Origin of the sequence: Kribbella sp. NPDC051137, from assembly GCF_040682535.1 — a bacterium.
GTDB classification, from domain to species: Bacteria; Actinomycetota; Actinomycetes; order Propionibacteriales; family Kribbellaceae; genus Kribbella; species Kribbella karoonensis.
In genome coordinates this window covers 963,479-1,019,462 of the sequence record NZ_JBFBBI010000001.1, presented here as the reverse complement: position 1 = coordinate 1,019,462, position 55,984 = coordinate 963,479, and the positions used below count along the sequence as shown (strand labels likewise).

The 55,984-nt window shown below is 69.9% G+C and carries 54 protein-coding genes (1 of these 54 only partly in view); 18 read left to right on the top strand and 36 right to left on the bottom strand.

Features of this window, described 5'->3' with window-relative positions; translation table 11 throughout:
* Nucleotides 1-259: the 5' end (the start) of a helix-turn-helix domain-containing protein gene (locus AB0M51_RS04860; RefSeq protein ID WP_344200879.1), read on the bottom strand. It extends 359 nt beyond the left edge of the window; only the first 259 of its 618 coding nucleotides appear in the window; its start codon is at nucleotides 257-259; its stop codon lies beyond the left edge, outside the window.
* Between the two features lie 79 nt (nucleotides 260-338).
* On the opposite strand from AB0M51_RS04860, the gene AB0M51_RS04855 reads away from it, so the two are divergent.
* Both AB0M51_RS04855 and AB0M51_RS04850 read left to right on the top strand, forming a co-directional pair.
* Nucleotides 339-965 (top strand): hypothetical protein, encoded by a 627-nt coding sequence (locus AB0M51_RS04855; protein WP_344200882.1) that lies wholly within the window; start codon nucleotides 339-341, stop codon nucleotides 963-965.
* The gene (locus AB0M51_RS04850) at nucleotides 962-2,083 is read left to right on the top strand and encodes a cytochrome P450 (protein WP_344200885.1); all 1,122 of its coding nucleotides are present in this window, start codon (nucleotides 962-964) and stop codon (nucleotides 2,081-2,083) included. Before AB0M51_RS04855 ends, AB0M51_RS04850 begins: the two co-directional genes overlap by 4 nt.
* Before the next feature lie 7 nt (nucleotides 2,084-2,090).
* Here AB0M51_RS04850 and AB0M51_RS04845 read toward each other — a convergent pair whose 3' ends face one another.
* The 4 genes from AB0M51_RS04845 to AB0M51_RS04830 all read right to left on the bottom strand — a co-directional run bounded on the left by AB0M51_RS04845 (nucleotide 2,091) and on the right by AB0M51_RS04830 (nucleotide 7,224).
* Nucleotides 2,091-3,404: a pitrilysin family protein gene (locus tag AB0M51_RS04845; RefSeq protein WP_344200887.1), complete on the bottom strand. Its 1,314-nt coding sequence runs from the start codon at nucleotides 3,402-3,404 to the stop codon at nucleotides 2,091-2,093.
* Nucleotides 3,401-5,611, bottom strand: coding sequence for a polyribonucleotide nucleotidyltransferase (locus AB0M51_RS04840; RefSeq protein ID WP_344200890.1), 2,211 nt, complete (start codon nucleotides 5,609-5,611; stop codon nucleotides 3,401-3,403). The genes AB0M51_RS04845 and AB0M51_RS04840 overlap by 4 nt, the downstream gene beginning before the upstream one ends.
* A 261-nt stretch (nucleotides 5,612-5,872) precedes the next feature.
* On the bottom strand, nucleotides 5,873-6,151 hold the full coding sequence (gene rpsO, locus AB0M51_RS04835) for a 30S ribosomal protein S15 (RefSeq protein WP_344200893.1): 279 nt from the start codon (nucleotides 6,149-6,151) through the stop codon (nucleotides 5,873-5,875).
* A gap of 110 nt (nucleotides 6,152-6,261) precedes the next feature.
* Nucleotides 6,262-7,224: a bifunctional riboflavin kinase/FAD synthetase gene (locus AB0M51_RS04830; RefSeq protein ID WP_344200896.1), complete on the bottom strand. Its 963-nt coding sequence runs from the start codon at nucleotides 7,222-7,224 to the stop codon at nucleotides 6,262-6,264.
* A gap of 128 nt (nucleotides 7,225-7,352) precedes the next feature.
* Here AB0M51_RS04830 and AB0M51_RS04825 point away from each other — a divergent pair, with 128 nt between their 5' ends.
* Entirely contained in the window at nucleotides 7,353-8,369 is a 1,017-nt protein-coding gene (locus AB0M51_RS04825; protein WP_344200899.1) for an SGNH/GDSL hydrolase family protein, read from the top strand.
* Between the two features lie 40 nt (nucleotides 8,370-8,409).
* On the opposite strand, the gene AB0M51_RS04820 is transcribed toward AB0M51_RS04825, so the two are convergent.
* The 12 genes from AB0M51_RS04820 to rimP all read right to left on the bottom strand — a co-directional run bounded on the left by AB0M51_RS04820 (nucleotide 8,410) and on the right by rimP (nucleotide 21,125).
* A complete protein-coding gene (locus AB0M51_RS04820; protein ID WP_344200902.1) occupies nucleotides 8,410-9,306 on the bottom strand; it encodes an NAD-dependent protein deacetylase in 897 nt (298 codons plus the stop codon).
* Nucleotides 9,307-9,328: 22 nt separating this feature from the next.
* The gene (locus AB0M51_RS04815) at nucleotides 9,329-10,147 is read right to left on the bottom strand and encodes a carbohydrate ABC transporter permease (protein ID WP_344200905.1); all 819 of its coding nucleotides are present in this window, start codon (nucleotides 10,145-10,147) and stop codon (nucleotides 9,329-9,331) included.
* Nucleotides 10,140-11,033 carry a sugar ABC transporter permease gene (locus AB0M51_RS04810; protein WP_344200907.1) on the bottom strand — a complete coding sequence of 298 codons (894 nt, stop codon included), beginning with the start codon at nucleotides 11,031-11,033 and terminating at the stop codon, nucleotides 10,140-10,142. The genes AB0M51_RS04815 and AB0M51_RS04810 overlap by 8 nt, the downstream gene beginning before the upstream one ends.
* Nucleotides 11,033-12,379 carry an extracellular solute-binding protein gene (locus AB0M51_RS04805; protein ID WP_344200910.1) on the bottom strand — a complete coding sequence of 449 codons (1,347 nt, stop codon included), beginning with the start codon at nucleotides 12,377-12,379 and terminating at the stop codon, nucleotides 11,033-11,035. Before AB0M51_RS04805 ends, AB0M51_RS04810 begins: the two co-directional genes overlap by 1 nt.
* A 36-nt stretch (nucleotides 12,380-12,415) precedes the next feature.
* Nucleotides 12,416-13,423 (bottom strand): acyltransferase domain-containing protein, encoded by a 1,008-nt coding sequence (locus AB0M51_RS04800; RefSeq protein ID WP_344200912.1) that lies wholly within the window; start codon nucleotides 13,421-13,423, stop codon nucleotides 12,416-12,418.
* A 122-nt stretch (nucleotides 13,424-13,545) separates the two neighbouring features.
* A complete protein-coding gene (locus tag AB0M51_RS04795) occupies nucleotides 13,546-14,388 on the bottom strand; it encodes an LLM class flavin-dependent oxidoreductase (RefSeq protein WP_344200915.1) in 843 nt (280 codons plus the stop codon).
* A 34-nt stretch (nucleotides 14,389-14,422) separates the two neighbouring features.
* A complete protein-coding gene (gene truB, locus AB0M51_RS04790; RefSeq protein WP_344200917.1) occupies nucleotides 14,423-15,316 on the bottom strand; it encodes a tRNA pseudouridine(55) synthase TruB in 894 nt (297 codons plus the stop codon).
* Nucleotides 15,317-15,324: 8 nt separating this feature from the next.
* Nucleotides 15,325-15,768, bottom strand: coding sequence for a 30S ribosome-binding factor RbfA (gene rbfA / locus AB0M51_RS04785; RefSeq protein ID WP_344200919.1), 444 nt, complete (start codon nucleotides 15,766-15,768; stop codon nucleotides 15,325-15,327).
* A 104-nt stretch (nucleotides 15,769-15,872) separates the two neighbouring features.
* The gene (gene infB, locus AB0M51_RS04780; protein ID WP_344200922.1) at nucleotides 15,873-19,073 is read right to left on the bottom strand and encodes a translation initiation factor IF-2; all 3,201 of its coding nucleotides are present in this window, start codon (nucleotides 19,071-19,073) and stop codon (nucleotides 15,873-15,875) included.
* 182 nt (nucleotides 19,074-19,255) lie between these two features.
* Nucleotides 19,256-19,534, bottom strand: a complete 279-nt coding sequence (locus tag AB0M51_RS04775) for a YlxR family protein (RefSeq protein ID WP_363748064.1) — start codon at nucleotides 19,532-19,534, stop codon at nucleotides 19,256-19,258.
* A 51-nt stretch (nucleotides 19,535-19,585) separates the two neighbouring features.
* Complete coding sequence (gene nusA / locus AB0M51_RS04770) at nucleotides 19,586-20,578, bottom strand: transcription termination factor NusA (protein WP_344200928.1); 993 nt, start codon at nucleotides 20,576-20,578, stop codon at nucleotides 19,586-19,588.
* Nucleotide 20,579: 1 nt separating this feature from the next.
* Nucleotides 20,580-21,125, bottom strand: a complete 546-nt coding sequence (gene rimP / locus AB0M51_RS04765; protein ID WP_344200931.1) for a ribosome maturation factor RimP — start codon at nucleotides 21,123-21,125, stop codon at nucleotides 20,580-20,582.
* Between the two features lie 213 nt (nucleotides 21,126-21,338).
* On the opposite strand from rimP, the gene AB0M51_RS04760 reads away from it, so the two are divergent.
* Complete coding sequence (locus tag AB0M51_RS04760; protein WP_344200935.1) at nucleotides 21,339-21,857, top strand: cell division protein FtsK; 519 nt, start codon at nucleotides 21,339-21,341, stop codon at nucleotides 21,855-21,857.
* Nucleotides 21,857-22,270 carry a ferritin-like domain-containing protein gene (locus tag AB0M51_RS04755; protein WP_344200938.1) on the top strand — a complete coding sequence of 138 codons (414 nt, stop codon included), beginning with the start codon at nucleotides 21,857-21,859 and terminating at the stop codon, nucleotides 22,268-22,270. The genes AB0M51_RS04760 and AB0M51_RS04755 overlap by 1 nt, the downstream gene beginning before the upstream one ends.
* Here AB0M51_RS04755 and AB0M51_RS04750 read toward each other — a convergent pair.
* The 5 genes from AB0M51_RS04750 to hisD form a co-directional block, all read right to left on the bottom strand.
* On the bottom strand, nucleotides 22,267-23,658 hold the full coding sequence (locus tag AB0M51_RS04750) for an alkaline phosphatase PhoX (RefSeq protein ID WP_344200941.1): 1,392 nt from the start codon (nucleotides 23,656-23,658) through the stop codon (nucleotides 22,267-22,269). The two genes, AB0M51_RS04755 and AB0M51_RS04750, sit on opposite strands and share 4 nt — an antisense overlap.
* A 90-nt stretch (nucleotides 23,659-23,748) precedes the next feature.
* Nucleotides 23,749-24,390 (bottom strand): imidazole glycerol phosphate synthase subunit HisH, encoded by a 642-nt coding sequence (gene hisH, locus AB0M51_RS04745; protein WP_344200944.1) that lies wholly within the window; start codon nucleotides 24,388-24,390, stop codon nucleotides 23,749-23,751.
* Entirely contained in the window at nucleotides 24,387-24,986 is a 600-nt protein-coding gene (gene hisB / locus AB0M51_RS04740) for an imidazoleglycerol-phosphate dehydratase HisB (protein ID WP_141862353.1), read from the bottom strand. Before hisB ends, hisH begins: the two co-directional genes overlap by 4 nt.
* Entirely contained in the window at nucleotides 24,983-26,101 is a 1,119-nt protein-coding gene (locus tag AB0M51_RS04735; protein WP_344200947.1) for a histidinol-phosphate transaminase, read from the bottom strand. The genes hisB and AB0M51_RS04735 overlap by 4 nt, the downstream gene beginning before the upstream one ends.
* Nucleotides 26,101-27,426: a histidinol dehydrogenase gene (gene hisD / locus AB0M51_RS04730; protein ID WP_344200950.1), complete on the bottom strand. Its 1,326-nt coding sequence runs from the start codon at nucleotides 27,424-27,426 to the stop codon at nucleotides 26,101-26,103. The genes AB0M51_RS04735 and hisD overlap by 1 nt, the downstream gene beginning before the upstream one ends.
* Before the next feature lie 102 nt (nucleotides 27,427-27,528).
* Between hisD and AB0M51_RS04725 the strand changes: the two genes are divergently transcribed.
* The 4 genes from AB0M51_RS04725 to AB0M51_RS04710 all read left to right on the top strand — a co-directional run bounded on the left by AB0M51_RS04725 (nucleotide 27,529) and on the right by AB0M51_RS04710 (nucleotide 29,677).
* Nucleotides 27,529-28,200, top strand: coding sequence for an LON peptidase substrate-binding domain-containing protein (locus tag AB0M51_RS04725; RefSeq protein ID WP_344200954.1), 672 nt, complete (start codon nucleotides 27,529-27,531; stop codon nucleotides 28,198-28,200).
* Nucleotides 28,201-28,289: 89 nt separating this feature from the next.
* A complete protein-coding gene (locus AB0M51_RS04720) occupies nucleotides 28,290-29,117 on the top strand; it encodes an SDR family NAD(P)-dependent oxidoreductase (protein ID WP_344200957.1) in 828 nt (275 codons plus the stop codon).
* A 24-nt stretch (nucleotides 29,118-29,141) separates the two neighbouring features.
* Nucleotides 29,142-29,375, top strand: a complete 234-nt coding sequence (locus AB0M51_RS04715) for a YlcI/YnfO family protein (RefSeq protein ID WP_344200960.1) — start codon at nucleotides 29,142-29,144, stop codon at nucleotides 29,373-29,375.
* On the top strand, nucleotides 29,375-29,677 hold the full coding sequence (locus AB0M51_RS04710; RefSeq protein WP_344200963.1) for a type II toxin-antitoxin system PemK/MazF family toxin: 303 nt from the start codon (nucleotides 29,375-29,377) through the stop codon (nucleotides 29,675-29,677). The genes AB0M51_RS04715 and AB0M51_RS04710 overlap by 1 nt, the downstream gene beginning before the upstream one ends.
* Here the strand turns inward: AB0M51_RS04710 and ilvD are convergent.
* The gene (ilvD, locus tag AB0M51_RS04705) at nucleotides 29,674-31,524 is read right to left on the bottom strand and encodes a dihydroxy-acid dehydratase (protein WP_344200966.1); all 1,851 of its coding nucleotides are present in this window, start codon (nucleotides 31,522-31,524) and stop codon (nucleotides 29,674-29,676) included. The genes AB0M51_RS04710 and ilvD overlap by 4 nt on opposite strands.
* A gap of 117 nt (nucleotides 31,525-31,641) precedes the next feature.
* Here ilvD and AB0M51_RS04700 point away from each other — a divergent pair, with 117 nt between their 5' ends.
* The 4 genes from AB0M51_RS04700 (at nucleotide 31,642) to AB0M51_RS04685 (ending at nucleotide 36,032) form a co-directional block, all read left to right on the top strand.
* Nucleotides 31,642-32,661: a class I SAM-dependent methyltransferase gene (locus tag AB0M51_RS04700; protein WP_344200969.1), complete on the top strand. Its 1,020-nt coding sequence runs from the start codon at nucleotides 31,642-31,644 to the stop codon at nucleotides 32,659-32,661.
* A gap of 35 nt (nucleotides 32,662-32,696) precedes the next feature.
* A complete protein-coding gene (locus AB0M51_RS04695; protein WP_344200971.1) occupies nucleotides 32,697-33,545 on the top strand; it encodes a helix-turn-helix domain-containing protein in 849 nt (282 codons plus the stop codon).
* Nucleotides 33,546-33,555: 10 nt separating this feature from the next.
* Nucleotides 33,556-35,388, top strand: a complete 1,833-nt coding sequence (recQ, locus tag AB0M51_RS04690; RefSeq protein ID WP_344200974.1) for a DNA helicase RecQ — start codon at nucleotides 33,556-33,558, stop codon at nucleotides 35,386-35,388.
* Between the two features lie 74 nt (nucleotides 35,389-35,462).
* Nucleotides 35,463-36,032 (top strand): dihydrofolate reductase family protein, encoded by a 570-nt coding sequence (locus AB0M51_RS04685; protein WP_344200977.1) that lies wholly within the window; start codon nucleotides 35,463-35,465, stop codon nucleotides 36,030-36,032.
* Here the strand turns inward: AB0M51_RS04685 and AB0M51_RS04680 are convergent, their stop codons facing one another.
* Both AB0M51_RS04680 and AB0M51_RS04675 read right to left on the bottom strand, forming a co-directional pair.
* Complete coding sequence (locus tag AB0M51_RS04680) at nucleotides 36,033-37,109, bottom strand: serine hydrolase domain-containing protein (RefSeq protein WP_344200980.1); 1,077 nt, start codon at nucleotides 37,107-37,109, stop codon at nucleotides 36,033-36,035.
* Between the two features lie 82 nt (nucleotides 37,110-37,191).
* Nucleotides 37,192-38,061 carry a LysR substrate-binding domain-containing protein gene (locus tag AB0M51_RS04675; protein WP_344200983.1) on the bottom strand — a complete coding sequence of 290 codons (870 nt, stop codon included), beginning with the start codon at nucleotides 38,059-38,061 and terminating at the stop codon, nucleotides 37,192-37,194.
* Nucleotides 38,062-38,162: 101 nt separating this feature from the next.
* On the opposite strand from AB0M51_RS04675, the gene AB0M51_RS04670 reads away from it, so the two are divergent.
* Nucleotides 38,163-38,864, top strand: a complete 702-nt coding sequence (locus AB0M51_RS04670; RefSeq protein WP_344200985.1) for an SDR family oxidoreductase — start codon at nucleotides 38,163-38,165, stop codon at nucleotides 38,862-38,864.
* On the opposite strand, the gene AB0M51_RS04665 is transcribed toward AB0M51_RS04670, so the two are convergent.
* Nucleotides 38,861-39,232: a VOC family protein gene (locus tag AB0M51_RS04665; RefSeq protein WP_344200988.1), complete on the bottom strand. Its 372-nt coding sequence runs from the start codon at nucleotides 39,230-39,232 to the stop codon at nucleotides 38,861-38,863. The genes AB0M51_RS04670 and AB0M51_RS04665 overlap by 4 nt on opposite strands.
* A gap of 32 nt (nucleotides 39,233-39,264) precedes the next feature.
* Nucleotides 39,265-40,059 (bottom strand): helix-turn-helix transcriptional regulator, encoded by a 795-nt coding sequence (locus AB0M51_RS04660; protein WP_344200990.1) that lies wholly within the window; start codon nucleotides 40,057-40,059, stop codon nucleotides 39,265-39,267.
* Nucleotides 40,060-40,125: 66 nt separating this feature from the next.
* Here AB0M51_RS04660 and AB0M51_RS04655 point away from each other — a divergent pair, with 66 nt between their 5' ends.
* Complete coding sequence (locus AB0M51_RS04655; protein WP_344200992.1) at nucleotides 40,126-41,259, top strand: MFS transporter; 1,134 nt, start codon at nucleotides 40,126-40,128, stop codon at nucleotides 41,257-41,259.
* Complete coding sequence (locus AB0M51_RS04650) at nucleotides 41,256-41,987, top strand: alpha/beta hydrolase (protein ID WP_344200995.1); 732 nt, start codon at nucleotides 41,256-41,258, stop codon at nucleotides 41,985-41,987. The genes AB0M51_RS04655 and AB0M51_RS04650 overlap by 4 nt, the downstream gene beginning before the upstream one ends.
* Here the strand turns inward: AB0M51_RS04650 and AB0M51_RS04645 are convergent, their stop codons facing one another.
* Entirely contained in the window at nucleotides 41,988-43,490 is a 1,503-nt protein-coding gene (locus AB0M51_RS04645; RefSeq protein ID WP_344200998.1) for a DUF3352 domain-containing protein, read from the bottom strand.
* On the opposite strand from AB0M51_RS04645, the gene AB0M51_RS04640 reads away from it, so the two are divergent.
* Nucleotides 43,485-43,766 (top strand): hypothetical protein, encoded by a 282-nt coding sequence (locus tag AB0M51_RS04640; protein WP_344201001.1) that lies wholly within the window; start codon nucleotides 43,485-43,487, stop codon nucleotides 43,764-43,766. The two genes, AB0M51_RS04645 and AB0M51_RS04640, sit on opposite strands and share 6 nt — an antisense overlap.
* Nucleotides 43,767-43,843: 77 nt before the next feature.
* Here the strand turns inward: AB0M51_RS04640 and AB0M51_RS04635 are convergent, their stop codons facing one another.
* From AB0M51_RS04635 to AB0M51_RS04605, 7 genes are all read right to left on the bottom strand, one after another.
* The gene (locus AB0M51_RS04635) at nucleotides 43,844-44,374 is read right to left on the bottom strand and encodes a hypothetical protein (RefSeq protein WP_344201004.1); all 531 of its coding nucleotides are present in this window, start codon (nucleotides 44,372-44,374) and stop codon (nucleotides 43,844-43,846) included.
* 113 nt (nucleotides 44,375-44,487) lie between these two features.
* Nucleotides 44,488-48,033, bottom strand: coding sequence for a DNA polymerase III subunit alpha (gene dnaE, locus AB0M51_RS04630; protein ID WP_344201006.1), 3,546 nt, complete (start codon nucleotides 48,031-48,033; stop codon nucleotides 44,488-44,490).
* A 129-nt stretch (nucleotides 48,034-48,162) separates the two neighbouring features.
* Nucleotides 48,163-48,768 (bottom strand): Type 1 glutamine amidotransferase-like domain-containing protein, encoded by a 606-nt coding sequence (locus tag AB0M51_RS04625; protein ID WP_344201009.1) that lies wholly within the window; start codon nucleotides 48,766-48,768, stop codon nucleotides 48,163-48,165.
* On the bottom strand, nucleotides 48,765-49,688 hold the full coding sequence (locus tag AB0M51_RS04620) for an RluA family pseudouridine synthase (protein WP_344201012.1): 924 nt from the start codon (nucleotides 49,686-49,688) through the stop codon (nucleotides 48,765-48,767). The genes AB0M51_RS04625 and AB0M51_RS04620 overlap by 4 nt, the downstream gene beginning before the upstream one ends.
* On the bottom strand, nucleotides 49,685-50,155 hold the full coding sequence (gene lspA, locus AB0M51_RS04615; RefSeq protein ID WP_344201014.1) for a signal peptidase II: 471 nt from the start codon (nucleotides 50,153-50,155) through the stop codon (nucleotides 49,685-49,687). The genes AB0M51_RS04620 and lspA overlap by 4 nt, the downstream gene beginning before the upstream one ends.
* A 176-nt stretch (nucleotides 50,156-50,331) precedes the next feature.
* Nucleotides 50,332-51,015 carry a TraR/DksA C4-type zinc finger protein gene (locus AB0M51_RS04610; protein WP_344201017.1) on the bottom strand — a complete coding sequence of 228 codons (684 nt, stop codon included), beginning with the start codon at nucleotides 51,013-51,015 and terminating at the stop codon, nucleotides 50,332-50,334.
* Between the two features lie 187 nt (nucleotides 51,016-51,202).
* Nucleotides 51,203-51,478 (bottom strand): DUF167 domain-containing protein, encoded by a 276-nt coding sequence (locus AB0M51_RS04605; protein WP_344201021.1) that lies wholly within the window; start codon nucleotides 51,476-51,478, stop codon nucleotides 51,203-51,205.
* Between the two features lie 308 nt (nucleotides 51,479-51,786).
* Here AB0M51_RS04605 and ileS point away from each other — a divergent pair, with 308 nt between their 5' ends.
* Nucleotides 51,787-54,927: an isoleucine--tRNA ligase gene (gene ileS / locus AB0M51_RS04600; RefSeq protein WP_344201023.1), complete on the top strand. Its 3,141-nt coding sequence runs from the start codon at nucleotides 51,787-51,789 to the stop codon at nucleotides 54,925-54,927.
* A gap of 168 nt (nucleotides 54,928-55,095) precedes the next feature.
* On the opposite strand, the gene AB0M51_RS04595 is transcribed toward ileS, so the two are convergent.
* Entirely contained in the window at nucleotides 55,096-55,851 is a 756-nt protein-coding gene (locus tag AB0M51_RS04595; protein WP_209699510.1) for a DivIVA domain-containing protein, read from the bottom strand.
* Nucleotides 55,852-55,984: the final 133 nt, after the last annotated feature.

Below are 55,984 nucleotides of genomic sequence, written 5' to 3'. Positions count from 1 at the left end.
TGTCCAGGGCGGCGCGGACCTGCGGCCGCTCCAGGCTCGGCACCGGCTCGTCGTCGCCGGCGACCGCGACGTCGAGAAGTTCGCCCAGCAGCGCGCGCTTGGTCTTGAACGTGAAGTACAGCGTCTGCACGGCCATCCCCGCCTCGTCGGCGATCGCCTGCATCGAGGTCGCCGAGTACCCACGGGCAACGAACAACCTCTGCGCGGCCTCCCGCATCCGCTGCCGGTTGGCCTGGGTCTTGTCCGCACGTCGCGCCATGGCCGCGAGCATACCAGTTGACTAGAGCGAGACTCTAGTGATTCGCTAGAGGGACACTCTAGTGAAAGTAGGTCGACCCATGACCGACACCCTTCCCGCACCGAACGACCTGCACCGGCAGTTGCGCAGTACCGCCCGGCTGACCGCGTTCGCCGGCGGGCCGCTGTTCTGGCTCGGCACCCTGCTGCACCCAGCCCGGGACGGCTGGAGCATCGCGGCGGTCGGCGAGCGCTACGGCCTCACCCACGACCTCCAGGCGCTCGGTCTCGGTCTGCAGGTCGTCAGCCTCGCCAGCATGATTGCTCTGAGCAACCAGCGGCGTGACCTCCGGTCCTGGTACGCCGCGTTGGCGGGGACCCTGTTCTGGTTCGCACTGATCGTCTTCGACGGATCACACAACCCGGTGCGCGCCGAGTACGCGCCCAGCATGGTGCACGAGCCCGCCGACCTGAACACACCGGCCGCACTGATCGTGTTCCCGGCGCTGCTGATCTTCCCGCTCGGCTACGTGTGGCTGGGCCGGACGCTGGGCCGGCACGGGCTGCGATTGGCCGGTTCACTACTCGGCGTCGGCGCGATCGCCTACACCCTGGGCGGCCTGTTCATCTTCACGTCCGGGCCGCGGTTCGGGCTGATCCAGCTGTTCGAGGTCGCCGGCGCGACGCTGTACGCGGTCGGCTACGTGATGCTGGGGAGGCGCGCATGAATGCGGCCGAGATTCTCCAGGACCTGCTGTCCCCCGCGGGCCGGACCGACCCGTTCCCGCTGTACGCCGCCGCGCATCGCCTCGGCGCAGTGCTGCCGGTGACCGACGACATCTTCCTCGTGGTCGGGTACGCCGCGGTCAACGAAGTACTGCGCAAACCTGTGTTCGAGATCCCGGCCGAGCCGTCGAGCCGACCGTCGCTGGACCTGATGCAGCGCTCGATCCTGCGCGCCAACCCGCCGGACCACGGGCGGATGCGGTCGCTGATCTCGCAGGTCTTCACACCCCGCCGGGTCGCGGAACTCCGGCCAGCGATCGAGACCGCGGTCGACGACCTGCTGGACGGACTCCCGGACGAGGTCGACTTCATGGACAGGTTCGCGTTCCAGCTGCCGGTGTCGGTGATCTGCGAACTGCTCGGCGTGCCGCGCGGCGACCGGTATCGCTTCCGCCCGCTCGCGTCGGACCTCACTGCGGCGCTCGAACTCACCGATACGGCGGACGACGCGGCCGATGCGGCGGCCGCCGAGCTCGGCGGGTACTTCGCCCACCTGATCCAGGACCCGCCCTCCGACGGCCTGCTGGCCGCGCTCGTCGCGGCCCGTGAACGGCTGTCGGACGAGGAACTGCTCGCCAACCTGATCCTGCTGCTGGTGGCCGGGTTCGAGACCACGACCGATCTGCTCGGCAACGGCCTCGCGCTCCACTTCCGGCACCCGGAGGTGCCGCTGGATGCGGCGTTCGTCGAGGAGGTCCTGCGCTACGACTCCCCCGTGCAGGTCACCACCCGCGTCGCGCGGACCGATGCCGATGTCGCGGGTACGCCGGTCCCCGCCGGCAGCAACCTCGTCCTGCTGCTCGGCGCGGCCAACCGGGATCCCGAACGCTTCCCGGAACCCGACCGGTTCGATCCGCAACGCCCCGGCAACAAGCCGCTGAGCTTCGGGGCCGGGGCGCACATCTGCCTCGGCAACACCCTCGCCCGCCTCGAGGCAGCTGTCGCCCTCCCCCGCCTGCTCGACCGCTACCCGACGATCGCACCCGCCGGGACACCGACCCGCCGGGACCGCCTCGTCCTGCGCGGCTACCGCACGCTCCCGGTGCTGCTACGGACCTGACGGCCCATCACACCGTGAAGGCGGTGGTGTTCTCGTCGAAGGGGCCCATGACGGTCAGGGCCGGCGTGCCGGCATACAGCTCGGCGGCCAGGTTCGTGACATCGTCGAGGGTGACCTCGTCGATGCGGTGCAGGATCTCGTCGACCGTGGGGAGTTCGCCGTACACGAGCTCGGCCTTCGCGATCCGGGTCATCTTGGCGCCGGTGTCCTCCAGGCCCATCACCACCGAGCCGCGCATCTGGCCCTTGCCGCGGAGCAGCTCGTCGGGCGTGATGTTGCCCCGGGCAATCGCCTCGAGCTCGCCGCGGATCACGTCCAGCACCTCGGGGGCCTTCTTCGGCAGGCAGCCCGCGTACACGCCGACCATGCCGGAGTCCGCGTAGGCCGACCCGAACGTGAACACCGAGTACGCCAGGCCGCGCTTCTCCCGGACCTCCTGGAACAACCGTGAGGACATCCCGCCGCCGACGATCCCGTGCAGCACACCGGCGATGTACCGCCGCTCGTCGCTGCGGACCAGCCCCGGCATCCCGAGCACCAGGTGGGCCTGCTCGACGTCCCGGTGGTGCACCCGCACCCCGCCGTACGTCGGAACCCGCCGGGCCGCGCCGCGCCGCACCGGGATCGGCTCGGCCTCCGCGGTCACCCAGTGCCGCTCGAACGCCTTGCGGACCAGCCGGACCACGTCCGCGTGGTCGACGTTGCCGGCCACCGAGACGACGATGTCCGACGGCTTGTAGCGGCGGCGGTACCAGCCCATCACCTGCCGACGGGTCAGCCCGGCGACCGATTCCGGCGTACCGGTGATCGACCGGCCGAGCGGGGAGCTGCCCCAGAGCTGCTCGGCGAACAGGTCGTGGATGTGGTCCGACGTCTCGTCGGCGTGCATCGCGATCTCTTCGTCGATGACGTCGCGCTCACTCTCCACGTCCGTCTCGGTGAGCGTCGCGGAGGTGATCATGTCGCAGATGACGTCGACCGCGAGCGGCAGGTCGGTGTCCAGCACCCGCGCGTAGTAGCAGGTGTACTCCTTGCCGGTGAACGCGTTCATCTCGCCGCCGACCGCGTCGATCGCGGCGGAGATCTCCAGCGCGTCGCGACGCTCGGTGCCCTTGAACAGCAGGTGTTCGAGGAAGTGCGTCGCACCTGCCAGCTGGGCGGGCTCGTCGCGGGAGCCGACGCCGACCCAGAGGCCGAATGTGACCGAGCGGAAGCCCGGTACCGACTGGGAGAGAACCCGGAGCCCGGAGGGCAGGACGGTCCGTTTCACCGGACCGCCCGCCTCCGGGCTCAGCAGGGTACTCGTGATCGCGCGAGTCACTCCGCCGCTTCGGCCTCGGCCTTCTTCTCTTCGCCCTCGATCACCGGGATCAGCGAGAGCTTGCCGCGGTCGTCGATCTCGGCGATCTCGACCTGCAGCTTCTGGCCGACCGACAGCACGTCCTCGACGGCCTCGACGCGCTTGCCACCGGCCAGCGGACGCAGCTTCGAGATGTGCAGCAGGCCGTCCTTGCCCGGCAGCAGGCTGATGAACGCACCGAAGTTGGTCGTCTTCACGACCGTGCCCAGGTAGCGCTCGCCCTTCTCCGGCATGGTCGGGTTCGCGATCGCGTTGATCGCGGCCCGGGCGGCCTCCGCCGACGGACCGTCGGTGGCGCCGATGTACACCGTGCCGTCGTCCTCGATCGAGATGTCGGCGCCGGTGTCCTCGGTGATCTGGTTGATCATCTTGCCCTTCGGGCCGATGACCTCGCCGATCTTGTCGACCGGGACCTTCACCGAGATGACCCGCGGCGCGAACTCGCTCATCTCCCCCGGCGCGTCGATGGCCTTGGCCATCACGTCCAGGATCGTCAGGCGGGCGTCCTTGGCCTGGGTCAGCGCGCCGGCCAGCACGCTGGCCGGGATGCCGTCCAGCTTGGTGTCCAGCTGCAGGGCGGTGACGAAGTCCTTCGTACCGGCGACCTTGAAGTCCATGTCGCCGAACGCGTCCTCCGCGCCCAGGATGTCGGTCAGCGCGACGTACTGCGTCTCGCCGTCGACCTCGCCCGAGATCAGGCCCATCGCGATACCGGCGACCGGGGCCTTCAGCGGGCACCCGGCGTTCAGCAGCGCGAGCGTCGAGGCGCAGACCGAACCCATCGAGGTGGAGCCGTTCGAGCCGATCGCCTCGGAGACCTGGCGGATCGCGTACGGGAACTCCTCGCGGCTCGGCAGCACCGGCACCAGCGCCCGCTCGGCCAGCGCGCCGTGACCGATCTCGCGGCGCTTCGGCGAACCCACCCGGCCGGTCTCACCGGTCGAGTACGGCGGGAAGTTGTAGTTGTGCATGTACCGCTTGCGGGTCTCCGGCGACAGCGTGTCCAGCTGCTGCTCCATCCGGAGCATGTTCAGCGTGGTGACACCCAGGATCTGGGTCTCGCCGCGCTCGAACAGCGCCGAGCCGTGCACCCGCGGGAGCACGCCGATCTGCGCCTTCAGCGGCCGGATGTCGGTCAGCCCGCGGCCGTCGATCCGGACCTTGTCCTTGAGCACGCGCTGCCGGACCAGCTTCTTGGTCAGCGAGCGGAAGGCTGCGGACAGCTCCTTCTCACGGCCCTCGAAGTCGGCGGCCAGCTTGTCCACGGTGGCGGCCTTGACCGCGTCGGTGGCGTCGTCACGCTCGTGCTTGCCGGCGATCGTCAGCGCCTGCGCCAGCTCCTCGGACGCGGCGGCCTCGACCGCGGCGAACGCGTCGTCGGCGTAGTCCGGGAAGACCGGGAACTCGCCGGTCGGCTTCGCGGCCCGCGCGGCCAGGTCGGCCTGCGCCTCGACCAGGGTCTTGATGAACGCCTTGGAGGCCTCGAGGCCCTCGGCGACGATCTCCTCGGTCGGCGCCTGGGTGCCGGAGGCGACGGCCTCGAAGGTGCCCGGGGTGGACTCCGCCTCGACCATCATGATCGCGACGTCACCGGTCTCGGTGACCCGGCCCGCGACCACCATGTCGAAGACCGCGTCCTCGAGCTCGGTGTGGGTCGGGAACGCCACCCACTGGCCCTTGATCAGCGCGACGCGGACGCCGCCGATCGGGCCGGAGAACGGCAGGCCGGCGAGCTGCGTCGACATCGACGCGGCGTTGATCGCGAGCACGTCGTACAGCTTGTCCGGGTTCAGCGCCAGGACCGTGATGACGACCTGGATCTCGTTCCGCAGGCCGGAGACGAACGACGGCCGCAGCGGGCGGTCGATCAGCCGGCAGGTCAGGATGGCCTCTTCCGAGGGCCGGCCCTCGCGGCGGAAGAACGAGCCGGGGATCCGGCCCGCGGCGTACATCCGCTCCTCGACGTCGACCGTCAGCGGGAAGAAGTCGAACTGGTCCTTGGGCTTCTTGCTGGCCGTGGTGGCCGAGAGCACCATCGTGTCGCCGTCGAGGTAGGCGGCGGCGGAGCCGGCGGCCTGCTGGGCCAGACGGCCCGTCTCGAAGCGAATGGTGCGGGTGCCGAAGCTGCCGTTGTCGATGACGGCCTCAGCGAATTCGGCGCCGTCCATCGGCGCACTTGTGGATCCCGACACGGGATACCCCTCTCTCACAGTGTGACGACTGCGAGGCGCGAGCTTCCGGGGTGCCGGTCTTCGATCGAGGCCCGCGGATGACCTGCATCCGAAGGCCACTACCGAGGACCGGTCGTCCTCCCGCCACGCGCTTCGCGTCGCCTCGTTCGTCTTTCAGTATTCAGTTTGCTCCGCGCCACCTGGGCGCGGATACGCCAAGAGCGGCCACCCGGAAACGGGAGGCCGCTCCTCGCGACGTCATCGGCGGAGGCCGAGCCGCTCGATCAGGGACCGGTAGCGGTTGATGTCCTTCTTCGCCAGGTAGTTCAGCAGCCGGCGGCGCTGACCGACGAGCAGCAGCAGACCACGACGGCTGTGGTGGTCGTGCTTGTGCTCCTTGAGGTGCTCGGTCAGGTGGCTGATCCGGTGGGTCAGCAGCGCGACCTGGACCTCGGGGGAACCGGTGTCACCCTCGGTCAGGGCGTACTCACCCATGATCTTCTTCTTCGTAGCAGCGTCAACAGCTGACACAGGCATCCTCTCGATTTCCGTTGCGCGGCGCACCGGGGCATTCTCCACCCGAGCACTCTCGATCCGCGGCCGTTCAGACGGCAGCAGCCAGCGTATCAGTCCGTGGACGGGGCGCCCTAATCAGCCTGCAGGAGGCGGCGTGCGCCGTCGACGTCGGCCTTCATCTGGACGAGCAGCTCGTCGATGCTGCCGAACCGGATCTGGGTGCCGCGCAGCCGGGCCACGAAGTCGATCGCGACCTTGGCGCCGTACAGCTCGAGGTCGTCGCGGTCCAGCACGTACGACTCCACCCGCCGGTCCAGGCCGTCGAACGTCGGGTTCGTGCCGACGCTGATCGCGGCCGGCAGCGGATCCGGGTACGCCGGGGCGCCGGGCGCGGGCGTGAGCACGGTGAGCCACCCGGCGTACACGCCGTCCTGCGGAACCGCGGCGCCCGGGTCCGCCGGGATGTTCGCGGTCGGGTACCCGAGCTCGCGGCCGCGCTTGTCGCCCTCGATCACCACGCCGGTCACCCGCAGCGGCCGGCCGAGCGCCGCCGCGGCCGCCTCGACGTCACCGTCGGCGAGCTGCTGCCGGACGTACGTCGACGACCAGGGCTGCCGGTCCCCCGCCAGGCCCAGCCCCTCGACCTGGAAGCCGTACTGCGTTCCCGCCTGCACGAGGGTGTCGAGGTGGCCGGCGGCCTTGTGCCCGAAGCGGAAGTTCTCACCGACGACGATCGCCTTCGCGTGCAGGATGTTCACCAGCGTGCGCTCGATGAACTCCTCCGGCGACCAGTTCGACACGTCCTTGGTGAACGGGAGGATCAGCACCGCGTCCGCACCCGCGGCGCCGAGCAGCTCGGCGCGCTGCTCCGGGTCGCTGAGCATCAGCGGCGCGCGGTCCGGCCGGAGCACCCGCATCGGGTGCGGGTCGAAGGTCATCGCGACCACCGGCAGTCCGCCCAGCTCGGCCGCCCGCGCGCGGGCGTGCGCGAGCACCTCCTGGTGACCGCGGTGCACGCCGTCGAAGTTGCCGATGGTGACCACCGTCGGCCCGAGCTCCGGGCTCACCTGGTCCAATCCGTGCCAGACACGCATGGCAGCAGGATTCCATGCCCGGAGGTGATTGCTTCAATCAGGTCTCCGATCACCCCTTGTAATCGGGCAGTGACTCAACTTATGGTGGGCCGCGCCCGCTGTGGCACTGCTGAGCCTGGGGAGGTCTCGTGAAGCTACGCCGTCTGATTGCCGTCTGCGCGGCAGTGACGCTGGTGGCAGGTCTGCCTGCTGCCAACGCGGCAGCCGCAACCTCGTCCACGCCGCGCTTCGAGCGGTACGTCGCGCTCGGCGACTCGTACACGTCGGCGCCGTTCGTCCCGCTCGCCGACCTGTTGTCACTGGGCTGCGCGCGCTCCTACAGCAACTACCCGAAGCAGCTCGCCGCGGCGCTGGGCGTGTACCGGTTCACCGACGTGAGCTGCGGCGGCGCCGACACCACGAACATGACGCAGCCGCAGAGCACGATCCTCGGCACCGCCGCACCGCAGTTCGACGCACTGACGCCGGACACGGACCTGGTCACGCTCGGAATCGGCGGCAACGACTTCGGCGTCTTCGGCGACATCATCGGCACCTGCCCCGGGCTGCGGGCCTCCGACCCGACGGGCGCGCCCTGCAAGGCGCATTTCACGGTCGGCGGCGTGGACACGCTGCTGGCGAAGATCCAGCAGACCCAGACCCGGATCGCGACCGTCGTCCAGGGCATCCGGGCGCGATCGCCGAAGGCCACGATCGTGCTGGTGGGGTACCCGAAGATCGCACCGGAGCACGGCACCTGCCCGTCGATCCTGCCGTTCGCGGACGGCGACTACGGCTACCTGTACTCGATCGAGCAGGCGCTGAACGCCGCCGTCTCGGGCGCCGCCGCGGCCGGCGGGGCGACGTACGTCGACACTTTCGACCCCTCCACCGGTCACGACGCCTGCGCGCCGGACGGGCAGGCGTGGATCCAGGGCAAGGACATCAACCTGCTGCGGGCGCTGAACTACCACCCGCGGTTCGAGGGCGAGGCCGGGATGGCCGCCCTCACCTACAAGACGCTGACCGGTCAGCAGCCGGTCGTCACCGCTGCCGAGCAGGCCGCCTGGGCCACCAAGGCGCGTGCACTGGCCAAGCAGGCGGCAGCGTCACCTCAGGCCCTCGCGGCCTCCAAGAACCGCGTACGGACCAGCGCGCAACGCTGACCCTTTCCAATCCGTACCGCGGACTCCGGGCCGGGCCACCTCACGCGTGGCCCGGCCCGGTGGTTTCTGTCAGCAGTTCGGTCAGGGCCTGCCCGAGCGGCAGGTTGACCCGGTACGTCGCGTACGGGTCGCCGCGGGTCAGGCCCTGGTTGATGATCAGCACCGGCGTACCGGCCTTGGCGGCGTGCCGGACGAAACGGAAGCCGGACATCACGGTCAACGACGAGCCGAGCACCAGGACGGCGTTCGCGTCGTCGATCAGGTCGTAGCAGCGCTGCACACGGCCGCGCGGGACGTTCTCGCCGAAGAACACCACGTCGGGTTTGAGCACACCGCCGCAGACCGTGCACGGTACGACGGCGAACGTCCGCACGACCTCGTCCGGCAGCTCGACGTCGCCGTCCGGGTTGATCCGGGTCGCCTCGGCCGTGAACGCCTGGTTCGCGGCCCGCAGCCGGCGGTCCAGGACCACGCGAGGTGACGTCGTACCGCAGTCGAGGCAGATGATCCGGTCGAGGTTGCCGTGCAGCTCGATCACGTCGCGAGCACCGGCCGCCTGGTGCAGGCCGTCGACGTTCTGGGTGATGATCCCGCTCAGCCTGCCGTGGGCCTGGAGCGCGGCGACGGCCCGGTGGCCGGCGTTCGGGTGGGCCCGCGCGATCGTCCGCCAGCCGAGGTGACTGCGCGCCCAGTACCGCTGCCGCGCCGCCTCGCTGCCGGTGAAGTCGCCGAACGTCATCGGCGTGTGCGTCCGCAGGCTCCCGGTCTCACCGCGATAGTCAGGAATCCCGGACTCCGTCGACAACCCCGCACCGCTCAGTACGACGACTCCCCCGGCCGCGACCACCTCGGCAACCGCCCCGACATCCGTCGCCCCCGGCTGCAACGCCAGCACATCAGGGCCCGGGGCCCACTCCAAGGTCGGACGAGAACGCACCGCTCCAGGGTACCGGCGCGTTCTACGCCTTCACGGCCCCGGCGAGCACGCCCCGGATGAAGTAGCGCTGGAACACGACGAACAGCAAAGCCATCGGCAGAAGGCTCAGCACCGCGACCGCCGTGATCCCGCCGATGTTCTGGGTGAACTGGGTGTTGGTGGTGGCGATGCCGACGGTCAGCGTCCGCATCTCCTCGGACTGCGCGATCAGCAACGGCCAGAGGAACGAGTTCCAGCTGCCGACGAAGGTGAAGATCGCCAGCACCGCCATCGGCTGGTAGCACAGCGGCACGATGATGTTCGCGAAGATCCGCAGGTACGACGCCCCGTCGATCCGGGCCGCGTCCAGCAGGGTGTCCGGGATGCCGCGAATGAACTGCCGCAGCATGAACACCCCGAACGGGCCGGCCAGGGCGGGCACGATCAGGCCGGTGTAGCTGTCGACCATCCCGAGCTTCGAGGCGATCAGGTACACCGGCACCAGCGTCGCGGAGAACGGCAGCATCATGGTCGCCAGCAGGAGCCCGAACGACAGGTCCCGGCCGGGGAACCGCAGCTTGGCGTAGGCGAACGCCGCCAGCAGATCGATGACCACGGTCAGTGCGGTGACCGCGAGCCCCACGACGACGCTGTTCAGGATGTAGCGCGGTACCAACGGATCCCCGAGGACCTGCCGGTAGTTCAGGAAGGTCCAGTGGCTGGGCGACAGCGACAGATCCAGGACCGTCGTGGAGGTCAGCGACACCACGACCACGATCAGGATCGGGCCGGCGAAAACCACACTCGCCAGCGTGGCGGCAAGATGCATCGCGACCTGGGCCACCGGCCTCGGCCTAGTCACCGGCCTCGCCTCCCGACTCGGTACGGGCCAGGAAGACGGCCGCGATGATCATCGTGACGAGCAGCAGCACGATGCTCATGGTTGCGGCATAGGCGACCGAGCCGCCGTTGAAGGCGTTCTGGTACACGTACCACATCGCGGTGTAGGTCTCCGTTCCCGGACCGCCGTGGGTCATCACGAACACCAGGTCGAAGACCTGCACCGCGCTGATCGTCACCAGCACGAGCACCACCTGCGCCACCGAGCGCACGAGCGGGATCCGGATGTGGACCAGCAGCTGCCACGTCGACGCGCCGTCGATCCGGCCGGCTTCGAGCAGGTCCTGCGGGATGTTGTTGAAGCCGGCCATGAAGATCAGCGAGTAGAACCCGCACGAGCACCAGACCGTGATCAGCGACAGGAAGACGATCGCCACCCCGCCGTCGGTCAGCCACGGCACCCGAAGCCCGAACAGCTTGTCGAGCAGCAGATCCAGCGGGCCCTGCTCGGGGTCGATCATCACCTTCCAGATCAAGCCGGTCGCCACTACCGACAGCAGCGACGGCAGGTAGATCAGTGCCCGGTGCACCCGGATCCCGGGCAGGCCGGACGCGAGCAGCAGGCCGACCGCCATCGACACCAGCACGGTGACCGGAATCGTGATCGCCATGAAGACCAGCGTGTTGAGCAGCGAGTCGCGGAACAACGTGTCGGTCAGCACCGTGCGGTAGTTGCCGAGGCCGTTCCAGCGCAGGCCGCTCAGCAAGCTGCCACGCTGAAACGTCAGTACGAACGTGTACACGAACGGTACGGCGACGAACAGGCCGAAGACCGCCGCCTTCAAAGCCAGGAACGGGCCTGCCGTAAGCAGGTCCCGGGAATCGCGGGCCAGCCGCCGGACAGCCATCAGTTCGCTGCCGCTGCCATTTGCCTGACCTGCTTCGAGGCGTCCCTGATCATCGCGTCCAGGTCCTGCTTGCCGGCCAGGTAGTCGTTGATCTTGCCCATCAGGTACTCCTGCGGCTGGTACTTGAGGACCCGGGTGATCCGGGTGTACTTGCCGAGCTTTTCCACCGCGTTCTGGAACTCGTTCATCCGCGGGTCCGGCAGGTCGGTGTAGAAGTCGCCGTTCACCGGGTGCACCGGCAGCGCGAGGATCAGGCGGGTGTACTTCTCCTGCGGCTCCGGTGACAGGATGTATTTCGCCAGTGCGTACGCGGCCTCCGGATGCTTGCTCTTGGCAGCGACCGCGATGTACCCGCACGCGCCGACGATCAACTGCTCGCCGCCCGGACCCTTGGGCGGTTCGAGGACCCGGACCCGTGCCTTCGGGAATGCCTTCGCCTGATCGGCGGTGAAGCCACCGACCCATTGCATCCCTGCCTTGCCGGCGAAGATCGCGTTGCCCCACTTGCTCTCGTCGGTGTACAGCCCGGGCGGGGTCGCGGCACCGGAGTCGACCATCGCCTTCATGTTCCGCAACGCCGCCCGGCCGTTGTCGTTGTCGAACCCGATGTCCTTGCCGTCGGCGGAGACGTAGTCACTGCCGAACGACCAGAAGTAGTGCCACAGGTAGTTGTCCTCGATGGAGGGCACCGGCGGCCAGTTCATCCCGTACGACGCGACGTGCTTGGCGTCGAACCCCGGCGTCCCGAGTTTGCGGCCCGCCGTGTCGATGGTCATCGCCTTGGCGAACGGGATCATCTCGTCGTACGTGGTCGGCAGCGGCGGTTTGCCCGCCTGCTCCCAGATGTTCAGGTTCACGGTCAGCTGATGCGAGCCACCGGTCACGTACGGGATCGCCAGCAGCTCACCCTTCGGTCCCTTGGCGGCGTCGAGCAGGCTGCTGTTCACCCCGTCGAGGAACTTGTCGACGTCCTCCTTCGGCGCGATCTTGTGGAAGTCGGCCAGTACCCCGGTCTCCCGCCAGATGTTCATCCACGGCGCGATCTGGTACGTGACGTCCGGCGGGTTGCCGCTGCTGAACGCGGCGGTCAGTTTCGTCTGCGAGTCCTCCCACGGGACGATCAGCGTCTTCGCGGTGTACTGCTTGTTCGCCGCCTGGAATCCGGCCGCCAGATCCTTCAGGAAGGCCTGCATCTGCTGCTGCGAGGCGTTCGGCTGGACCCAGTAGGTGGCCGTACCGCCGGCCGATTTCGAGCCGCTGCTGCAGCCGCCCAGGGCGAGGCCGGCGCCGGCCGCGCCGAGTGCCTGGAGGAACCTGCGGCGGTCGAGTTCGCTGGTACTGCTCATGTCGTACCCCCTTGTGCGCCGCCCCGGCCGGGCGGGTCAGAGCGGGAACCAGCCGGTGCGGAACTTCCAGGACCGGCCGGCGTGGATGTGGTCGACGACGGCACGTTGCAGCGTCGTTGCGCGTGGCAACAGGTCGAGTTCCGTCAGCGGGCGCTTGAAGAGGAACTCGACGACGGTCGCGCTGTCGTCCTTGTCCGTCCCGGGCAGCAGCGTGAAGCGTTGCTGGAAGCGGATGATGTTGCTGTCGGCGGGCAGGTACTGCGTCAGTTGCGGGTCGAGGACCCAGGAGACGCAGGTGGCGAAGCGGTACTGCTCGTCCGGGTAGTGCGTGCGGAAGAAGGAGCGGGCGCGGTCGAGGGCGGCGTCGACCGATTCCGGGGTGAGGCGTCCTTCCGGGATGTGCAGCCCGAGGACGGGTTCGCCCGGCGCGGGGCCGCCGTGGGTCCGCGCGTCGAACCAGGAGCGCTGGCGCTCGAAGTGCAGGCGGTCGAGGGCGTAGATGGCGCCGCGGAAGTGGTGGGTCACCCAGTTCTGGGTGTGCAGCCCGCCTTCGCCGTACAGCTCCCGGCGGTTCGCCATCTGGGCACCGAGGACCGCGAGGATCGGCCACGAGTCGGCGTCGGAGATGCCGCGGGCCGCGTGGTAGCGGCGTACGACGGGGAGCGTGGCAAGGAACGCCCAGACGTAGAGGAAACGCCCGACTGCACCGGTCGCGGGCGGGAGGTCCGGCCAGGGCGGCAGCGGGCCGGTAGTCCCCAGGTGCTGGACGAGCTGGTGGTGGCAACGCTCGAGCAGCCACCACAGGTCCGGCTCGCGGACCGGGTCGGGACGGTTCGCGAGCGTGTCCCGGCGGTCGTCGTCGCTCAGCCCGAGCCGGGTGAGCACTCCGTCCGGGTCGGCACCCGACGTCCATCCGGTCAGGTCGACCGGTGTGGGCGGCGGGCCGAGCTCCGCGAGCACGCGGAGGTGCGCGAGTGCGTCGCCGGTCAGCCCCAGCCCGGCGACAAGCCGTGCCAGCTCGGCATCGGTACCTGTTACGGTCATCAGCTCCACCTTTCGAGATATCGAAGATAAAATCGTTATCTCGTACATGACAAGGTAGAGCCGAGGACCGCGGACGGCAAGATCTCAGCAGTTCCCGGCGGCGGACGGACCGCGTGCCCCGGTCAGTCGACGCGGGGCGGGCCGGCGCGCAACCGTCGCTCGGCGTTCTCGCGGACGACTGCCTGGTCGAGAGAGGACCAGTCGGCGTCGATCCACCAGGTGGCACCCGCCTCGGCCCACGGGCGGACGACGTCCGCGGCCTTCGGGTCGTCGGCCCGGGTCGAACCTTCGGCGGGAACGTCGTACCCGTCCATCGTCAGGCCGTGCGCCGCGCGCTCCTTGCGGATCCACTCGATCCCCTGGGCGACGACCTCCGGCGTCACCTCGCCGTCACCGACGAACGCCGGCAGCCAGCCGTCCTGCAGGGCCGCCCGACGCATGGACTTCGGCCGCGGCCAGCCGCCGACGACCCAGGTCGGCACCCGCGGCTGCTGCACCGGTGGCGGCGGCGCCGGCGGGGTCAGCTCGACGACCTTCCGGGCGCTGTAGTGCTTCCCGGAGAAGTCGAACGGCTCGTCGCGCCACAGATACGGCAGCATCGCGAGCGACTCGTCCATCAGCTCCGCGCGCACCTTCCGCCCCGGGTCCTCCTCGAACAGCCAGAACCGGTCCTCCCCCGTCACCCCGAGACCGACCGACAGGATCACCCGCCCGTTGCTGAGGTTGTCGACGGTCGAGACCTGCCCGGCGACGTCCCAGGGTTTTCGCCGCGGCAGCGGCGTGAGCATGGTGCCCAGCCGGATCCGCCCCGTCGTCATCGCGGCCGCGCCGAGCATCACCCAGGCGTCGATCCCCCAGATCGACTCCCAGACGAAGAACCCGTCCCAGCCGTGCTCCTCCGCGATCACGGCCAGCTCGGCCGCGTCGCGCGCATCGCCGTACGCCATCACGAACCCGTATTTCATGCCACCGCACGCTATCCGGCGGCACCGACAGTTTTCAGCCGACGAACACCGCGGTGGGTTTCGCGACCGGTCCGTGCAGCTCGTACAGCGCCAGGAACGTGCCGTCCGGCGCGAACATCGCGGTCTGCCCGGCCGCCGCCAGGTCCAGCCCCGGCAGCGGGCGCCCGGTGCGGATCGCCGCCGCCTGTGCGTCGTCCGCGTCGTACCGCGGGAAGGTGCCCGCGGCAACGTCCGCGATCGGCAGCCAGTCGAACGACTCCGCCAGCGCCTCCAGCGAGTGCGCCACCGAGAGGTCGAACGAGCCGACGCGGGTACGCCGGAGCGCGGTCAGGTGGCCGCCGACGCCGAGTCCGGCGCCCAGGTCGCGGGCCAGCGCCCGGATGTAGGTGCCGCTGGAGCAGTCCACCGAGACGTCGACGGAGATCCCGTCCGCGTCCCGCCGGACGTCGAGCACGTCGTACCGCGAGACGGTGACCGCGCGGGCCTTGAGCTCGACCTCCTCGCCGGCCCGCACCCGGTCGTACGCCCGGCGGCCGTCGACCTTGATCGCGGACACCTTCGACGGGACCTGCGAGATCTCCCCGCGGAATCCTTCGACGGCCGCGGTGATCGCCTCCGCGGTCACCCCGTCGACCGGCGCGGTCGCCAGCACCTCGCCCTCGGCGTCGTCCGTGGTCGTGGTCGCACCGAGCCGGATCGTCGCGTCGTACGACTTGTCCGCCAGTTGCAGGTGGCCGAGCAGCCGGGTCGCGCGGTTGATCCCGACGATCAGCACGCCGGTCGCCATCGGGTCCAGCGTGCCGGCGTGCCCGACCTTGCGGGTGCCGGCCAGCTTGCGGATCCGGGCGACGACCGTGTGCGACGTCATCCCACCCGGCTTGTCGACGACCACGATCCCGTCGGAGGTGGCCGTGAAGTCGAGGGCCAACGCAGTACTCAGTCCTCGTCCTCGTCGGACTCGTCGTCGTGCGGCCGCTTGTACGGGTCGGCGTCGCCGGCCGGCTTCGCGCCCGCGGCGGCCTTGGCCACCTCGGCGTCGGCCATCCGCGCCTTCTCCAGCAGCTCCTCGATCTGCCCGGCATTCTCGGGTACGGCGTCCAGGAAGAACGCCACGCTCGGCGTGTGCCGCAGGCCCAGTGCCTTGCCGACCTCGCTGCGGATCAGGCCCTTCGCCGACTCCAGCGCGGCGGCCGTGTTCGCCCGCGCCTGCTCGTCGCCGTACACCGTGTAGAACACGCTGGCCTCACGCAGGTCACCGGTCAGCCGAGCGTCGGTGACCGTCACGAACCCGAGCCGCGGGTCCTTCACCCGGCGCTCCAGCAGCTCCGCGACGAGCACCTGGATCCGGTCGGCCAGCTGCTTCGCCCTTGCTTCACCCATCAGGGCTCACTCCCTCATTCATGAACAACGTCCGGGGAGAACTCCGTCTCCCCGGACGTTACTCCGACGGCCCGAACCCGCTGGCCCGGGCCGTCATCGATCAATCAGCTGCGCGGCTTCTCGCGGAGCTCGAACGCCTCGACGACGTCGCCGATCTTGATGTCGTTGAAGTTGTTGATGGTCAGACCGCACTCGAAGCCCTCGCGGACCTCGGACGCGTCGTCCTTGAACCTCTTCAGCGACGACAGCTCGGTGTTGTCGACGACCACGGCGCCGTCCCGGATCAGCCGGACCTTTGCGTTCCGCTTGATCAGGCCGCTGGTCACCCAGCAACCGGCGATGTTGCCCACCTTCGAGGAACGGAAGATCTCCCGGATCTCGGCCTGGCCGAGGGTGACCTCCTCGTAGATCGGCTTCAGCATGCCCTTCAGGGCCGCCTCGATGTCGTCGATCGCCGAGTAGATGACCGAGTAGTACCGGACATCCACGCCCTCGCGCTCGGCCAGGTCACCGGCCTTGCCCGCCGGCCGCACGTTGAAGCCGATGATGACGGCGTTCGACGCGATGGCCAGGTTGACGTCGTTCTCGTTGATCGCACCGACACCACGGTCGATGATCCGCAGGTTGACCTCGTCGCCGACCTCGATCCGGACCAGGGCGTCTTCCAGCGCCTCGACCGAACCGGACACGTCGCCCTTGAGGATCAGCAGCAGCTCCTGGCTCTCGCCCTTCTCCATCGAGGCCATGAAGTCCTCGAGGGTACGGCGGGCGCGACGCTTCGCGTTGGCCGCCGCACGAGCGCGGGCCTCCCGCTTCTCGGCGATCTGCCGGGCGCGGCGGTCGTCCTCGACGACCAGGAACTTGTCACCCGCACCTGGCACGGCGGTCAGACCGAGCACCAGGACCGGACGCGACGGGGTCGCCTCCTCGACCGGGTCGCCGTGCTCGTCGAGCATGGCCCGGACCCGGCCGTACGCCGGACCGACCACCATCGAGTCGCCGACCCGGAGCGTTCCGCGCTGCACCAGCACGGTCGCCACCGGACCACGGCCCTTGTCGAGGTTCGCCTCGATCGCGATGCCCTCGGCGTGCATCTTCGGGTTCGCCCGCAGATCCAGCGCCGCGTCCGCGGTCAGTACGACGCCCTCGAGCAGGCCGTCGATGTTGATCCGGGACTTCGCGGAGACGTCGACGAACATCGTGTCGCCGCCGTACTCCTCGGGCACCAGGCCGTACTCGGTCAGCTGACCGCGCACCTTGGTCGGGTCCGCCGCCGGGACGTCGATCTTGTTCACCGCGACCACGATCGGGACACCCGCCGCTCGGGCGTGGTTCAGTGCCTCGATCGTCTGCGGCATCACGCCGTCGTCGGCCGCGACCACCAGGATGACGATGTCGGTGGCCTGCGCACCACGGGCACGCATGGCGGTGAACGCCTCGTGACCCGGGGTGTCGACGAAGGTGATCGCCCGCTCCTGGCCGTCCACCTCGGTGGTCACCTGGTACGCACCGATGTGCTGGGTGATACCGCCGGCTTCCTTGGCCTGGACGTTCGCCATCCGGATCGCGTCCAGCAGCTTCGTCTTACCGTGGTCGACGTGACCCATGACGGTCACCACCGGCGGCCGCGGAGCCAGGTCGCTCTCGTCGCCCTCGTCGTTGCCGAAGTCGATGTCGAACGACTGCAGCAGCTCGCGGTCCTCGTCCTCCGGCGAGACGATCTGGACGTCGTAGTTCAGCTCGGTACCGAGCAGCTCGAGCGTCTCCTCGTTCACCGACTGGGTCGCGGTGACCATCTCACCGAGGTGGAACAGCACCTGGACCAGCGACGCCGGGTCGACTCCGACCTTCTCGGCGAAGTCCGTCAGCGAGGCACCACGAGGCAGCTTCACAACCTCGCCGTCGCCGTGCTTGACGCGGACGCCGCCGACCGCCGGGGCCTGCATGTTGTCGAATTCCTGGCGCTTGGCCCGCTTCGACTTGCGGCCACGGCGCGCCGGACCGCCCGGACGCCCGAAGGCACCCTGCGTCCCGCCACGGCCCCGGTTGCCCGGACCCGGACGGCCACCGCCGCCACCGGGCGGGCCGCTCGGGCCGCCGCCACCGGGACGGAAGCCGCCGCCACCGCCACCACCGCGCGGACCGGCACCCGGACCGCCGCCCGGACGGCCACCACCGCCGCCACCACGGCCGCCACCCGGGCCGCCGGAGCCGCCGCCGGGGCGACCGGTGAAGGTACCGGCCGAGGACTTCGGCATCATCGCCGGGTTCGGGCGCGGGGCGCCCGGAACGCCGCCGGACGGACGCGGACGGTCGCTACCGCCGCGCTCGTTGCCGCCGCCGCGACCCTGCGGCGGGCGCGGAGCCATGCCGGCCGGGCTCGGAGCGCCGCCCTGCCGGTCGTTGCCGCCGCCACCCGGGCCGGGGCGCGGACCGCCGCGCTGCATGCCCTGGGTGGAGCTGAACGGGTTGTTGCCCGGACGCGGTGCACCCGGACGCGGGCCGCCGCCACCCTGGCTGCCACCCGGACGGGGCGCACCGGGACGCGGGGCACCCGGACGGGGCGCACCCGGACGCGGACCGGCACCCGGACCACCCGGACGTGGGCCGGAGCCCTGGCCACCCGGACGCGGGGTCGCACCCGGCACGGCCGGACGCGGGCCCTGACCACCCGGACGAGGAGCACCCGGACGCGATGCCGAGGAGCCGTCGGTACGGCGTGCCGCCGGGGCGTCGGCCGCCTTCGCGGCAGGCGCCTCGAAGGCAGGGGTCGCCGGAGCGGCCGGCGTCTCCGCCGGAGCCGGGGCCTCTGCCTGAGCCGCCGGAGCGGACTCGGCCGGACCGCTCTCCTGCCGCGGACCCGGCTTCGGGCCCGGACGCGGTCCCGGGCGGGCGCCCGGAGCCGGAGCGGACTTCACCGGCGCCTCGGCGGCCGGCGCGGACCCGGCCGGAGCCTCGGTGCGTGCCTCAGCCGGCGCGGGCGGCTCGGCGGCCGCCGGACGGTCGGCCGGCGCGGGGCGCTCGGCCGGGGCCTTCGGGGTGGCCGGCTGGGCCGGCTTCGGAGCCGCGGGGGCGACCGGCGCGGTCGCCTGGGGCGCGGCAGACGTGCTCGCAGCGGCCTTCTTGGCCGTGCGCTTCTTCGGCGGGTTCTTCTCGAACTCCTCCGCCAACCGCCGGACGACAGGTGCCTCGATCGTCGAGGATGCCGACCGGACGAACTCGCCCATGTCGTTCAGTCTGGTCAGAACGACCTTGCTGGTAACTCCGAGCTCCTTCGCGAGCTCGTAGACCCGGACCTTTGCCACTACTCTCCCTCTGGTCCGAGCCTGGGGCGCGGACCGTTAGTTGACGTACGTGCTCATCGCTTTGCACTCATCGGTAGACACTCATCGAGTGGTCATGAGTCGATGACCCGCCTTCAAGTCGTCACGACGGCACGGTCTGAGCCGTCGTGGGCAGCTTTGCGGGCTGCCATTTGTGTTGCTTCTTACTTATCACGCTGCGCGACGTACTCCCGCAGCCCGGTCACGTCGAGCGGTCCCTGGACCTTGAAGGCCCGTGGGAACGCCTTGCGCCGGACAGCGAGGTCGAAGCACTCGATCGCCGGGTGCAGGTGCGCCCCACGGCCGGGTGCCCGGTGATCGGGATCCGGAAGCACCTGGCCTCCGGAAGCCGTCATCCGCAGCAGGTCAGCCGGACTGCACCGCTTCCGGCACCCGATGCAGGTACGCTCCGCAGGCTTGCCTGGGCGCGCGGCTGCCGTCACTGTCACGTGATCCTCAGGGTGTGGTTGCGACTCAGTCGACCGACCGAGAAACTAGTCTACCTTCTCGCCTTCCCGAGTCACATCGGTATCCGGCCGGATGTCGATCCGCCAGCCGGTGAGCCGGGCCGCGAGGCGGGCGTTCTGCCCTTCCTTGCCGATCGCGAGCGAGAGCTGGTAGTCGGGGACGACGACGCGCGCCGCACGGGCCGCGGCGTCCACCACCTCGACAGATGTAACCTGCGCCGGCGACAGCGCATTCCCGACGAACGTCGCCGGATCGTCGCTGTGGTCGATGATGTCGATCTTCTCGCCGTGCAGCTCGTGCATGATGTTCCGCACCCGCTGCCCCATCGGCCCGATGCAGGCGCCCTTGCCGTTCACCGACGGGTTGAGGGTCCGGACGGCGATCTTCGTGCGGTGCCCGGCCTCGCGCGCGATCGCGGTGATCTCGACCGTGCCGTCGGCGATCTCCGGGACCTCCAGCGCGAACAGCTTCTTCACCAGGTTCGGGTGGGTGCGGCTGACCGTGATCTGCGGGCCCTTGAAGCCCTTCCGGACGCCGACGACGTACACCCGCAGCCGGGAGCCGTGCTCGTACTGCTCCCCCGGGACCTGCTCGGGCGCCGGCAGCACGGCCTCGATCTTGCCGAGGTCGACCATCACCGACCGCGGGTCGCGGCCCTGCTGGACGACGCCGGAGACGATGTCGCCCTCCTTGCCGGAGAACTCGCCGTACCGGACCTCGTCCTCGGCGTCGCGGAGCCGCTGCAGGATGATCTGCTTGGCGGTGGTGGCCGCGATCCGGCCGAAGTCGTGCGGGGTGTCGTCGTACTCGCGGGCCACAGTGCCGTCCTCGGCGAGTTCCCGCGCGTACACGGTCACGTGCCCGGTGCGCCGGTCGAGCTCGGCGCGGGCGTGCTGCTGCGCGCCCTCGGTGCGGTGGTACGCGACCAGCAGCGCCTGCTCGATCGCCTCGACGACCACGTCCAGCGAGATGTCCTTCTCCCGCTCCAGCGACCGCAGCACGGCCATGTCGATGTCCATGTCAGTTCTCCTCCACCGTGCCGTCGGCAGGTGTTTCTACGCCGTCAAATGTCTCAGTGTCGTTGCCGGCAGCCCGGTTGAACTCGATCTGGACCTTCGCTTTTGCGATGTCGGCGTACGCGACGCTCTGCCGCGTGCCGTCGACGTCCAGCTCGGCCGCCTCGTCGGAGACGGACTTGATCCGGCCGGTGAGTGTTCCGCCGTCCGTCAGCGTGACCTTCACCAGGCGGTCGCGGTTGCGCCGCCAGTGCCGGGGCAGGGTGAGCGGCCGGTCGACGCCGGGGCTGGAGACCTCCAGCGTGTAGGCGCCCTCGCCCATGATGTCGTCGGCGTCGAGCGCCTTGGAGATCGCCCGGGTGACGTCGGCGACGTCGTCCAGGCTGATGCCGCCGTCCCGGTCGACCAGCACGCGCAGCAGCCGGCGGCGGCCGGCCGGCGCGATGTCCGCGGCCTCCAGGTCGCAGCCGAACTGCTCGACGATCGGCCGCAGGAAGTTCTCGAGGCTCGTGGTGTCCGTGTGACCCTTGCGGTCCGGCTTTCGGCTCACAGGTTGACCTGCCTCTCTCCAGTTGTGTGCACCCGTTGTGCTCCCGGCGGTCCGGCCGAGAGCAGTAGCCCACCCTATCCGCCCGAGGCCCGGATCCCGCTCATCGGGCCGTCCCCCGGCCGGGTCGCGGGCGTGTCACCAGGTATCGTCTATCGTTCCGGCGTGCCTGAACGCCACCAAATACATTCAGTACTGAGTCGACGTACGGTCGTGGTGACCGCTGCCCTGGTCCCCGGCGCGGCCGCACTGACCGGCTGCAAGGACGACCCGGCCGGGTCCGGCACGCAGGGCACCAAGGGCGCCGTGAACGGTACGACGTCACCCGGCCCGACCGCGGAGACGCCGACGGCCGACCCGGCTGTCGTCGCCGCCCTCAGCGCCGCGGCGACCCAGGTGACTCAATTGTCCCAGCTCTACGCAACCGCGGCGCGGAAGTTCCCCGCGCTGCGGGCGCAACTGGCGGCGGGCGCGAAGTACCACGTCAGCCACCTGGCGAAGCTGAAGGAGACCGCGGGCGTGACCGCTCGGCCGGCCAAGGCCGCGGCGCCGCCGGGTTCACAGGCTGCCGCGCTGGCCACGATCGCCAAGCAGGAGAAGGCCGCGGCCACCGCGCACGTGACGGCCGCCGCCAAGCTGTCCGGTGCCCCGGCCCGGTTGCTCGCCGAGATCGCCGCCTCCGAGTCCCAGCTGAGCTCGACCCTCGCCCCTGCCAAGAAGAAGGGTGCGGCCTGATGAACCAGTTGGACGCTCTGCAGGCCGCGCTCGCCGGGGAGCATGCCGCGATGTACGGCATCGGCGTGGCCGGCGGAAAGCTGAACGGCGCCCGGTTCCGCGCGGCGACCGACCTGTTCGGGGCGCACCGCGACAACCGCGACCACCTGAGCGCGCTGATCGTCGCCGCCGGCCAGACCCCGGTCGCGGCCCAGCCGACGTACCAACTCCCGCAGGCGGTCACGAACGCCGCGACGGCGACCGCTCTGGTGCTGCTGATCGAGCGCCGGATCGCCGCCGTGTACGGCGACCTCGTCGAGGCCGCCGAACAACCGGCGGTCCGCACGTTCGCGATCGACGCGCTCGTGACCGCCGCCACCGACCAACTCGGCTGGGGCGGCGCCCCGGCGGCACTCCCCGGCGCAGTCTCCTAGCGCCGGCGCCGCCAGGGACCGGTGATCGCGTAGGTGATCCCCGGGTTGTAGACGTTGAAGAACATCGTCCGGCCGTCGGCGGCGAAGCCGACGCCGGACAGCTCGCCGTACGACGGCTCCTCGGGCGTCCCGAGGTTGACCCGGTTGCGGGCGAACTTGAACACCTCGCCGTCCTCGGTGGTGCCGAGGATGTGCTGCTCGCCGAGGCCGTCCTCGCACATCATCAGCCCGCCGTACGGCGACATCGTGATGTTGTCCGGGGCATCGAACTCGGGGTCGTCGGAGCCGGGCTTCGGCCGGGTGAAGATCACCTCCAGGCGCAGCGTCCGCTGCCGCGGGTCGAGCCGCCACACCTGGCCGTCGTGGTCGACCTTCGGCCCGAGCTCGGTCCGCGCGAACGACGAGACGAAGTACACGCACCGGTCCAGGTCGCCCCACCAGCAGCCCTCGAGCTTGTAGCCGCCGGTGATCGGCTTCGCGTAGTCCTGCGCCCGCACCGACTCGGACGTCGCGAGCGGGTCCGGCACCTTCACCCACTGGACGTCGTGGAACTCGGTGCCGGCCTCCTGCACCACCGACAGGTCCGGCAACCCCGGAATGTGCATCGCCTGCAGCTCGCCGCCCGCACGCAGCGCGCCCCAGCCACCGCGCGGCCGGTTGGGCAGGAACCGGTAGAAGCCGCCGAGCGGCGCCACGAACGCGTCCTCGGTCTCGTAGACGATGCCGGTTCGCGGGTCGATCGCGACCGCCTCGTGCTGGAAGCGGCCCATCGCGGTCAGCGGTTCAGGATCGGCGTTGCGGCGGTCGTCGTACGGGTCCACCTCGAAGATGAACCCGTGGTCCTTGGTGTACCCGCTGTCGCCCGCCTTGAGCTCGGTCTCCTCACAGGTCAGCCAGGTGCGCCACGGGGTGTGCCCGCCGGAGCAGTTGATCGCCGTACCGCCGAGGCTGACGAACTCCTTCGTGGTCGCGTTGTGCCGGTCCACGACGAGCGTGCTGGTACCGCCGGCGGCGGCCGGGTCGTAGGTCCGTCCGGCGGGGGCGACGACCTTGATCTTGGACGTCGGGCTGCACTCGTGGTTGCGGACCAGCCGCGAGCCGCCGTCGCGGTCCGGGAACACGCCCATCCCGTCGAACCGGCTCGGGATCTTCAGCCCGTCCGGCCGGACGCCGCCCTCACGGGACAGGATCTTGTAGCTGAACCCCTGCGGCAGGTCCAGCATGCCGTCGGGGTCCTCGATCAACGGGCCGTAGCCGATCTTCGGGCCGGACGTACCGAGCGCGGGCTGTGCGGTGTACAGCGCGTCGACGGATCCGGCGACGCTGACCGCGACCCCGGCCGCGGCGGCGCGACCTACGAACTGACGTCTGGACAGGGGGTTGGACATGGGCAGCCTCCTGGCTTCAGGACAAGCAGTAGTGGCCCATGAACGTACGGTAAACAACAACCCAACAGCAACAGGAGGCGTGTTACCGATTCACAAGGAGCGAACCCAGTTCTCCAGCAGGGCGGCGCCGGCGTCGCCGGACTTCTCCGGATGGAACTGCGTCGCGGTCAGCGGCCCGTTCTCGACCGCGGCGACGAACTTGTCCCCGCCGTACGTCGTCCACGTGACCAGCGGGGCCACCGAGGCGCGGGCGTCGTCGAGCTCCCAGGTGCGGACGCCGTACGAGTGCACGAAGTAGAAGCGCTCCTTCTCGACGCCCTCGAACAGCGTGCTGCCGGAAGGTACGTCGACCGTGTTCCAGCCCATGTGCGGAACCGGCTGGGCGTCGTCGGGCCGCAGGCGCTCGACAGTGCCGGGCCACTGCTCGCAGCCGTCGGTCTCGACACCGTGCTCGATGCCGCGGGCGAACAGGATCTGCATCCCGACACAGATCCCGAGCACCGGACGGCCGCCGGTCAGCCGGCGATCGACCACGACATCGCCGCGGACCGCCTTCAGCCCGGTCATGCAGGCCTCGAACGCTCCGACGCCCGGCACCAGCAGTCCGTCGGCGTTACCGGCCTCGTCGAAGTCCGCGGTCACCGTGACGTCGGCACCGACGCGTTGCAGAGCACGCTCCCCCGACCGGATGTTTCCCGAGCCGTAGTCGAGCAGGACGACCTTCTTGCTCACAGAGCGCCCTTGGTGGAAGGAATGCCGGGCTGCCGCGGGTCCAGCTCGGCAGCGGCCCGGAGCGCCCGGGCGAACGCCTTGAACTGGGCCTCGACGATGTGGTGCGGGTCGCGGCCCGACAGCACCCGGATGTGCACGCAGATCGCCGCGTTGAACGCGAGCGTCTCGAACACGTGCTGGGTCAGCGATCCCGCGTAGTCCCCGCCGATGATCGCGTACACCTGGCCGTCCGGCTCGCCGGTGTGCACGCAGTACGGCCGGCCGGACAGGTCGACCGTGCAGTGCACGAGCGCCTCGTCCAGCGGGACGGTCGCGTCGCCGAACCGGCGGATGCCGCGCTTGTCGCCCAACGCCTCGCGCAGCGCCTGGCCGATGCCGATCGCGGTGTCCTCGACGGTGTGGTGGGCGTCGATCTCCAGATCGCCGACCGTGTTCACGTGCAGGTCGAGCAGCGCGTGCTTGGCCAGCGCGTTGAGCATGTGGTCGTAGAAGCCCACACCGGTGGAGATGTCGGCCCGGCCCTCGCCGTCCAGGTTCAGCTCGACCAGAACCTTGGACTCGCTGGTCTCGCGGTCGATCCGCGCCGTGCGCGTCATGAGTGCCTTCCCGTGTCGGTCTTGAGGATGCGCTCCAGCGAGGCGCGGAACGCCGCCATCTCCTCGCCGGTGCCGATCGAGACCCGGAGCCAGCCGTCGGGGCCGGTCTCGCGGATCAGTACGCCGTCGTCGAGCAACGCCTGCCAGACCGCGTGCCGGTCGGCGAACGTCCCGAACAGCACGAAGTTCGCGTCCGAGTCGACCGCGCGCAGGCCGAGTGACCGCAGCCAGTCGACGGTCTCGTCACGCTCGACCCGGAGCTGCTCGACCCGGCCGAGCAGCTCGTCGGAGTGCCGCAGCGCCGCGCGGGCGACCGCCTGGGTGACCGCCGACAGGTGGTACGGCAGCCGGACGATCCGCAGCGCGTCCACGAACTGCTTGCTCGCGGCAAGGTATCCGACCCGCCCGCCGGCCATCGCGAACGCCTTCGACATCGTCCGCGAGACGGCCAGGTTCGGGTACGTCGGCAACAACGACGTGGCGCTCGGTGTCCCGGCCCGGCGGAACTCGGCGTACGCCTCGTCGACCACCACGACGGCTCCGAGCGCCGCGGCCTGCGCGACGATCGCCTCGGTCACGTCGATCGGCAGCGCCGTACCGGTCGGGTTGTTCGGCGAGGCGAGCAGCACGACCGACGGGCGGTGCCGGGAGATCGCGGCGATCGCCTTGCTCCGGTCCAGCGTGAAGTCCTCGGCGCGACGGCCGGTGACCCAGGCGGTGTTCGTGTCCCGGGCGTACTCCGGATACATCGAGTACGTCGGCGCGAACGACAGCGCCGTACGGCCGGGGCCGCCGAAGGCCTGCAGGATGTGCAGCATCACCTCGTTGGACCCGTTCGCCGCCCACAGCTGCTCGGGCTCCAGGTGCGCACCCGACTCGCGGGCCAGGTACGCCGCGAGGTCCGCGCGGAGGCCGAGGAACTCGCGGTCCGGGTAGCGGTTCATGCCGCGGGCCGCCTCCGCCACCGCGGCGGCGACGTCCTGGACGGTGTCCTCGCTCGGAGGGTACGGGTTCTCGTTGACGTTCAGCAGGACCGGGACGTCGAGCTGCGGTGCGCCGTACGGCTCGAAGCTCTTCAGCTCGTCGCGGATCGGCAGCCCGTGGAAGCGGCCCATCACCGCTCCCCCGGGAACCGCGCCGACACCGCGGCGCCGTGGGCCGGCAGGTCCTCGGCGTGCGCGAGCGCGAGCACGTGGCCGGCGACCTCGTGCAGCGCGTCGCGCGAGTAGTTGACGACGTGCACGGCCTTCAGGAAGCTGCGCACGGACAGACCGGACGAGTGGCAGGCGCAGCCGGCCGTCGGGAGCACGTGGTTCGAACCCGCGCAGTAGTCACCGAGCGAGACCGGCGACCAGGCACCGACGAAGATCGCGCCCGCGTTGGAGATCAGGCCGGCGCGCTGCTCGGCGTCGGCCGTCTGGATCTCCAGGTGCTCGGCGGCGTACGCGTCCACGACGGCCGTGCCCTGGTCCAGGTCGTCGACCAGGACGATCGCCGACTGCTGCCCTTGCAGTGCTTCGGTGACGCGGTCGGCGTGCTTGGTCCGGGCGACCTGGTTCGGCAGCTCGGCCTCGACTGCCGCGGCCAGTGCCTCCGACGGTGTCACCAGCACACTGGCGGCCATCGGGTCGTGCTCGGCCTGGCTGATCAGGTCGGCGACCACGTGCGCCGGGTCCGCGGTGTCGTCGGCGAGGATCGCGATCTCGGTGGGCCCGGCCTCGGAGTCGATGCCGACCTCGCCGAGCAGCGCGCGCTTGGCGGCGACCACGTAGATGTTGCCGGGACCGGTGATCAGGTTGACCTTCGGGCAGCCCTCGAAGCCGTACGCGAACCCGGCGATCGCCTGCGCGCCGCCCATCGCGTACACCTCCTCGATCCCGAGCAGGGCACACACCGCCAGCACCGTCGGGTGCGGCAACCCACCGAACTCCTTCTGTGGCGGGGAAGCAACAGCCAGCGACGGCACGCCGGCCACCTGCGCCGGTACGACGTTCATCACGACGCTCGACGCCAGGGGCGCACGGCCGCCCGGCACGTACAGCCCGACGCGCTGCACCGGGACAAACCGTTGCGTCACCCGGCCGCCCGGGGCGGGCTCGGACGCGACGTCCGCGGTGAGCTCGTCCTGGCTGACCTCCCGGACCCGGCGGATCGACTCCTCGAAGGCGCTACGCACCTCCGGGTCGAGCTCCTCGAGCGCGGTCTTCAGCGCCGCGGCCGGGACCCGGACGTCCTCGACGCGCACATGGTCGAACTTCTCGCCGTAGTCCCTGATCGCCGCGAGCCCGCGATGGCGGACGTCCAGGCAGATCGGTCGGACGACGTCGAGGGCAGCCTCGACGTCGAACACGGCTCGGGGGACCAGGGCATTCACATCGGCGGGGAGGTTCAGCACCTCTCCGGCCGCCACTCGGCCCCGCAGGTCGACGCGGCGAATCATGCCGCCAGTCTAGTGGTCGCCGCACCCGCCGCTGACCGGCTATCCACAGGCCGGGCCGGTCACCGGACGTGAGCACGGCATTCGTCCACTAGGCTCGTCGGCATGGACTCCCGCCTGCCGCTGCTCACTGTCGACACGGTGATCTTCCCCGGGCTGGTGGTCGCGATTCCGGTGACCGACGTGCAGGGCCGCGCGGTGGTCCGCGACCTGGTCGAGAACGGCGGTGAGCTGGTCTGCGGCGCGCTCGCGGTCCGGGACGGGTACGAGCTCGGCGAGCGGGTGTTCCGGTCGCTGTACGGGACCGGCTGCGCGGCGACCATCTCCGAGGTCGCGGTGGACGCCGACGACGAGGGACCGATCGAGGTCACGCTGACCGGCAACCGGCGGTTCAAGGTGTCCGAGCTGGACGGCAGCGGCGACTACCTGGTCGCGGACGTCGAGTGGCTGGACGACGAGCTCGGCGACGACCCGTTGGGCACGGCAACGATCGCGCTGGAGCGGTTCCGCAAGTACGCCGACGCGGTCAGCGAGATCAGCCGCCCCGGCCTGCACCTCGGTGAGCTGCCCGACAACCCGAGCACACTGTCGTACCTGATGTCGGCCGCGATGAAGCTGATGACCCCCGACCGGCAGAAGCTCCTCGAGGCCACCGACGCCACCACCCGGCTGGCCCAGCTGGTCGGTCTCCTGGACAGCGAGCTCGCCGCCATCACCGCGCTCCCGTCGCTGCCCGCCACCGACCTGATCGCCTGGTCGGCCCTCTCCCCCAACTGACCGCGGGTCCCGTTTCGACAACCGTCCAAGTGAGGCGGGACGGACGCTCCGGTGCTTAGGCTGGGGTGATCCGGGGAGGAGTCGGGGCGATGTATGTGCTGATCACCGGCGGGACCAACGGGATCGGGCTGGCGGCAGCGCGGGAACTCGCCGCGCGCGGGGCCCGGATCGGCCTCGTGGCGCGGGACCGGGACAAGGCCGAGCGGGTCGCCGCCGAGCTCGGCGAGGCGGATGTGTACGAGGCGGACCTGACCTCGCAGGCGTCGATCCGGAAGATGGTCGGCGACGTGACGGGGCGGGCGCCGGCCATCGACGTACTGGTCAACAACGCGGGCGCGATGTTCGGGACGCACCAGGTGTCGGCGGACGGGATCGAACTGACCTGGGCGCTGAACGTGGTCGCGCCGTACCTGATCACCACCCAGTTCGCCACCCACCTCGCGCCGGGTGCGCGGGTGATCGGGACGGCGTCGGACGAGCACGAGAAGGCGAAGCGGATCGACTTCGAAGACCTCGACGGTGAGCGGTTCTTCACCGGCTCGGCCCGGCTGGCGGGCGGTCCGCTACGGCGGTACGGCGAGACCAAGCTCGCGCTGATCCTGCTGAGCGGCGAGCTGGCCCGGCGGATGCCGACGATCCACACGTACACGTTCGAGCCGGGGCTGGTCGCGACCGGATTCAACACCAACAACGGCCGGCTGATGAAGCTGATGATGGCGATGACCAAACCGTTCGCCCGGACGCCGGAGCAGGGGGCGGCCACGCTCGTCTGGCTGGCCACGTCGCCGGACGTCGCGGACGACACGGGCCTGTACTACTCCCGGGAACGCCGTACCGATCCCTCGCCCGCGGCGCAGGACCGGGCGGCGGCCGACCGGCTCTGGTCGACTCTTGTCGAGCAGACGCTACCAAAATGAATCCCACGCCGGTATGGTCGTGGTATGAGCAAGCAGATCACCGTCCGGTTGCCGGATGACCTGGTCGACTTCATGGACGAACTGGTCGCCACCGACAAGGCGACCAGCCGGGCGTCCGTGGTCGCCCGGGCGATGGAACGTGAACGCCGCCGCGAGCTCGCGGCCCGCGACCTGGCCGTGCTGAGCGAGCACGGCGGCTACCCCGACCTCGAAGGCCTCGCCCCCGCGGCCGCCGGCACAGTACTCGACATCGACTGATGCGTCCGCTGCACATCGCCCGGCTCGACAAACCCCGGCCGGTCGTGGTGCTGACCCGCGAACTCATCCGCCCGCGGCTGACCAACGTCACGGTCGCGCCGATCACCAGCACGATCCGCGGCCTGTCCACCGAGGTGCTGGTCGGCCCGGACAACGGCCTGGATCACGCCAGTGCGATCTCCTGCGACAACATCCAGACCATCCCGAAGTCGCAGCTCGGCCGGCTGATCGGCTACCTGCACCCCGACCAGGAACCTGCCCTGGCCGAGGCGATCAACATCGCGTTCGACCTCGAGTTCTAGCCGAGCTTGGACAGGTCCCGTACGGCGCCCTTGTCGGCGCTGGTGGCCATCGCGGCGTAGGTCTTCAGCGCGCTGGACACCTTGCGGTCGCGGTTCTTCGGCGCGTACACCCCGCCGAGGGCGGCCTCCCGGGTCGCCAGCTCCTCGTCGGAGACCAGCAGCTCGATCGAGCGGTTCGGGATGTCGATCCGGATCCGGTCGCCGTCCTGGACCAGGGCGATCGTCCCGCCGGAGGCCGCCTCGGGCGAGGCGTGCCCGATCGAGAGTCCCGACGTACCGCCGGAGAAGCGGCCGTCGGTGATCAGCGCGCAGACCTTGCCGAGACCGCGGCCCTTCAGGTACGAGGTCGGGTACAGCATCTCCTGCATGCCCGGGCCGCCCTTCGGGCCCTCGTACCGGATCACGACGACGTCGCCCGGCTGGATCTCCTTGGTGAGGATCTTCTCGACGGCCTGCTCCTGCGACTCGCAGACCACCGCGGGACCCTCGAACGTCCAGATCGACTCGTCCACACCGGCCGTCTTCACGACACAGCCGTCGACGGCCAGGTTGCCCTTGAGCACGGCGAGACCGCCGTCCTTGGAGTACGCGTGCTCGCGGTCGCGGATGCACCCGTTCGCCGCGTCGGTGTCCAGCGTCTCCCAGCGCTCCGACTGCGAGAACGCGGTCGCGGACCGCTTGCAGCCCGGCGCCGCGTGCCAGAGCTCGACGGCCTCCGGCGACGGCGAACCGCCGCGCAGGTCCCACGTCTTCAGCCACTCGTCGATCGAGTCGCTGTGCACGGTGTGGACGTTCTGGTTCAGCAGGCCGGCCCGGTACAGCTCGCCGAGGATCGCGGGGATGCCGCCGGCGCGGTGCACGTCCTCCATGTAGTACGTGCCCTGCGGGGCAACGTTCGGCGCGACCTTGGACAGGCACGGAACCCGGCGGGACACCGCGTTGATGTCGTCCAGGTCGAAGTCGACCTCGGCCTCCTGCGCGGCGGCCAGCAGGTGCAGGATCGTGTTCGTCGAGCCGCCCATCGCGATGTCCAGCGCCATCGCGTTCCCGAACGCCTCCTTGGTCGCGATGTTCCGCGGCAGCACGGTGGCGTCGTCGTTGTCGTAGTACCGCTTGGTGATCCGGACGACGGTCTCGCCGGCCTTCTCGTACAGCGCCTTGCGGGCGGTGTGGGTGGCCAGCACCGAGCCGTTGCCGGGCAGCGAGAGGCCGATCGCCTCGGTCAGGCAGTTCATCGAGTTCGCGGTGAACATGCCGGAGCAGGAGCCGCAGGTCGGGCAGGCGTTCTCCTCGATCCGCAGGATGTCGGCGTCCGACACGTTCTCGTTCACGGCCTCGGACATCGCGTCGATCAGGTCGAGCTTGCGGACCGTGCCGTCGACGAGCGTCGCACGGCCGGCCTCCATCGGGCCGCCGGAGACGAACACGGTCGGGATGTTCAGCCGGAGCGCGGCGTTCAGCATGCCGGGCGTGATCTTGTCGCAGTTCGAGATGCAGACCAGCGCGTCCGCGCAGTGCGCCTCGACCATGTACTCGACCGAGTCCGCGATCAGGTCCCGGGACGGCAGGCTGTAGAGCATGCCGCCGTGGCCCATCGCGATCCCGTCGTCGACGGCGATCGTGTTGAACTCACGGGCGATCCCGCCGGCCGCGTGGATGGCCTCGGACACGATCCGGCCGACCGGGGCCAGGTGCGTGTGGCCGGGGACGAACTCGGTGAAACTGTTCGCCACCGCGATGATCGGCTTCCCGAAGTCCTCCCGGGCTACCCCCGAGGCCTGCATGAGCGCGCGGGCGCCCGCCATGTTGCGGCCGTGGGTGACAGTACGGGACCTCAGAGCAGGCACGACGATCTCTCCTTACGTGTACGTACCTCCCGATACTGCCACGCTCGTCCGGATGTCGGTACGCCGGTCCCGGATGACGGATCCTCCGGTGCCACCCCAGCGCCGTATTTTGAGCCCGTGAGCACCTCTGGGGACACTGATCCGCTCGTCCGCTTCGCGTCGGCCGCCGCCGCCCGGAGCACTCTCCAAGCGTGGGCGGACGGCGCGTACGTCGTGCGCCTGCTGACCGCCGTACGCGACAAGGGCTGGACGGCGTACCTGACCGAACCGCGCTCCGTCGGCGACCTGGCGACGTACTCCGGCCTCGCGCCGGAACGCGTCGCGGACATCGTCGACGGGCTCGAGGCGTACGGCGTGGTCGACCGGAACGACGAGACGGTTCGGTTCACAGCGGAGTTCACGGCGCTGGCCGCCGACGACGCATGGGTCGGCCTCGACGAGTTGCTCGACCGGATCGGCCTGACGACGCGGCTGGTTGCGGCCACCGCCGAGGCCGGACCCCTGCCACTGACCGAAGCCGATGCGCTGGTCGTCGCCCGCTCGTCCGGCGGCAACTCGACCCACATCACCCGGGCCTTGTTCGACCGGCTGTTCCTGCCCAAGCTCCCCGAACTGGTCGAGGTCGTCCGCACCGAACGGTGGCTCGACGTGGGGTGTGGTGTCGCCGGATCGACGTTGACGTTGGCCGGCCTGTTCCCCGAGCTCAAGGCGGTCGCGCTCGAACTCGTTCCCACGGTGGCCGCCGAGACGCGGCGACGCGCCGAGGCTCAGGGAGTGGCCGACCGGGTGGACATCCGGACGACGGACGTACGCGACTTCGACGAGCAGGACGCGTTCGGCGGGGCTTTCTGGGCACAGCCGTTCTTCCCCGAGGCGACCCGCGCCGCGGCGCTCGCGACGATCCTGCGAGCGCTGCGCCCCGGAGGTCTGCTGTTCCTGCAGGAGATGGAGCCGGTGCCGGACGAGGCTGCTCGGCCCGCGTACACCGTGCGACGGCTGGTCGCCCAGGCACAGGGGATCCCGTTCGGCCGGACCGCCGAGGAGCTGACGGACGAGACCGGGGCTGCCGGGTTCGAGCCGGTGCGAGTGGCGCAGACCGATTTCGGACGGATCGTGATCGTGCGACGTCCGGACTGACCGTAACTGTCGGAGGCCCGCTCTAGCCTGCTCGTATGGGATACGCGACCCGCGCAGTGCACCCGGCGCTGCGGCCGTACGTCGGCGGCGTCATCGGGTACTCGTTCGACGCCCCTCCCCCGGAGATCCACCGCGGTCTGCCCTCGCGTCATCTCACCATCGTCGTCACGCTCGACGAACCGCTGGGCGTCCGATGGCCAGGAGGGCCGGTTGAGAAGCACGACGCGTTGATCGGCGGGCTGCACTCCACCGCCGTGGTGATCGCCGCTACGGCCAGCCGCGCGGGCGTACAGCTGTCACTCACCCCGGCGGCCGCACGAACGCTCTTCGGGGTGCCACCCGGCGAACTCGGCTCTGTGGTCGTGAGCCTCGACGAGCTGCTCGGCCGTCGAGCTCGTGAGCTGACCGGGCGACTCCGCGAGGCTTCGGCATGGACGGAGCGTTTCGAGCTGCTCGAGCGGATGCTGCTGCGGCGGCTCGGCGAGCGCGGGCAAGCTGCGGTCCGGCCCGAACTCGGGTGGGCCTGGCGCCGGTTGTGCGAGTCCAACGGTGCGATCGGCGTACAGCAGCTCGCGTCGGAGGTCGGCTGGAGCCGTCGCCATCTCACCGACCGCTTCACCGCCGAGTTCGGCCTGGCGCCGAAGGTCGCGTCCCGGGTGCTGCGGTTCGAACGTGTCACCGCACACCTGCGGCGGCAGCCGCGCCCGCGGCTCGTCGACGTCGCGGCCGCCGCCGGGTTCGCCGACCAGTCACACCTGACCCGCGAGTTCCAGGCGATCGCCGGCTGCTCGCCGCGCCGGTGGATGGCCGAAGAACTGCCCAACCTGCCGAGTAATCCACAGGCTGCGGCGATCGCGCCAGCATCGCCGGCCGGATCTCACTAAACTCGCCGGGGTGAGTGAGACGACCGAACTTCCCGATTCCGAAGCCCTTCAGGTCCTCCGGCGGGTGTTCGGGTACGACGCCTTCCGGGGCGAGCAGGCCGACATCATCGACACCGTGGTGGCCGGCGGCGACGCGCTGGTGCTGATGCCGACCGGCGGCGGCAAGTCGCTGTGCTACCAGATCCCGTCGCTGGTGCGGTCCGGGGTGGGTGTGGTGATCTCGCCGCTGATCGCGCTGATGCAGGACCAGGTCGACGCGTTGACCGCCCTCGGCGTCCGCGCGGGATTCCTGAACTCCACGCAGGACTTCGAGCAGCGCCGCGAGGTCGAGCAGGCGTTCCTGGCCGGCGAGCTCGACCTGTTGTACCTGGCGCCCGAGCGGCTGCGGGTCGAGGGCACCGTGCGGCTGCTCGACCAGGGCAAGATCGCCCTGTTCGCGATCGACGAGGCGCACTGTGTGTCGCAGTGGGGACACGACTTCCGGCCCGACTACCTGATGCTGTCCGAGCTGCACGAGCGCTGGCCCGACGTACCGCGGATCGCGCTGACCGCGACGGCGACCGAGGCGACCCATCGGGAGATCGCGACCCGGTTGAAGCTGGACCAGGCCAAGCACTTCGTCGCGAGCTTCGACCGGCCGAACATCCAGTACCGGATCGTCCCGAAGGACAACCCGCAGCGGCAGCTGCTCGATCTGCTCCACACCGAGCACGCCGGCGACGCCGGGATCGTGTACTGCCTGTCCCGCAACAGTGTCGAGAAGACCGCCGCCTTCCTCACCCAGAACGGGATCGAGGCGGTGCCGTACCACGCCGGCCTGGACAGCCGGACCCGCGCGCAGAACCAGGCCCGCTTCCTCCGCGAGGACGGGCTCGTCGTGGTCGCGACGATCGCGTTCGGGATGGGCATCGACAAGCCGGACGTCCGGTTCGTCGCGCATCTCGACCTGCCGAAGTCGGTCGAGGGCTACTACCAGGAGACCGGGCGCGCGGGCCGTGACGGGCAGCCGTCGACGGCCTGGCTGGCGTACGGGCTGCAGGACGTCGTGCAGCAGCGGAAGATGATCGACACCTCCGAGGGCGACCTCGCGCACCGGCGCCGGCTGGGTGCGCATCTGGACGCGATGCTCGCGTTGTGCGAGACGGTCGAGTGCCGCCGTTCGCAACTCCTGGCGTACTTCGGCCAGCAGGGCGACGCGTGCGGGAACTGCGACACCTGCCTGACTCCGCCCGAGTCCTGGGACGGCACGATCGCGGCGCAGAAGCTGCTGTCGACGGTGTACCGGCTGCAGCACGAGCGCGGGCAGAAGTTCGGCGCCGGGCAGCTGATCGACATCCTGCTCGGCAAGGAGACCGACAAGGTCAAGCAGTTCCGGCACGACCAGCTCACCGTGTTCGGGATCGGCACCGAGCTGAAGGACACCGAGTGGCGGGGCGTGATCCGGCAGTTGCTCGCGTCGCGGCTGCTCGCGGTCGAGGGCGACTACGGCACGCTCGTGCTGACCGAGGACAGCGGCGAGGTGCTCGGCCGGCGGCGCGAGGTGATGATGCGCCGCGAGCCCGAGCGGATCAGGTCGAAGTCGCGGTCGTCCGGCTCGAAGAAGGCGGCCGTGGACCTGCCGCCGGAGTCCGCGCCGGTGTTCGAGCGGTTGCGCGCCTGGCGCGGCGCGGTCGCCAAGGAGCAGGGCGTCCCGGCGTACGTCATCTTCCACGACGCGACGCTGCGGCAGATCGCCACCGAACTGCCGTCCTCGCTGGCGGAGCTCGGCACGATCAGCGGCGTCGGCGAGAACAAGCTCGCCAAGTACGGCGACGGCGTCCTGGAGGCACTCGCCGCGGAGTGATGTCGAAACCGGCGCCGGGTGTTCGACGCGTAGCCAGAGGGTGCGGACGGACCGCACCCGGTCTGGAGGATCTCATGTCCGCATCGGTGCTGTTGATGTCGATGTCCGTCGACGGGTACGTCGCCGGACCGAACGACCGGCCGGACAACCCCGGCGGTGACGACTTCATGCGGCTGCACGAGTGGTACCTGCAGCCCGACGGCTCGGTCGGCCGTCCCGCCGGTGAGCCCGGGTCGATCTGGGACGAGATGCACGCCACCGGGGCGGTGGTCGCCGGCCGCCGAACGGCGGAACAGGTCGACTACTACGGCGGCGAGCACCACGGCGTACCGCTGTTCGTGGTGAGCCACGAGCCGCCGGCGGTGCCGTACGAGCAGGTGCACTTCGCCCGCGACGTCGAGACCGCGATCGCACAGGCGAAGGAAGCCGCCGGGGACAAGGACGTGCTCGTGCACGGTGCGATCACGGCTCGCACCGCGTTGGAGGCCGGGGTGCTCGACGAGCTGCAGCTCAGCCAGGTGCCGGTGTTGTTCGGCAGCGGACTGCGACTGTTCGACGTGCTGCCGCGCCGCATCGAGCTGGAGATCGCCCGTGTGATCGACACCCCGCAGGCGACCCACATCCGTTACCGGGTCAAGCGCTGATCAGCCGAGCAGGGGTTCGAGTGCGGTGGTCAGGTCGGCCATCCGCCGGTCGATACTCCGTCCGCCGTCGGCGAGGATCAGGGCGATCGAGACGTGCTTCGCGGGGACGACGACCAGCAGGCTGGTGTGGTCCGGCATGTCACCACGGTGCCCGTACGCTTCGCCGAGGCCGAACTGCCGCGTGAACAGCATCGTCCCGAGGCCGTACTCGCCGTCCCCGTCGGTCATCTGGCTGACCAGGTCGGCCGGGACCACCCGGCCGCCGTACAGTTGGTAGCCCCAACGAGCGACGGTCGGCGCGTCGGCTGCCAGCCCGCCGGGGGCCGCGGCGAGGCTGGCCACAGCACGGCAGGGCAGGTATCCGTCCGGCGCACCGCACGCCGGGTCGTCGTCGACCGCCGCGGGCGGCTGGGGCTTCTCCCCGTCCTGGAAGGCGGCATGCCGCAGTCCGGCCGGATCGGCCAGGTCGCGGCGCAGTGCCGCCGCGAGCGGCAGCCCGGTGAGTTTCTCGATCAGCATGCCGAGCAGGACGTAGCCGGGGTTGCTGTAGATGTACGCCTGCCCGGGTACGCCGAGCGGCCCTTCGGCGAAAGCAAGCGACTGCGCGAGCGTCCAATGCTTCTCCGGCGCCGCGGCGGCAGCCCGGTCGAGTCGGGCGAAGGCGTCGGGCTGATAGTCCGGTACGGCGGCCGTCATCGCCAGGTACTGCCGTACGGTCGCGAAGTTCGCGGTCAATCGGTGCGGGACGTAGCGCGAGAGCGGCAGCTCCAGGTTGGGGCTGCCCTTGCTCGCGAGCAGCAGCACCTCGGCTGCGATGAACGTCTTCGTGATGCTGGAGACGGCCATGCTCGTGTCGGCGCTCAACGGCGTACCACGGCTGTCTGTTCCGACAGCGCCCGACCAGGTCCACTGATCGGTGACGACCGCGGCCGTCGCACCGCGCGAACCGGAGGGGCTGTCCGGGAACTCGACGATCTGCTCCAGCACGTGCTGAAGCGCCTTCGCCTTGCCCGGCGCGAGGACCTGGGTCCCCGGTGCCGGGAAGGCGGCAGGCGTCTCCGGCGCGGGTACCGGCACTTCTCCCCCACCAGAGCACCCCACCAACGCAATCACCAGGAGGGCGGTTGCGCTCCACCTCATCCTTCGATGATCGCACCCGCTACGGCGTCCACGGCACCTGCTGGGCCAGATCCGCGAACTCGGGCAACAGCCGGGATCGGCGGGCCGCGATCCAGGCCAGGCAGACCGTGTTCGGGGCGAGACTCTCGACGCGGACCATGGCGACGTCGGAGCGCTGGTAGAAGGTGGCCACGGACAACGGGACGATCGATACGCCGCGCCCGGCGGCGACGTGTTCGAGTTTCTCCTCGACGCTGCGCATCGCGGGCACCGGCTGCGCCGTCCGGGTGCGGAGCTCGACGGCGATGTCACGCCACTCCGGCACGGCGTCCGGGTCCTGGAGCAGGTGTTCGCCGGCGAGGTCGGTGATGTCGACGACCGGTTTGCCGGCCAGCCGGTGACCGACGGGAAGCATCGCGACCCGGGGCTCGTCGAACAGCGGCCGGACGGTCAGGCCGGACTGGTCGATCGGCAGCCGCACGACGCTGACGTCCACCCGGCCGTCGTGCAGTACGTCGACCTGGTCGTCCCAGGTGGTGCGGATCAGCTCGATCCCGACGTCGGGGTGCACCGCGCCGAACGCCCGGACGGCCGCGGTCACGGTCAGCCCCGGCATGAATCCGATCGTGAACGTCTTCGGCCCCCGCGCCGCCTGCGCGACCCGGCGCCGGGTGGCATCCGCGGAGGCCAGCAGCGATCGGGCGTCGTCGAGCAACTGCCGGCCGGCGGAGGTCAACTCGGTCGCGCGTTTGGTACGGACGAACAACTGCACGCCCAGCTCGTCCTCGAGCGCCCTGATCTGCCGGGACAGCACCGGCTGCGCGATGTGCAGCCGCTCCGCCGCCCGCCCGAAGTGCAGCTCATCGGCGACTGCGACGAAGTACCTGACCTTGCGGAGATCAAGATCCATAATACCTTCAGGGTATTACAGCGAGCGGAACAGGTCTTGGACGACGGCAGCTGCGCGGCGGCATCGTGGAAGCCGGAATCCCCACCACGAAAGGCAGTTCCGTGACTCTGCAGGACCAACGCGTTGTCGTCCTCGGCGGTACGTCGGGCATCGGTCTGGCCACCGCCCAACTCGCCGCCGGCCAGGGCGCGAGCGTGGTCGTTGCCTCGAGCAACTCCTCGTCGGTGCGCCGGGCCCTGGCGAGTCTTCCCCGGCCGGCGACCGGTCAGGTCGTCGATCTCACCGACTCCCGTGCCGTCACCGCCTTCTTCGCGAGCCTCGAGCCGTTCGACCATCTGGTCTTCACGGCCGGCGAGGCACTCACCCTGCTGGACGTCGGTGCGATGGATCTCGCCCGGGCGCGACAGGCGTTCGAACTGCGGTACTTCGGGGCGCTCGGCGCGGTGAGTGCCGCCGTACCGCGACTGCGGCCAGGCGGATCCGTCGTACTGACCACCGGCGCCGCCGGCGACCGGCCCGGGCCGGGCTGGTCGGTCGCCGCCAGCATCTGCGGTGCGATGGACTCGCTCGTGCGAGCCCTCGCCGTCGAACTCGCGCCGCTGCGCGTCAACGCGGTCAAGCCCGGCGTCGTCCGGACGCCGTTGTGGCAGGACGCCCTCGACTACGGCGAGACCGCCGACCGCCTCCCGGTCCGGCGGGTCGGCGAACCCGAGGACATCGCCGCCGCCTACGTGTACCTGATGAACCAGCCGTACGCGACCGGCTCGATCGTCAGCGTCGACGGCGGGCACGTCCTGGTCTAGACCTGCGAGATGTAGAGGCGGTTGCCGTCGGGGTCGCGGAGGCTGAACATCGGCGGGACGCCCGGCCACTCGAGCAGTTCGTCGGTGTCCACGCCGGCGTCCAGGAAGTGCTGATGAGCCGCCTTCGCGTCCGGGCTGGCCATCCGGATGCCGGTGTCGACACCGGCCGGGTTGCCGTCGCTCTCCGGGATCAGGGCGATGCTCGCGGCCGATCCGGCGGGTGCGACGACGAGCCAGCGGCCGCCGAACTGCGGCAGCGGTACGTCGAGCTGGACCTCGAAGCCGAGCGTCTCGGTGTAGAACTCCAACGCACGGTCCTGGTCGCGCACGGGTACGCCGACGGTCCGGATCTCGGTGATGTGGTTCATGGTGGTTCTCCAAGTCGGGTGAAGAGGTGCTTTCACCCGGAGGTAGAAGCCGTCCCGGGTTTTTCGACATCGCGACCGTAGACGACGAGAAATTGATCCGGCTCGTCGAGCACGGCGACCACCTCGTAGTCCACGGTCAACCGCCCGAGCGCCGGGTGATCGAGGTACTTGACGCCGGTGACATGCCGCCGTACCTCCCGCCGGGACCAGCGGGCCGCGAACTCCGGACTGTCGACGAGCAGATTGTCGACCAGCGACCGGAAGCACGGATCGTCGACGAGATGGCCCGCGGCCGCGCGCAGATGCGCGACGGTGTCGTCGGCGACCTCCGGCCAGTTCGGGAAGATCTCACGGGCCTGCGGATTGCAGAACACGTAGCGCGCGTTGTTCGGTCGCGGCCCGTCCAGGCGTCCGGGGAAGAGCATCGCCGCTTCCTCGTTCCAGGCCAGGACGTCGCCGATCCGGCCGAGGACGAGCGCGGCGGTCGGCGGCTTGAGCAGATCCATCATCCGCAGCGCCGACCGGGACACCTGTTCGGCCGGGAGCGGCGCGGACTCACCGGCGAGCGCCCGCAGGTGGCGGGCCTCGTCGGGCGTGAGCTGGAGGATTCGGATCAGCGCGGCGAGGACGCTCTCCGACGGGTGCGCGGCGTGGCCCTGCTCGAGGCGCGCGTAGTACCCGACGCTCAGCCCGGCCAACTCGGCGATCTCCTCGCGGCGGAGTCCCGGCGTACGGCGCGGCGGACCCTCGATCAGGCCGGCGGCTGCCGGGGTCAGGCGGGCGCGTCGCTCGCGCAGGAACGCCCCGAGCTCGTGCTGGCGCTTCATGAGTTCCTTCCTGACTGCACCTGACAGGTGTACCCGACCGAGTCCGCCGGCGACCACGGTAGTCGCATGTCCGTACGTCCTTCCGCGCTGCTTTCGGCGGCGCTCTCGTTCTTTCTGGTCACGCTGAACGCCTCGATGACCACCGCCGCCCTCCCGTCGATCGGCCGGGACCTTCCGGGCAGTGGCCCGGCGTGGGTGCTGACCGGCTACTCGTTGGTGTTCGCGCTCTGTCTGCTCCCGGCCGGGGCGTGGGCCGATCGGGTCGGCGCGACGCGTGCGTTCGTCGCCGGTGTCGGCGCGTTCGCACTGACGTCGGTCGTGTGCGCCGTCGCGCGGAGTCTCGACGTCCTTCTGGTCGCCCGGGCGTTCCAAGGCGCCGCCGCCGCGGTGGTCCTGCCTGCCGGCCTCGCGATGGTCAACAGCGCCGCGACTGATCCGGCCGCGCGAGCGGCGGCCGTCGGACGCTGGGCCGCGGCGGGAGCGGTCGCGTTGGTGGTCGGCTCGCCGCTGGGCGGCGCGATCACCTCCGGTCTCGGGTGGCGCACGACCTTCTGGCTCAACCTGCCGGTGAGCCTGCTCGTCGTCGCCGTCGGTCGCCGGATCTCCTCCACGCCGACGCCGGCGTCGCTGGCGGGGGTTGCGACGCTGGTCCGGTCCGGGCCGGTGCTGATCAGCTCGGTGACCGGGTTCGCGTTGAACTTCGCGTCGTACGGCGCGATCTTCGTCGTCACGCTGCTGTTGCAGCAGGAGCTCGGTCGGTCGGCGTGGGAGACAGGGCTGGTGTTCGTGCCGATGACGTTGCTGATCGTCCCGGCGAATCTCGTCGCGGGGCGCATCGGTCTGGTCGGGGCGCTGCGGGGCGGGCAGGTGCTGATGGCTGTCGGGCTGCTCGGGCTGTGCTTCGGTGGTACGGAGGTGTGGGAGCTGGTCGGGTGGTTGTTGCCGATCGGGGTCGGCGCCGGGTTGGTCGCTCCGAGTGCGACCACGCTGATGCTCGGCGGCGTACCGGCCGAACGCGGCGGTCTCGCCTCCGGTCTGCTCAACGCGGCCCGCCAACTCGGCAGCGGCGCCGCCCCGGCAGTCTTCGGCGCTCTCCTCGGTGGCGCACATTTCCTCGCCGGCTACCGGATCAGCATCCTGATCGCGCTGGCCGTCATCGCCCTCCCGCTCGCGGCCCGTCCGCGAGCATTGGTCGCATGAGGTACGAAAATGCCGGCGGGCCCGGCACTCCGGTCGTCGCCCTGCACGGCGCCTTCGGCCGTGGCCGCACCTTCGCCCGCCTCGCCCAGGCACTTGCCCCGGACTATCGCCTGATCGCCCCAGACCTCCGCGGCCACGGCCGCTCATCCCGGCCGGCGGATGGCGACTTCGGTCGGGAGGCGTTCATCGGTGATGTCGCTGAGTTCATCGAGAAGTTGGGGTTGGCGCCGGCGTTGGTGATCGGGCATTCGCTGGGTGGGGTGACGGCGTACCAGCTGGCGGCTCGGCGGCCGGAGCTGGTGCGGGCGTTGGTGGTCGAGGACGTCGGCGCGGTGCCCGGCGACGCCGTGCTGGACGTGACGCGCTGGCCGCGACGGTTTACCGACCGGGCGGCGGCGGAACGGTTCTTCGCGAGGACGCCGGCGCCGGGCTACTTCCTGGAGAGCGTCGGCGACGGCGGCGAACTGCTCTTCGACCCCGACGACCTGATGGCCGTCCAGCGCGGCAACGTCGGCGACTGGTGGGACGACTGGCTGGCCGTCACCCGGCCGACCTTGTTGCTGCGAGCCACCGACAGTTTCCTGCTCGGCGCCGCCCACGCGGACGAGATGGTCCGCCACCGCCCCGGCACCGAGCTCGTCACGTTCGACGGCACCGGACACTGGATCCACAGAGAAGCCCCGGACGCCTACGCGCAGGCGGTCCGGGGCTTCTTCGAGAACTGCTGACTACTTGGCGACCACCCGCATCGTGAACTCCGCCTCGCCGTCACCGGTGGAGCGGGACACGATCCCCGCCGACTTCAGCGCGGCCAGGTCCTTGTTGTCCGAGACCCGCGGGCTCAGCGACCCGACAGCGGCGAAGTCGACGTACCCGATCATCACCGCGTTCTTGGTGTCCGGCAGCGCCTGCTTGAAGCCATCGGTCGAGCCGAGGTCACCGCCCTTCAGCACCTCGTCGGCGTACTCCTTGCTGGTCGACACCACGAGCGTCTTGTCGTTCTTCGCGGTCTCGATCGGGATGTTCTCCGACGACCGCTCCCGGAGCAGCGTGGTCAGCTTCTGCACCACCGGCTCGGCCTTCGACGGGTCGGTCTCCATCCGGAGCGCGACCTTCGGGCCGTTCGCGGTGTCCTTGTCCATCGCCACCGCGAGGTTTTTGCCGGCCAGCGTCTTCAGGTCGTCCGGCAGCTTCAGGCCGGTCTCCTCGGTGATCCGGTCGATCATCGGCTGCAGGTTTTCGCCGCCGGACTTCTGGATCTGCTGCCAGGCGGTGTCGATCAGCGACTCGCCACCGGAGACCGCGATCGCACCCGCGGTGCTGTTCGGCAGCTTGCTGATCAGGTCGCCGGCGTCGGCCGACCCGACCTTGACGCTCTTGTCGCCGTGCCCGATGGCCTTCAGCTCGACGTACGACGGGTCGAACCGCAGCGCCACCGCCGCGGTCGCGTCACCGAGACCGGCCAGCTGGTTGGACTCGACCTTGCCGCTCATCGACGCGATCGCCTTCAGGTCCGCCCAGCCGGACACGAAGCCCTGCTCGCCGAGCTTGTCCATGTCCGCCTTGTACTTGGCGTTCTTGCTCAGCGGGTTGTCCTTCGCGGCGGCGACGGCCGAGTCGACGGTCGCCTGGTCCTCGCCGAGGATCATGTAGCCGTCGGCGAACGCCCGGCCCGGCTTCTGGTCCTCGTGGGCGAGCAGCTTGTCCATACCCTTGTTCGCGGCGTCCTGGTCCTTCACCTGGACGGCGACCACCGGGATCGGAGAGCTCTTGCCCTCAGCCGGCGGCAGGGCGGCGAACCCGGCGCGGTCGCCCAGCCACGGCTTGACGTCCTTGTCGTAGTCGACGTCCGCGAGGTCGTCGCCGGCCGACTTCTTGATCTGCTCGAACAGCTTCTGCCGCAGGTCGTCCTGCTCACCGGTAAGGCCGAGGTTGTCCTTCACCGACGGGAACTTCATCATGAACCGGATCGCGTTGACCTTCTGGCCGGCCGACGGGTTCAGGTCGATGCGGGCGTACCCGACCGCGGTGCCCGGCAGTACGTCGGCGGGCTGCTTACCGCCGCCGCCGAGCTTGCCGTACGCGAAGACGCCGCCGCCGGCGACCACCAGCACCATCGCGACCGCCGCGATGATCGGGATCAGCTTGCCGCGCTTCTTCTTCGGCTCCGGCTGCCACTGCTGCGGACCGCCGTACCCAGGTCCCTGCGGCGGCTGACCGCCGATGTGCATCTGCTCGTACGACCCCTGCGCCGACTGCCCGTACTGCGGACCGCCGTACTGCTGAGGGCCGGGCTGCGGGGGGCCGCCGTACTGCGGGCCGGGCTGCTGAGGAGCGCCGTACTGCGGACGCTGTTGCGGACCGCCCTGCTGCGGGCCGCCGTACGGCTGGCCCTGCTGCGGGTAACCCTGTGGGCCCGGCTGCTGCGGGCCTGGACGGCCCTGCTGCGGCTGGAAGTTCTGGCCCTGGGGCGGACCGTACTGCGGCTGCTGGCCGCCGGCACCTGAGTGGTTCGGTGGCTGGTTCTGGTCGGACATATGCTCCCTCGCTGGCTCCGGTGGCCTCACCGCCGGACCTGCAAAGGTTAGTGGACCGGCGGTGCAGGTTCTGACGCAGCAGGTTGCGAAGTGGTTGCAACAGGCTCCGCCCGCCAGGACGCGGCCGCGATCACCGCACACGCCAACGCCGCGCCGACGAGCCAGGACACCAACGGGGTCCAGGTGTGCAGCTCCAGCGGCGCATTCACCAGGTCACCGACGTGCGCCGCCCGCAACCGCGGGTCGAGCGGGTCGTGCCCGAGCAGCATGCCGACACCCCACGACACACCCGAGCCCAGACAGGCGCCGAGCGCAACGATCGCCACCGACCACGGGCCGTGGTTACGCAACCACCAGAACAACGCCCCGCCGAGCACCACCGCGGCCACGAACCCGATCGCGGTGAACGTCCCGTCCGGCCCGAAGATCCGCGTCATCTGCTCCTCGCCGAGCTCCCCGCCGCGCTCGTCCACCGTGTACTGCGCCAGCGGCGAGAACTGCTGCCAGGCCCACCCGGCAACCACCCCGGCAACCAGGAACACCACGACCGTCACCACCACAGCCTTGGCCCAGGGCATCCGCGACTCCTCCGCCGGCGCCCCTCCCAAAGGATTGCCCGACGACGGCGCCCCGTACGGCGCAGACTGAGACGACTCCGGTTGACTCACGACGCCAGTGTGACGCATCGCCGTCAGCTGGCCAGGCAGGAGGGGCCCAGCAGGGCCTTCAGGTCGGCCATCAGGGACGAGGTCGGGGTCACGCGGAAGCGGTCGCCGATGCGCATCACCGTGGTCTTCTGACGGGCCTGGAGGCGGAGGTGGACCTCGGTCATGCCGGGGTGGGACTGCAGGATGTCGCGGAGCGAGTCGACGACCGGCGGGGTGCAGCGGTTCACCGGCATGGTGAGGACGACCGGGCCGCTCGGGCCTTCGGTCAGGTCCGGTACGACGACCTCGTCGCCGCTCAGCTCGACCCGGTCCTCGCGGCGCCGGATCCGGCCCTTCATCAGGATGATCGCGTCGTTGCTGAGCAGGTGCGCGTGCAACTGGTACGCCGAGGAGAACATCATCACCTCGATCGAACCTTCGAGGTCCTCGATGGTGACGATCGCGTAGATGTCGCCGCGCTTGTTCACCTTCCGCTGGACCGCGGTGACCAGGCCGCCGATCGTCACCCGGCTGCCGTCCGGGCGGTCCTCGTCGGCGAGCAGCTGACCGATCGTGCAGTCCGACCCGTTGGTGAGCACGTGCTCGACGCCGAACAGCGGGTGGTCGGACACGTACAGCCCCAGCATGTCGCGCTCGTGCGCCAGCTTGGTGGCCTTGTCCCACTCCTCGATCTCCGGGACGGTCACGGTGAGCCGGCTGTTGCCCTCGCCCTCGTCGGCGTCGTCGCCCATCGAGAACAGGTCGAACTGGCCGTGCGCCTCGTTCCGCTTCAGGTCGATGGCCTCGTCGACGGCCTGCTCGTGGACGGCGACGATCGCGCGCCGGGCGTGGTTCATCGAGTCGAACGAGCCGGCCTTGGCCAGTGACTCGATCACGCGCTTGTTGCAGACCGGCAGCGAGACCTTGTCGATGAAGTCGACGAAGTCGGTGAACCGGCCCTTCTCCTCGCGGGCCGCGACGATCTCGGCGACCACGTTCACGCCGACGTTGCGGATCGCGGACAGCCCGAAGCGGATGTCGGTACCGACCGGGGTGAAGTTCGAGTCGGACTCGTTGACGTCCGGGGGCAGCACCTTGATACCCATCCGGCGGCACTCGTTCAGGTAGATGGCCATCTTGTCCTTGTCGTCCTTCACGGACGTCAGGACGGCGGCCATGTACTCCGCCGGGTAGTTCGCCTTCATGTACGCGGTCCAGTACGAGACCAGCCCGTACGCCGCGGAGTGCGCCTTGTTGAACGCGTAGTCGGAGAACGGCAGCAGGATGTCCCAGAGGGCCTTGATCGACTCCTCGGAGTACCCGTTCGCTTTCATGCCCTCGGAGAAGCCGACGTACTCGGCGTCCAGGACCTCGCGCTTCTTCTTGCCCATCGCGCGACGGAGCAGGTCCGCCTTGCCGAGCGAGTAGCCGGCCAGGCGCTGGGCGATCTCCATCACCTGCTCCTGGTACACGATCAGGCCGTAGGTGATACCGAGGACCGGCTCGAGCGCCTCGGCCAGCTCCGGGTGCGGGTAGCTGATCTCCTGCTGGCCGTTCTTCCGGAGCGCGTAGTTGGTGTGGCTGTTCGCGCCCATCGGGCCCGGCCGGTAGAGCGCCGTACTCGCGGAGATGTCCTCGAAGTTGTCCGGCTTCATGAGCCGCAGCAGCGCCCGCATCGGGCCGCCGTCGAACTGGAAGACGCCGAGCGTGTCGCCGCGGGCGAGCAGGTCGTACGTCGGCTTGTCGTCGAGGTCCTTGCTGAGCTTGTCCAGGTCGATCTGGATCCCGTGCGCGGCCTCGATGTTCTTGACCGCGTCGTCCATGATCGTCAGGTTCCGCAGGCCCAGGAAGTCCATCTTGACCAGGCCGAGCGTCTCGCAGCTCGGGTAGTCGAACTGGGTGATGACCTGGCCGTCCTGGTCGCGGCGCATGATCGGGATCAGGTCGATCAGCGGCTCGCTGGACATGATCACGCCGGCCGCGTGCACACCCCACTGGCGCTTCAGGTTCTCCAGGCCGCGGGCGGTGTCGACGATCTTGCGGACGTCCTGGTCGGCCTCGTACAGCTGGCGGAACTCGCCGGCCTCGGAGTAGCGCTTGTGCTGCGGGTCGAAGATCCCGGACAGCGGGACGTCCTTACCCATCACCGCGGGCGGCATCGCCTTGGTGATCCGGTCGCCCATCGCGAACGGGTAGTCCAGCACCCGGCCGGCGTCCTTGATCGCCTGCTTCGCCTTGATCGTGCCGTACGTGACGATCATCGCGACCCGGTCGTCGCCGTACTTCTCGGTGACGTACCGGATCACCTCGGGGCGGCGGCGGTCGTCGAAGTCGATGTCGAAGTCGGGCATCGACATCCGCTCCGGATTCAGGAAGCGCTCGAAGAACAGACCGTGCAGCAGCGGGTCGAGGTCGGTGATCTTCATCGCGTACGCGCACATCGAGCCCGCACCGGAACCACGGCCCGGGCCGACCCGGATACCGTTCGCCTTGGCCCAGTTGATGAAGTCCGCGACCACCAGGAAGTAGCCGGCGTACCCCTTCGAGACGATGATCTCGATCTCGTAGTCGGTGCGCTTGCGGACGTCGTCCGGTACGCCGCCCGGATACCGCTTGAGCAGGCCGGTCTCGACCTCGGAGACGAACCACGACTCCTCGTTGTGGCCCTCCGGGCAGGGGAAGCGCGGCATGAACCGGCCCTCGCCCTCGGTGAAGCCGACGTCGCACTGCTCGGCGATCAGCAGCGTGTTGTCACACGCCTCCGGGAACTCCTTCCAGACCTCCCGCATCTCGGCCGCGGTCTTCACGTAGAACTCGTTCGCGTCGAACTTGAACCGGTTGGGGTCGGACAGCGTCGAGCCGGACTGCACGCACAGCAGCGCCGCGTGCGCGGTCGCGTCCTCGGGCTTGGTGTAGTGCAGGTCGTTGGTCGCGACCAGCGGCAGGCCGAGCTCCTTGGCCAGCTTGAGCAGGTCCTTCTGGATGTCCCGCTCGATACCGAGGCCGTGGTCCATCAGCTCGCAGTAGAAGTTCTCCTTGCCGAAGATGTCGCGGAACTCCGCGGCGGCCTCGACGGCTTCCTTGTACTGCCCGAGGCGGAGCCGGGTCTGCACCTCGCCGGACGGGCAGCCGGTGGTGGCGATCAGGCCCTGGCCGTAGGTGTTCAGCAGCTCGCGGTCCATCCGGGGCTTGAAGTAGTACCCCTCGAGGCTGGCCAGCGAGCTCATCTTGAACAGGTTGTGCATGCCGGAGGTGTTCTTCGCGAGCAGCGTCATATGCGTGTACGCGCCGGAGCCGGAGACGTCGTCGCGGCCCGAGTTCGCGTCGCCCCACTTGACCCGCTTGCGCTCGGTCCGGTGGGTGTGCGGCGTCAGGTACGCCTCGACGCCGATGATCGGCTTGACGTCGTACTTCTTCGCGGTCTTCCAGAACTCGTAGGCGCCGAACACGAACCCGTGGTCGGTGGTCGCGATCGCCGGCTGGCCCATCTCCTGGGCAGTCTTGAACAACTCGTCGATCCGCGCCGCGCCGTCCAGCATCGAGTACTCGGTGTGCACGTGGAGATGCACGAAACTGTCGCTGGACGCCATATCGACGCAGACCTCCCAGGGCGCGATTCAGGTGGACCGGTACAGCCTATGCGGGCCTTCGGACAGTTCTGAATCGGCTCACCGAGGACCCCGACACCGCCCGCTATCCGGGCGTGGACCGAACCAGGTTCACACCAGTTCGCGCCGCTCGCCGGCGACCACCAGCGCCTGCCCGTCGCGCATCCCGAGGTACGGTACGCCGGTCCGCCGGTACGTCTCGGCGACCGCCGCGAGCAGGCCTGTCTCGGGGTGACCGGGTGAGTCCAGATGCGGGACGATCGCGTGGTCGAGGACGCCGAGACCGTCCCAGATCGGGTCACCGCCGACGGCGCTCGTGTCGTCGCACAGTTCGAGGCCGCGGAGGCTCGGCGCCAGCACGCACGGTCCGGCGCTGTAGCCGGCGTACACGAGCTGTCCGGAGCGGATCAGGACCGGCAACACCTCGTCCGCTCCGGAACGGGCCAACGCGGCGCGGAGTACGAAGACGTTGCCGCCGCGGACCCACAGGCCGTCGTACCCCGAGAAGTCGGCGGTGGTGCGGAGGTCGAGCTCTTCGGGGCGGAGGCCGAGAGCGGTCAGCCAGGCGAGTTCGTCCGCGACCTTCTCCCGCCGTACCGCCGGAGCCTCGGTGTCGATCGCGTTGCAGATCACCGCGACCCGTGCCGCCGGTGGCAGCAGGGCGACGAGGTGTTCCGGGTGGTCGCCCAGGCGGAACGAGGAGAGGTACAGCTTCACTGGGTGTCGAGTAGGTCCAGGGCGTGGTCGAGGTCGTCCGGGTACTGCGAGGTGAACTCGACGTACTCGCCGGTGCCGGGGTGGGTGAAGCCGAGGCGCATGGCGTGCAGCCATTGGCGGGCCAGGCTCAGGCGGTCGGCGAGGACCGGGTCGGCGCCGTACGTGAGGTCACCGCAGCACGGGTGGCCGATCGCGGACATGTGCACGCGGATCTGGTGGGTGCGGCCGGTCTCCAGCGTGATCTCCAGGAGGGTCGCGTAGCGGAACGCCTCCAGGGTCTCGTAGTGCGTGACGCTCGGCTTCCCGCCGGCCACTACGCCGAACTTGTAGTCGTGGTGCGGATGCCGGTCGATCGGGGCGTCGACCGTACCGGTGAACGGGTCGGGATGCCCCTGGACGAGGGCGTGATAGATCTTCTTGACCGTGCGCTCCTTGAAGGCACGCTTCAGCGCGGTGTACGCGTACTCCGTCTTCGCGACCACCATCAGTCCCGACGTCCCCACGTCGAGGCGGTGCACGATGCCCTTGCGCTCGGCGGCGCCGCTGGTGGAGATGCTGAAACCCGCGCCGGCGAGATGGCCGATCACGGTCGGCCCGGTCCAGCCGGGCGACGGGTGGGCGGCGACGCCGACGGGTTTGTCCACCACCACGATCTCGTCGTCGTCGTACACGATCCGCAGGTTGTCGACGGTCTCCGGTACGACGGTGACCTCGGACGGCGGGGGCGGGAGCTCGACGTCGAGCAGTACGCCGGCCGCGACCCGGGAGGACTTCGGCGCCGGGGAGCCGTCGACCTGGACCAGGCCGGACTCGATCAGCTCGGCGGCCTTGGTGCGGGAGACGCCGAACAGCCGCGACAGGGCCGCGTCCAATCGCTCCCCCGCCAGACCGTCCGGCACAATCACGGTCCGAGCTGTCACTTGCGGTGCTCCCGGGTGCCGTCGAGCTTGACGCCGCGCAGGGTCTGGATCACCAGCAGTACGGCGGCCGACGTGACGGCCATGTCCGCGACGTTGAAGATCGCCCAGTGCGGGGTCTGCAGGAAGTCGACCACATGGCCGTGGAACGGGGACGGCTCGCGGAAGATCCGGTCCAGGATGTTCCCGACCGCGCCGCCGAACAGCAGCCCGAACGCGACCGACCAGCCGGCCGACCCGAGTTTGCGGGACAGATAGATCACGCCGACCGCGACGACGATCTGCACGGCGCTGATGTACGGCGTGTAGCCCGCGCCGAGGCTGAACGCGGCGCCGGAGTTACGGATCAGGTTGAACTTCAGCAGGCTGCCGATCACGTTCACCGGCTCCCCCGGCGTCAGATGCGCCAGCGCCAGAGCCTTCGTGAGCTGGTCCAGGAACAGCACCACCAACCCCACACCACCGAACATCACAGTCCACTTCCACGACCGATTCCCGGCCTCGCCGCCGTTGGCGGCGACATCGGCCTCAGGAGAGGTTGGTTCGGCGGGTTCTACCGGGGTGGACGACGGAGAACCGGCCGACGGGGAGTCGGCCGGTTCGGGGGTGGCTGCGTCCTCCACCTGAGGGGACGAGGTGGGGTCGTTCAGCGGCGTTCCTGGCGTTCTTTGCATGAGATACACAGTGTCGCACGCGGGAACGCCTGCAACCGACCCTTGCCGATCGCGTTGCCGCAGTTCTCACAGACGCCGTACGTGCCGTCGTCGATCCGGTTCAGCGCGAACTCGATCTGGTTGAGCATGTCGCGGGCGTTGTTCGCCAGCGTCAGCTCGTGGTACCGCTCGAGGGTGGTGGAGCCGACGTCCGCCTGGTCGTTGCCGGCGCCGTCGCTGCCGTCCCGGAACAGACCCACGATCTCCTGCTCGGCCTCGTGGATCTCCTCCTTGAGGTGTTCGACCTCACCCTCCAGCTCCGAGCGCAGCTCGGCGAGCTCGGCCGCGGTCCACGGATCCTCGCCCGGCTTCACCTTGAAACTCTCGGCCGTATGTGCTGCGGACTTCGCCGGCGCCGTCGCCGGGGTCCTGTTCTCGTTGGTCTTCATGGCCACCCTCTTCGTCTGAGCTTTCTTGGCAGGGGTCTTCGCCGCCGCGCTTTTCGCCGCGGTGGTCGCTGCCGACTTCTTCACCGCGGTGGTCTTCTTGGCCGGCGAGGTCTTCGCCGGGCTTTTCCGGGCCGCTGTCTTCTGGGTCGGCTCGGGCTTCTTCGCGGCGCTCTTCTTGGCCGCGGCTGTGCGTTGGGGGGCGGACTTCTTCCGTGCCGATGTAGCCATGGTGAGCTACCCCCTGCCTTCGTCGGAGACTGGAGCGGACTGGTCGCAAGACAGTAGGACACGTGCCCAGCACGTGCCAGCCTGACTCGCAGACCGTGGACATAAGGTAGTCCGTTCTTCAAGTCCGCTCGATGTTCCGCACATCACAAGCGTGTTGCAGACATCACTGTCCGTAACACTTCCCAGGTCAGGCCAGCAGTCGCTCGAGCCGTTCCTGGATGTCCTTCTCCTCCCCCTCCACCTCGACCAGCTTGTCCCTGCTGGTCGCACCACGCACCAGACGCACCGCCGACCGCCGCACACCGAACTCGGCCGCGACCGCCGCCAGGACAGCCTTCGTCGCCTGTCCCTCCACTGCACGGGCCGCCACCGCAACCACCAGCGCCGGTCCGGACGGCCCGTCGTACCGGCCGCCGACCGCTGTCCTGGAGGCCCCCGGCCTGACCCGCAGCAGAATTCTCATAGCCGAATTCTTACTGCACCACTGTATTTCTCCTGCCCGCCCCACCGCCCCGGTCGCTTTAACGATTCGTAGTCACCTCGTACGAAGCCGTACACTCATAACCGCGAACCGCAAGGCAGTGATGGGGCCATCACCCCGGAGCCGCCGGAAGAACAGTCCGTAGGGACCTATTAGAACCGGCAGCGTGTCGTAAAGGAAGTGGGTGACCGCACTCAGGGTCACCAAGGAGGGTGGTACCGCGCGGTAGCCGGCACAAGACCGGGTACTTCGTCCCTCGTCAGCAGGCAGGACGCGACGAAGGACACAACATGGCGGCAAACACCCCCTGGCGGCAGGTCCCCGCCCAGGTCGACTTCCCGGCGCTCGAGCGGGAGGTGCTCACCCTCTGGGACGAGCACGACACCTTCGCCAAGAGCCTCGAACAGTCCGCCGGCGGTACGCCGTGGACGTTCTACGAAGGCCCGCCGACCGCGAACGGCATGCCCGGCACCCACCACATCGAGGCCCGCGTCTTCAAGGACGTGTTCCCGCGCTACCGGACCATGAAGGGTTTCTGGGTCGAGCGCAAGGCCGGCTGGGACTGCCACGGCCTCCCGGTCGAGGTCGCGGTGGAGAAGGAGCTCGGCTTCAACGGCAAGCCGGACATCGAGGCGTACGGGATCGCCGAGTTCAACGCGAAGTGCCGCGAGTCGGTGCTCCGGCATGTGGACGCGTTCAACGAGCTGACGGTCCGGATGGGCTACTGGGTCGACCTCGAGCACCCGTACAAGACGATGGACCCGGAGTACGTCCAGTCGGTCTGGTGGTCGCTGAAGCAGATCCACGAGAAGGGCCTGCTGGTCGAGGACTACCGGATCACGCCGTACTGCCCGCGCTGCGGCACCGGCCTGTCGGACCACGAGCTCGCCCAGGGCTACGAGACGGTCGTCGACCCGTCGGTCTACGTCCGCTTCCCGCTCACCTCCGGCCCGCTGGCCGGCAAGGCCTCGCTGCTGGTCTGGACGACGACCCCGTGGACCCTGGTGTCGAACACGGCTGTCGCCGTACACCCTGACGTCGAGTACGTCGTCGCCACCGACGGCAACGAGTCGCTCGTGGTGGCCAAGCCGCTGCTGGACCGGCTCGGCGAGGGCTGGACGGTCACCGGCGAGTACGGCGGCCGCGACATGGAGCGGTGGACCTACCAGCGGCCGTTCGAGCTGGTGCCGTTCGACGAGCCCGCGCACTTCGTCGTACTGGCCGAGTACGTGACCACCGAGGACGGTACCGGTCTGGTGCACCAGTCCCCCGCGTTCGGTGCGGACGACCTCGCGGTGGGCCGCGCGTACAACCTGCCGGTGGTGAACCCGGTGGACACGACCGGCCACTTCAACGCCGACGTACCGCTGGTCGGCGGGCAGTTCTTCAAGAAGGCGGACGAGGATCTGGTCGCGGACCTCAAGGCGCGCGGGCTGCTGTTCAAGCACGTCCCGTACGAGCACCCGTACCCGCACTGCTGGCGCTGCCACACCCCGGTGATGTACTACGCGCTGCCGTCCTGGTACATCCGGACCACCCAGGTGAAGGACGCGCTGCTCCGCGAGAACGAGAAGACCAACTGGTACCCGGAGTCGGTGAAGTGGGGCCGGTACGGCGACTGGCTGCGGAACAACATCGACTGGGCCGTCTCGCGCTCCCGCTACTGGGGTACGCCGCTGCCGATCTGGCGCTGCGCCGAGGACCACCAGGTGTGCGTGGGCTCGCTGGCCGAGCTCGGCGAGCTGGCCGGCCGCGACCTGAGCGGCAGCGACCCGCACCGGCCGTACGTCGACGACATCACGTTCGACTGCCCGACCTGCGGTGCCGAGGCGCACCGGGTGCCCGAGGTGATCGACGCCTGGTACGACTCGGGCTCGATGCCGTTCGCGCAGTGGGGCTACCCGTGGGTCGAGGGCTCCGAGGAGAAGTTCGCGCAGACCTACCCGGCCGACTTCATCTCCGAGGCGATCGACCAGACCCGCGGCTGGTTCTACACGCTGATGGCGATCGGCACGCTGGTGTTCGACGAGTCGTCGTACCGGAACGTGGTCTGCCTCGGGCACATCCTGGCCGAGGACGGCCGGAAGATGTCCAAGCACCTCGGCAACATCCTGGAGCCGATCCCGCTGATGGACGACCACAGCGCGGACGCGGTGCGCTGGTTCATGGCCGCCTCCGGGTCGCCGTGGAAGGCGCGCGGCATCGGGCCGAACGTGCTGAACGAGATCACCCGGAAGGTGCTGATCACCTACTGGAACACGGTCGCGTTCCACGCGTTGTACGCCCGGCTCGCCGACTGGTCGCCGACGGACGCACCAGCAGTCGAGGAGCGTTCGGTGCTGGACCGGTGGCTGGTCAGTGAGACGCACCGGCTGGTCCGCGACACGGACGCGGCGTACGCGGACTTCGACACGCAGCGGCTGGGAAGCCTGGTCAACTCGTTCGTCGACGTGCTCTCGAACTGGTACGTCCGCCGTTCCCGCCGCCGGTTCTGGTCCGGCGACACCGGCGCGCTGGCGACGCTGCACGAGACGCTCGAGGTGCTGACCCGGGTGATGGCGCCGCTGATGCCGTTCGTCACCGAGCGGGTCTGGCAGGACGTGTTCCGCCCGGTCACCCCCGGCCTGCCGGAGTCCGTGCACCTGACGAGCTTCCCGACGTACGACGAGACGCTGATCGACGATGTACTGGCGCAGCACGTGTCGATGGCCCGCCGGGTCGTCGAGCTCGGCCGGTCGGCCCGGGCCGAGGCGAAGGTGAAGACCCGGCAGCCGCTGGCCCGGGCGCTGGTCGGATCCGCCGCGATCGCGGACCTGTCCCCCGAACTGCTCCAGGAGATCGCCGACGAGCTGAACGTCGGCACCGTCGCGCCGCTGTCGTCGGCCGGCGCGGACCTGGTCGAGTTCGCTGCCAAGGGCAACTTCCGCGAGCTCGGCAAGCGGTTCGCCAAGCAGACCCCGGTGGTCGCGGCGGCGATCGCGGCGGCGGACGCCGGTGCGCTGGCGGCCGCGCTGAAGGAGTCCGGCACGGCGACCGTGGTGGTCGACGGCGAGGACGTCCAGGTCGGAGCGGCCGAGGTGCTGGTCTCCGAGCGGCCGAAGGAAGGCTGGTCGGTGGTCAACGAACAGGGCGAGACCGTTGCCCTCGACCTCGAGGTGACACCGGAGCTGAAGCAGGCCGGACTGGCCCGCGAGGTGGTCCGCACGCTGCAGGAGGCCCGGAAGAGCGCCGGGCTCGAGGTGTCGGACCGGATCAAGGTCTGGCTCACCTCGACCGACGCCGAACTCTCCGATGCCCTCGGCAAGCACGCGGACGAGATCGCCCGCGAGGTGCTCGCCGTCGAGCTGAACCAGTCGGCCCCGTCCGAGCCGGACGTTGCCGCCGGCACCGAAGAGGACCTGCAACTCAGCTACTGGCTGACCAAGGCCTGACGGTCGTCCACCGGCAGTCGGCTGGGCTCCACCAGCCAACTGCCGGTGGAGGCCGGTCCGGCGCGACGCTGACCTGGAGTCACCGCCGGTGGACCCTGTGTCAGAAGGGTCCGGACATGCAGAAGAGGCGGTGCCGCCGGAAAGCACCGCCTCTTCTCAGAGAGTTACTCAGACGCCGTGGCCGCCGTGCGCCTGGGCGCGGGCCTCGGGACGGAAACCGTTCCGCGGGCTGAGCGTGTCGTCGCCGTTGCCGAGCGCCTTGAGCTGCTCGGTGAAGTACGTCTTCAGGCGGCTGCGGTACTCCCGCTCGTACGCGTGCAGGTCGTCGATGGTGCGCTCGAGCTGACCCTTCTGCTTCTCCAGGGTGCCGAGCATCTGCGCGCGCCGCTCGGCGATCTCGCCGTCGAGCTTCTCGGCGCGGGCGCGGGCCTCACCGGTCATCCGGTCGGCCTTGCCGCGGGCCTCGTTCTCCAGCCGCTCCGCCTTGGCGCGGGCCTCGCCGATGATCTTGTCGGCGGTGTCCTTCGCCTCCTGGACCAGGTCGTCGGAGTGCTTGGTGGCCATCTCCAGCAGCCGCACGGCGGAGCTGGACGCGTCACCGACCGTGCCGGCCGCCGCGGCCGCCCCGGGAGCAGGTGCCACCACCGGCGGCTTCTCCTCGGGCTTCTCGACCACGACCGGGGGCTTCGGCTGCTGCACGACGGGCGGCAGCGCGGCGGTCTGGTCGACCGGCCGCTGCTGGTCCGCGCCGGCGCGCTGGGCCGCCGCGAGCTTGGCCCGCAGCTCCTCGTTCTCGGCGAGAAGTCGCTCGAGCTCGGCTTCCACCTCGTCGAGGAAGGAGTCGACCTCTGTGACGTCGTAGCCCTCCCGTAGTCGGACGGGCGTGAACTGCTTCGAGCGGACGTCATCCGGCGTCAGCGGCATCTTTCACCTCGTTTGTCTGTGTCTTGGCGGAGTCCCCGTGGTCTCGCCTTGGCGACTCAGTAGATCACGTTATCGCTTCGTTGTCTTAGAACGGAATCCGGGCTCTATCTACCCACTCCTCGTGGTCCTCACC

Coding starts and splice junctions, on each gene's coding strand:
- AB0M51_RS04855 (WP_344200882.1), top strand. CDS start 339: ATGACCGACACCCTTCCCGCACCGAACGACCTGCACCGGCAGTTGCGC.
- AB0M51_RS04850 (WP_344200885.1), top strand. CDS start 962: ATGAATGCGGCCGAGATTCTCCAGGACCTGCTGTCCCCCGCGGGCCGG.
- AB0M51_RS04840 (WP_344200890.1), bottom strand. CDS start 5,611: ATGGACGGCGCCGAATTCGCTGAGGCCGTCATCGACAACGGCAGCTTC.
- rpsO (WP_344200893.1), bottom strand. CDS start 6,151: ATGCCTGTGTCAGCTGTTGACGCTGCTACGAAGAAGAAGATCATGGGT.
- AB0M51_RS04830 (WP_344200896.1), bottom strand. CDS start 7,224: ATGCGTGTCTGGCACGGATTGGACCAGGTGAGCCCGGAGCTCGGGCCG.
- AB0M51_RS04810 (WP_344200907.1), bottom strand. CDS start 11,033: ATGGCTGTCCGGCGGCTGGCCCGCGATTCCCGGGACCTGCTTACGGCA.
- AB0M51_RS04805 (WP_344200910.1), bottom strand. CDS start 12,379: ATGAGCAGTACCAGCGAACTCGACCGCCGCAGGTTCCTCCAGGCACTC.
- AB0M51_RS04800 (WP_344200912.1), bottom strand. CDS start 13,423: ATGACCGTAACAGGTACCGATGCCGAGCTGGCACGGCTTGTCGCCGGG.
- AB0M51_RS04795 (WP_344200915.1), bottom strand. CDS start 14,388: ATGAAATACGGGTTCGTGATGGCGTACGGCGATGCGCGCGACGCGGCC.
- rbfA (WP_344200919.1), bottom strand. CDS start 15,768: ATGGGTGAAGCAAGGGCGAAGCAGCTGGCCGACCGGATCCAGGTGCTC.
- nusA (WP_344200928.1), bottom strand. CDS start 20,578: ATGGACATCGACATGGCCGTGCTGCGGTCGCTGGAGCGGGAGAAGGAC.
- AB0M51_RS04755 (WP_344200938.1), top strand. CDS start 21,857: ATGAACCAGTTGGACGCTCTGCAGGCCGCGCTCGCCGGGGAGCATGCC.
- AB0M51_RS04750 (WP_344200941.1), bottom strand. CDS start 23,658: ATGTCCAACCCCCTGTCCAGACGTCAGTTCGTAGGTCGCGCCGCCGCG.
- hisB (WP_141862353.1), bottom strand. CDS start 24,986: ATGACGCGCACGGCGCGGATCGACCGCGAGACCAGCGAGTCCAAGGTT.
- AB0M51_RS04735 (WP_344200947.1), bottom strand. CDS start 26,101: ATGGGCCGCTTCCACGGGCTGCCGATCCGCGACGAGCTGAAGAGCTTC.
- hisD (WP_344200950.1), bottom strand. CDS start 27,426: ATGATTCGCCGCGTCGACCTGCGGGGCCGAGTGGCGGCCGGAGAGGTG.
- AB0M51_RS04725 (WP_344200954.1), top strand. CDS start 27,529: ATGGACTCCCGCCTGCCGCTGCTCACTGTCGACACGGTGATCTTCCCC.
- AB0M51_RS04720 (WP_344200957.1), top strand. CDS start 28,290: ATGTATGTGCTGATCACCGGCGGGACCAACGGGATCGGGCTGGCGGCA.
- AB0M51_RS04715 (WP_344200960.1), top strand. CDS start 29,142: ATGAGCAAGCAGATCACCGTCCGGTTGCCGGATGACCTGGTCGACTTC.
- AB0M51_RS04710 (WP_344200963.1), top strand. CDS start 29,375: ATGCGTCCGCTGCACATCGCCCGGCTCGACAAACCCCGGCCGGTCGTG.
- AB0M51_RS04695 (WP_344200971.1), top strand. CDS start 32,697: ATGGGATACGCGACCCGCGCAGTGCACCCGGCGCTGCGGCCGTACGTC.
- AB0M51_RS04685 (WP_344200977.1), top strand. CDS start 35,463: ATGTCCGCATCGGTGCTGTTGATGTCGATGTCCGTCGACGGGTACGTC.
- AB0M51_RS04675 (WP_344200983.1), bottom strand. CDS start 38,061: ATGGATCTTGATCTCCGCAAGGTCAGGTACTTCGTCGCAGTCGCCGAT.
- AB0M51_RS04665 (WP_344200988.1), bottom strand. CDS start 39,232: ATGAACCACATCACCGAGATCCGGACCGTCGGCGTACCCGTGCGCGAC.
- AB0M51_RS04660 (WP_344200990.1), bottom strand. CDS start 40,059: ATGAAGCGCCAGCACGAGCTCGGGGCGTTCCTGCGCGAGCGACGCGCC.
- AB0M51_RS04655 (WP_344200992.1), top strand. CDS start 40,126: ATGTCCGTACGTCCTTCCGCGCTGCTTTCGGCGGCGCTCTCGTTCTTT.
- AB0M51_RS04650 (WP_344200995.1), top strand. CDS start 41,256: ATGAGGTACGAAAATGCCGGCGGGCCCGGCACTCCGGTCGTCGCCCTG.
- AB0M51_RS04645 (WP_344200998.1), bottom strand. CDS start 43,490: ATGCACATCGGCGGTCAGCCGCCGCAGGGACCTGGGTACGGCGGTCCG.
- AB0M51_RS04635 (WP_344201004.1), bottom strand. CDS start 44,374: ATGCCCTGGGCCAAGGCTGTGGTGGTGACGGTCGTGGTGTTCCTGGTT.
- dnaE (WP_344201006.1), bottom strand. CDS start 48,033: ATGGCGTCCAGCGACAGTTTCGTGCATCTCCACGTGCACACCGAGTAC.
- lspA (WP_344201014.1), bottom strand. CDS start 50,155: ATGTTCGGTGGTGTGGGGTTGGTGGTGCTGTTCCTGGACCAGCTCACG.
- AB0M51_RS04610 (WP_344201017.1), bottom strand. CDS start 51,015: ATGGCTACATCGGCACGGAAGAAGTCCGCCCCCCAACGCACAGCCGCG.
- AB0M51_RS04605 (WP_344201021.1), bottom strand. CDS start 51,478: ATGAGAATTCTGCTGCGGGTCAGGCCGGGGGCCTCCAGGACAGCGGTC.
- ileS (WP_344201023.1), top strand. CDS start 51,787: ATGGCGGCAAACACCCCCTGGCGGCAGGTCCCCGCCCAGGTCGACTTC.
- AB0M51_RS04595 (WP_209699510.1), bottom strand. CDS start 55,851: ATGCCGCTGACGCCGGATGACGTCCGCTCGAAGCAGTTCACGCCCGTC.